At 73.0% G+C, this 56438-nt stretch carries 49 protein-coding genes and 1 pseudogene (2 of these 50 running past the window's edge); 18 read left to right on the plus strand and 32 right to left on the minus strand.

The window, feature by feature from the left end; all coding sequences use genetic code 11:
• The 4 genes in view from ACYVHQ_RS13235 to ACYVHQ_RS13250 are tightly spaced (each overlapping or abutting the next) and all read right to left on the minus strand, a layout consistent with a single transcriptional unit that may run on beyond the window.
• Positions 1 to 45, minus strand: the 5' end (the start) of a protein-coding gene (locus ACYVHQ_RS13235) for a glycosyltransferase (RefSeq protein WP_460513792.1). Its footprint begins 1227 nt before the window's first position; the window shows 45 of its 1272 coding nt (coding positions 1–45); it begins with the start codon at positions 43 to 45; its stop codon lies beyond the left edge, outside the window.
• Complete coding sequence (locus ACYVHQ_RS13240) at positions 42 to 1070, minus strand: glycosyltransferase (protein WP_460513794.1); 1029 nt, start codon at positions 1068 to 1070, stop codon at positions 42 to 44. The genes ACYVHQ_RS13235 and ACYVHQ_RS13240 overlap by 4 nt, the downstream gene beginning before the upstream one ends.
• Entirely contained in the window at positions 1067 to 2146 is a 1080-nt protein-coding gene (locus tag ACYVHQ_RS13245; protein WP_460513796.1) for a glycosyltransferase family 9 protein, read from the minus strand. The genes ACYVHQ_RS13240 and ACYVHQ_RS13245 overlap by 4 nt, the downstream gene beginning before the upstream one ends.
• The gene (locus tag ACYVHQ_RS13250) at positions 2143 to 2715 is read right to left on the minus strand and encodes a D-glycero-alpha-D-manno-heptose-1,7-bisphosphate 7-phosphatase (RefSeq protein WP_460513798.1); all 573 of its coding nucleotides are present in this window, start codon (positions 2713 to 2715) and stop codon (positions 2143 to 2145) included. Before ACYVHQ_RS13250 ends, ACYVHQ_RS13245 begins: the two co-directional genes overlap by 4 nt.
• A gap of 108 nt (positions 2716 to 2823) precedes the next feature.
• On the opposite strand from ACYVHQ_RS13250, the gene ACYVHQ_RS13255 reads away from it, so the two are divergent.
• The gene (locus ACYVHQ_RS13255; RefSeq protein WP_460513800.1) at positions 2824 to 3786 is read left to right on the plus strand and encodes a glycosyltransferase family 9 protein; all 963 of its coding nucleotides are present in this window, start codon (positions 2824 to 2826) and stop codon (positions 3784 to 3786) included.
• A gap of 158 nt (positions 3787 to 3944) precedes the next feature.
• A pseudogene (locus tag ACYVHQ_RS13260) lies at positions 3945 to 4538 on the plus strand (ANTAR domain-containing protein); the annotation flags it as partial.
• Between the two features lie 28 nt (positions 4539 to 4566).
• On the opposite strand, the gene ACYVHQ_RS13265 reads toward ACYVHQ_RS13260, so the two are convergent.
• Complete coding sequence (locus tag ACYVHQ_RS13265; protein ID WP_460513802.1) at positions 4567 to 5523, minus strand: sigma-70 family RNA polymerase sigma factor; 957 nt, start codon at positions 5521 to 5523, stop codon at positions 4567 to 4569.
• Positions 5524 to 5731: 208 nt separating this feature from the next.
• Between ACYVHQ_RS13265 and ACYVHQ_RS13270 the strand changes: the two genes are divergently transcribed.
• Both ACYVHQ_RS13270 and ACYVHQ_RS13275 read left to right on the plus strand, forming a co-directional pair.
• Positions 5732 to 8302: a DEAD/DEAH box helicase gene (locus ACYVHQ_RS13270; RefSeq protein WP_460513804.1), complete on the plus strand. Its 2571-nt coding sequence runs from the start codon at positions 5732 to 5734 to the stop codon at positions 8300 to 8302.
• Positions 8303 to 8594: 292 nt separating this feature from the next.
• Positions 8595 to 9356 (plus strand): SDR family oxidoreductase, encoded by a 762-nt coding sequence (locus ACYVHQ_RS13275; protein ID WP_460513806.1) that lies wholly within the window; start codon positions 8595 to 8597, stop codon positions 9354 to 9356.
• Between the two features lie 470 nt (positions 9357 to 9826).
• On the opposite strand, the gene ACYVHQ_RS13280 is transcribed toward ACYVHQ_RS13275, so the two are convergent.
• The 3 genes from ACYVHQ_RS13280 to ACYVHQ_RS13290 all read right to left on the minus strand — a co-directional run bounded on the left by ACYVHQ_RS13280 (position 9827) and on the right by ACYVHQ_RS13290 (position 12650).
• Positions 9827 to 10351, minus strand: a complete 525-nt coding sequence (locus tag ACYVHQ_RS13280) for a ribonuclease H family protein (RefSeq protein WP_460513808.1) — start codon at positions 10349 to 10351, stop codon at positions 9827 to 9829.
• A 194-nt stretch (positions 10352 to 10545) separates the two neighbouring features.
• Positions 10546 to 11376 (minus strand): aldo/keto reductase, encoded by an 831-nt coding sequence (locus ACYVHQ_RS13285; RefSeq protein WP_460513810.1) that lies wholly within the window; start codon positions 11374 to 11376, stop codon positions 10546 to 10548.
• Between the two features lie 65 nt (positions 11377 to 11441).
• Positions 11442 to 12650 (minus strand): MFS transporter, encoded by a 1209-nt coding sequence (locus ACYVHQ_RS13290; RefSeq protein WP_460513812.1) that lies wholly within the window; start codon positions 12648 to 12650, stop codon positions 11442 to 11444.
• Positions 12651 to 12989: 339 nt separating this feature from the next.
• Between ACYVHQ_RS13290 and nrdH the strand changes: the two genes are divergently transcribed.
• From nrdH to nrdF, 4 genes are all read left to right on the plus strand, one after another.
• Complete coding sequence (gene nrdH / locus ACYVHQ_RS13295) at positions 12990 to 13223, plus strand: glutaredoxin-like protein NrdH (protein ID WP_460513814.1); 234 nt, start codon at positions 12990 to 12992, stop codon at positions 13221 to 13223.
• A 17-nt stretch (positions 13224 to 13240) separates the two neighbouring features.
• Positions 13241 to 13657 carry a class Ib ribonucleoside-diphosphate reductase assembly flavoprotein NrdI gene (gene nrdI, locus ACYVHQ_RS13300; protein ID WP_460513816.1) on the plus strand — a complete coding sequence of 139 codons (417 nt, stop codon included), beginning with the start codon at positions 13241 to 13243 and terminating at the stop codon, positions 13655 to 13657.
• Between the two features lie 38 nt (positions 13658 to 13695).
• Positions 13696 to 15801: a class 1b ribonucleoside-diphosphate reductase subunit alpha gene (gene nrdE, locus ACYVHQ_RS13305; RefSeq protein ID WP_460513908.1), complete on the plus strand. Its 2106-nt coding sequence runs from the start codon at positions 13696 to 13698 to the stop codon at positions 15799 to 15801.
• 114 nt (positions 15802 to 15915) lie between these two features.
• Positions 15916 to 16941, plus strand: coding sequence for a class 1b ribonucleoside-diphosphate reductase subunit beta (gene nrdF, locus ACYVHQ_RS13310; protein ID WP_460513818.1), 1026 nt, complete (start codon positions 15916 to 15918; stop codon positions 16939 to 16941).
• A 114-nt stretch (positions 16942 to 17055) separates the two neighbouring features.
• Here the strand turns inward: nrdF and ACYVHQ_RS13315 are convergent, their stop codons facing one another.
• The 11 genes from ACYVHQ_RS13315 to ACYVHQ_RS13365 form a co-directional block, all read right to left on the minus strand.
• Positions 17056 to 17712 carry a DUF4232 domain-containing protein gene (locus ACYVHQ_RS13315; RefSeq protein ID WP_460513820.1) on the minus strand — a complete coding sequence of 219 codons (657 nt, stop codon included), beginning with the start codon at positions 17710 to 17712 and terminating at the stop codon, positions 17056 to 17058.
• Positions 17713 to 17803: 91 nt separating this feature from the next.
• A complete protein-coding gene (locus ACYVHQ_RS13320; RefSeq protein WP_460513822.1) occupies positions 17804 to 18874 on the minus strand; it encodes an ABC transporter permease in 1071 nt (356 codons plus the stop codon).
• Positions 18871 to 19515: an ABC transporter ATP-binding protein gene (locus ACYVHQ_RS13325; protein ID WP_460513824.1), complete on the minus strand. Its 645-nt coding sequence runs from the start codon at positions 19513 to 19515 to the stop codon at positions 18871 to 18873. The genes ACYVHQ_RS13320 and ACYVHQ_RS13325 overlap by 4 nt, the downstream gene beginning before the upstream one ends.
• Positions 19512 to 20552: a peptidoglycan-binding domain-containing protein gene (locus ACYVHQ_RS13330; protein ID WP_460513826.1), complete on the minus strand. Its 1041-nt coding sequence runs from the start codon at positions 20550 to 20552 to the stop codon at positions 19512 to 19514. Before ACYVHQ_RS13330 ends, ACYVHQ_RS13325 begins: the two co-directional genes overlap by 4 nt.
• Positions 20553 to 20561: 9 nt before the next feature.
• Positions 20562 to 21293, minus strand: coding sequence for a hypothetical protein (locus ACYVHQ_RS13335; RefSeq protein WP_460513828.1), 732 nt, complete (start codon positions 21291 to 21293; stop codon positions 20562 to 20564).
• Between the two features lie 63 nt (positions 21294 to 21356).
• A complete protein-coding gene (locus ACYVHQ_RS13340; RefSeq protein WP_460513830.1) occupies positions 21357 to 22004 on the minus strand; it encodes a hypothetical protein in 648 nt (215 codons plus the stop codon).
• The gene (locus ACYVHQ_RS13345; RefSeq protein WP_460513832.1) at positions 22004 to 22294 is read right to left on the minus strand and encodes a hypothetical protein; all 291 of its coding nucleotides are present in this window, start codon (positions 22292 to 22294) and stop codon (positions 22004 to 22006) included. Before ACYVHQ_RS13345 ends, ACYVHQ_RS13340 begins: the two co-directional genes overlap by 1 nt.
• A gap of 282 nt (positions 22295 to 22576) precedes the next feature.
• Entirely contained in the window at positions 22577 to 24466 is a 1890-nt protein-coding gene (locus tag ACYVHQ_RS13350) for a glycoside hydrolase family 35 protein (protein WP_460513834.1), read from the minus strand.
• A 73-nt stretch (positions 24467 to 24539) separates the two neighbouring features.
• The gene (locus ACYVHQ_RS13355) at positions 24540 to 25895 is read right to left on the minus strand and encodes an ABC transporter substrate-binding protein (protein WP_460513836.1); all 1356 of its coding nucleotides are present in this window, start codon (positions 25893 to 25895) and stop codon (positions 24540 to 24542) included.
• Between the two features lie 56 nt (positions 25896 to 25951).
• The gene (locus tag ACYVHQ_RS13360; protein WP_460513838.1) at positions 25952 to 26899 is read right to left on the minus strand and encodes a carbohydrate ABC transporter permease; all 948 of its coding nucleotides are present in this window, start codon (positions 26897 to 26899) and stop codon (positions 25952 to 25954) included.
• Entirely contained in the window at positions 26900 to 27844 is a 945-nt protein-coding gene (locus tag ACYVHQ_RS13365) for a carbohydrate ABC transporter permease (protein ID WP_460513840.1), read from the minus strand. It lies immediately after the preceding gene.
• A 73-nt stretch (positions 27845 to 27917) separates the two neighbouring features.
• Here ACYVHQ_RS13365 and ACYVHQ_RS13370 point away from each other — a divergent pair, with 73 nt between their 5' ends.
• Entirely contained in the window at positions 27918 to 28970 is a 1053-nt protein-coding gene (locus ACYVHQ_RS13370) for a LacI family DNA-binding transcriptional regulator (RefSeq protein WP_460513842.1), read from the plus strand.
• Between the two features lie 95 nt (positions 28971 to 29065).
• Here the strand turns inward: ACYVHQ_RS13370 and ACYVHQ_RS13375 are convergent, their stop codons facing one another.
• Both ACYVHQ_RS13375 and ACYVHQ_RS13380 read right to left on the minus strand, forming a co-directional pair.
• A complete protein-coding gene (locus ACYVHQ_RS13375; protein ID WP_460513844.1) occupies positions 29066 to 30334 on the minus strand; it encodes a kynureninase in 1269 nt (422 codons plus the stop codon).
• Positions 30331 to 31482 carry a hydrolase gene (locus ACYVHQ_RS13380; RefSeq protein WP_460513846.1) on the minus strand — a complete coding sequence of 384 codons (1152 nt, stop codon included), beginning with the start codon at positions 31480 to 31482 and terminating at the stop codon, positions 30331 to 30333. Before ACYVHQ_RS13380 ends, ACYVHQ_RS13375 begins: the two co-directional genes overlap by 4 nt.
• Positions 31483 to 31567: 85 nt before the next feature.
• Here ACYVHQ_RS13380 and msuE point away from each other — a divergent pair, with 85 nt between their 5' ends.
• Positions 31568 to 32251, plus strand: a complete 684-nt coding sequence (gene msuE / locus ACYVHQ_RS13385; RefSeq protein WP_460513848.1) for an FMN reductase — start codon at positions 31568 to 31570, stop codon at positions 32249 to 32251.
• 66 nt (positions 32252 to 32317) lie between these two features.
• A complete protein-coding gene (locus tag ACYVHQ_RS13390) occupies positions 32318 to 32758 on the plus strand; it encodes a hypothetical protein (protein ID WP_460513850.1) in 441 nt (146 codons plus the stop codon).
• A 55-nt stretch (positions 32759 to 32813) separates the two neighbouring features.
• On the opposite strand, the gene arfA is transcribed toward ACYVHQ_RS13390, so the two are convergent.
• From arfA to hrpA, 7 genes are all read right to left on the minus strand, one after another.
• Positions 32814 to 34349: an arabinosylfuranosidase ArfA gene (gene arfA / locus ACYVHQ_RS13395; protein ID WP_460513852.1), complete on the minus strand. Its 1536-nt coding sequence runs from the start codon at positions 34347 to 34349 to the stop codon at positions 32814 to 32816.
• Between the two features lie 65 nt (positions 34350 to 34414).
• A complete protein-coding gene (locus ACYVHQ_RS13400) occupies positions 34415 to 35326 on the minus strand; it encodes a carbohydrate ABC transporter permease (protein WP_460513854.1) in 912 nt (303 codons plus the stop codon).
• Positions 35323 to 36303 carry a carbohydrate ABC transporter permease gene (locus ACYVHQ_RS13405; protein WP_460513856.1) on the minus strand — a complete coding sequence of 327 codons (981 nt, stop codon included), beginning with the start codon at positions 36301 to 36303 and terminating at the stop codon, positions 35323 to 35325. The genes ACYVHQ_RS13400 and ACYVHQ_RS13405 overlap by 4 nt, the downstream gene beginning before the upstream one ends.
• Positions 36304 to 36409: 106 nt before the next feature.
• Complete coding sequence (locus tag ACYVHQ_RS13410; RefSeq protein WP_460513857.1) at positions 36410 to 37765, minus strand: extracellular solute-binding protein; 1356 nt, start codon at positions 37763 to 37765, stop codon at positions 36410 to 36412.
• Between the two features lie 173 nt (positions 37766 to 37938).
• Complete coding sequence (locus ACYVHQ_RS13415; protein ID WP_460513859.1) at positions 37939 to 38544, minus strand: nitroreductase family protein; 606 nt, start codon at positions 38542 to 38544, stop codon at positions 37939 to 37941.
• Between the two features lie 183 nt (positions 38545 to 38727).
• A complete protein-coding gene (locus ACYVHQ_RS13420) occupies positions 38728 to 39738 on the minus strand; it encodes a LacI family DNA-binding transcriptional regulator (RefSeq protein WP_460513861.1) in 1011 nt (336 codons plus the stop codon).
• Between the two features lie 95 nt (positions 39739 to 39833).
• On the minus strand, positions 39834 to 43682 hold the full coding sequence (gene hrpA, locus ACYVHQ_RS13425) for an ATP-dependent RNA helicase HrpA (protein WP_460513863.1): 3849 nt from the start codon (positions 43680 to 43682) through the stop codon (positions 39834 to 39836).
• Positions 43683 to 43819: 137 nt separating this feature from the next.
• Here hrpA and ACYVHQ_RS13430 point away from each other — a divergent pair, with 137 nt between their 5' ends.
• Genes ACYVHQ_RS13430 through ACYVHQ_RS13450 form a run of 5 tightly spaced genes read left to right on the plus strand, consistent with a single transcriptional unit; the run spans position 43820 to position 50164 of the window.
• The gene (locus ACYVHQ_RS13430; protein ID WP_460513865.1) at positions 43820 to 44395 is read left to right on the plus strand and encodes a hypothetical protein; all 576 of its coding nucleotides are present in this window, start codon (positions 43820 to 43822) and stop codon (positions 44393 to 44395) included.
• A gap of 13 nt (positions 44396 to 44408) precedes the next feature.
• Positions 44409 to 45989, plus strand: coding sequence for an MmgE/PrpD family protein (locus ACYVHQ_RS13435; protein ID WP_460513910.1), 1581 nt, complete (start codon positions 44409 to 44411; stop codon positions 45987 to 45989).
• Positions 45989 to 46891 (plus strand): methylisocitrate lyase, encoded by a 903-nt coding sequence (gene prpB / locus ACYVHQ_RS13440; RefSeq protein WP_460513866.1) that lies wholly within the window; start codon positions 45989 to 45991, stop codon positions 46889 to 46891. The genes ACYVHQ_RS13435 and prpB overlap by 1 nt, the downstream gene beginning before the upstream one ends.
• Before the next feature lie 36 nt (positions 46892 to 46927).
• The gene (locus ACYVHQ_RS13445; protein ID WP_460513868.1) at positions 46928 to 48130 is read left to right on the plus strand and encodes a bifunctional 2-methylcitrate synthase/citrate synthase; all 1203 of its coding nucleotides are present in this window, start codon (positions 46928 to 46930) and stop codon (positions 48128 to 48130) included.
• Positions 48131 to 48139: 9 nt separating this feature from the next.
• Positions 48140 to 50164, plus strand: coding sequence for a thioredoxin domain-containing protein (locus ACYVHQ_RS13450; protein WP_460513870.1), 2025 nt, complete (start codon positions 48140 to 48142; stop codon positions 50162 to 50164).
• 540 nt (positions 50165 to 50704) lie between these two features.
• On the opposite strand, the gene ACYVHQ_RS13455 is transcribed toward ACYVHQ_RS13450, so the two are convergent.
• The 4 genes from ACYVHQ_RS13455 to ACYVHQ_RS13470 all read right to left on the minus strand — a co-directional run bounded on the left by ACYVHQ_RS13455 (position 50705) and on the right by ACYVHQ_RS13470 (position 55313).
• On the minus strand, positions 50705 to 51577 hold the full coding sequence (locus tag ACYVHQ_RS13455; RefSeq protein ID WP_460513872.1) for a sulfurtransferase: 873 nt from the start codon (positions 51575 to 51577) through the stop codon (positions 50705 to 50707).
• Between the two features lie 90 nt (positions 51578 to 51667).
• Positions 51668 to 52285 (minus strand): CoA-binding protein, encoded by a 618-nt coding sequence (locus ACYVHQ_RS13460; RefSeq protein ID WP_460513874.1) that lies wholly within the window; start codon positions 52283 to 52285, stop codon positions 51668 to 51670.
• A complete protein-coding gene (locus ACYVHQ_RS13465; protein ID WP_460513876.1) occupies positions 52282 to 53574 on the minus strand; it encodes an O-acetylhomoserine aminocarboxypropyltransferase/cysteine synthase family protein in 1293 nt (430 codons plus the stop codon). Before ACYVHQ_RS13465 ends, ACYVHQ_RS13460 begins: the two co-directional genes overlap by 4 nt.
• A gap of 116 nt (positions 53575 to 53690) precedes the next feature.
• A complete protein-coding gene (locus ACYVHQ_RS13470; protein WP_460513878.1) occupies positions 53691 to 55313 on the minus strand; it encodes a dolichyl-phosphate-mannose--protein mannosyltransferase in 1623 nt (540 codons plus the stop codon).
• A gap of 32 nt (positions 55314 to 55345) precedes the next feature.
• Here ACYVHQ_RS13470 and rsmI point away from each other — a divergent pair, with 32 nt between their 5' ends.
• Positions 55346 to 56170, plus strand: a complete 825-nt coding sequence (gene rsmI, locus ACYVHQ_RS13475; protein WP_460513880.1) for a 16S rRNA (cytidine(1402)-2'-O)-methyltransferase — start codon at positions 55346 to 55348, stop codon at positions 56168 to 56170.
• Between the two features lie 85 nt (positions 56171 to 56255).
• On the plus strand, positions 56256 to 56438 hold the beginning of the coding sequence (gene metG / locus ACYVHQ_RS13480; protein ID WP_460513882.1) for a methionine--tRNA ligase. It continues 1470 nt past the right edge of the window; 183 of the gene's 1653 nt are visible here — the first part of the coding sequence; the start codon lies at positions 56256 to 56258; its stop codon lies off the right edge, out of view.

The raw sequence follows: 56438 nt of genomic DNA on the forward strand, positions 1-56438 counted from the left end.
GACGGCGAGCGGGCTGGCGTGCTCCGAGACCATGGCGATCTTCATGCGAGGGTCCTCTCCTGGCCGGCGGCCGCCGAACGGGCGGCGCTCGCCGCGGCGCGCGGGCCGTCCTCGACGAGCGCGCCGAGCAGGGCGTCCCACTCGGCGTGGAACCGGCCGAGGCCGTAGCGCTCGAGCGCGTGCGTGCGGGCGACGAGGCCGCACGCGCGAGCCTCGTCGGGGTCGGCGACGAGCTGCGCGGCCCGGCGCACGAGCAGGTCGACGTCGGTGCTGACCGCACCGGCCTCGGCGGGCACGGCGCGGAACGCCTCGGTGGTCGCCAGGGCGACGACGGGCATCCCGGCCTGCATGGCCTCGAGGAGCGAGAGGCCGAGCGAGGTCCAGCGGATCGGGTGCAGGTAGACGCGGTCCTGGGCCAGGCGGGCGTGCAGCCGGCTCGTGGGCAGGTCGCCGACGACCGTCATCGCGTCGGGGCCGAGGCCGAGCGCGTCGGGCAGCCCGTCGGCTCCCATGCCGAAGACGTCGAGCGGGGCGGCCTCGACGAAGCGGGGCAGCAGGTCGCTGCCGGTGACCCGCCAGCGGCGCACGGGCTCGTTGACGACGACGCCCAGGCGGGCGCGCTCGCCCGTGTAGAGGTGGCCCGGGTCGACGATGCCGTGCTCGATCGTCGCCGTGGGCGTCGAGCCGCAGTCCCAGAAGAGGGCGTTGAAGGCCGTGACGTGGGCGACGAGGAGGTCGTCGCGGTCGGCGTAGGGGTGCGTGCTGTTCGGCACGTGCTCGCGCGGCGTGTTGTGCTCGACGAAGACCGCGGGCACGTCGCGGCCCGGCCGGCGGCCGAGCAGGCGCTCGGCCTCGGCCAGCTCCTCCGTGCGCTGCAGCACCACGACGTCGACCTCGGCGTCGCGGAGGTCGTCGGGGTGCACCTCGACGACGGAGTCGGGCCAGTCGCGACCGGCCCGGCCGAGGCCCCACGGGCCACCCTCGCGCGTGGTGGGCAACAGGTAGGTGTGGGGACCGCGGACGAACGCGTCGGCCCAGCCGCCGTGCACGTGCCAGAGCAGGATCTTCACGGGGCGACCTCCAGGGTGGATCGGGACGAGGCGGGGCGGGGGGCGTGCGCCGAGGGCGCGCCGACGAGGGCGGTGACCGCGTCGACGACGTCGTCGGCGGTGACCGAGGTGAGGCAGGGGTGGCCGGGCACGGGGCAGACGCGGGCGCGGCTGCCGCGGCAGGCGGCCTCCTGGTCGCCGAGCAGCTGCACGGGCACGCCCCAGGGCGCCCAGCGCACGGCCGGGACGACGGGGCTGAACAGGCTCACGACGGGAGTGCGCACGGCCGCGGCGAGGTGCGCGGGGCCCGTGTTGCCGGTGACGACGGCCGCTGCGCCGGCGAGCACGCCCGAGAGGGTGGCCAGGTCGCCGGCGCCGCCGAGGTCGACGCCGAGCTCGCCCGCCACCTCGCGGGTGAGGTCCGCCTCGGCCGGCGAACCGGTGACGACGACGTTCCAGCCGGCGGCCGCGAGGGCGGCGACGGCCTCGCCGTTGCGCTCCACGGTCCAGGCGCGGGCGGGCACCGCGGCACCGGGGTGCAGGGCGACGTAGGGGCCCTCGCCCACGAGCTCGTGCACGTCGGGCGGCGTCACGACGGCGAGGCCGCGGTCGTCGCCCTCCGGCAGCGCGAACCCGGCCGCCTCGGCGATCGCGAGCGCGCGGAGAGGTTCGGGCTGGTCCTCGTCGAGGGTCTCGCCGGGCTTCAGCCGCACGTCGAGCAGGCTGCCGGCGTAGTCGACGCTCGCACCGCTGACCCGGCGCACGCCCGCGAGGCGCAGCAGCAGGGCCGTCGGCAGCGGCGACTGGTGGAACGAGGTGAGCACCACGGCCTCGTCGGGGCGCACCTCGTCGAGCAGGGCGGCGAGCTGGGCGACGTGCTCGGGCGTGGCGGCCGGTGCGGGGTCGACGATCCACGGGGCGGCCCACGTGACGACGCGGTGCACGCCGGGCAGGAGGCGGCCGGCCGGGGCGCCCTGCGGACCGCAGAGCAGGGTCACCTCGACGTCGGGCGCGGCGGCGACCGCGCGCACGGCCGGGCCGCTGACGAGGACGTCGCCGGCGCTGTCGAGCCGGACCACGAGCACCCGGCGCGTCACGAGGCCGGCCCCGGGGTCGGGAGGGCGGCGAGATGGGCGAGGGCGAGGCGCACGGCCTCCGTCAGGTCGCCCGCCACGTGCTCGGCCGCGTCGACCTCCTCCTGGCGGGTGACGGGCGTCGGCACGAGGATCCCCGTGGCGCCCGCCGCGCGCGCCGCGCCCACGTCGGCACCGATGTCGCCGATGACGACGACGCGCGACGGGTCCACGCCCAGGCGCTCCGCGGCGCGCAGGACCATGCCCGGTGCGGGCTTGCGGCAGGCGCAGCCCGCGTCACGGTGGTGGGGGCACAGCTCCCAGACGTCGATCGGCCCGACGAGCTCGTCGACGCGAGCGTTGACGGCCTCCGCCTGCTCGCGGGTGAGGCGACCGTCGCCGATGCCGGACTGGTTGGTGACCACGCCGGTGCCGTGACCGGCCGCACGGACCGCGGCCACGGCCTCCTGCGCACCCTCGACCGGCACGACGAGCGCGGGGTCGCCGTTGTAGGGCACGTCGACGACGAGCGTCGCATCGCGGTCGAACAGCACCGCGGAGCGGGGTCCGGGGGCGCGCGCGGATCGGGTCATGGTCACGCCCTGCCCCGGGACGGCCCGGTCCAAACGTGCACGGACCACCTCCTGCTCCCGTGCGCGTCGGGTCGGGCGCGCCGCCGGGGCCTGTGCCACCGTGGGCCCATGCGACGACTGCCCGAGGCCGACGGCACCCCCGAGTTCCTGGCGCTCCGCGCCCTCAAGCTCGGCGACCTGCTCGTCGCCGTCCCCGCCCTGCACGCCATCCGCCGCGAACGGCCCGACCACCGCCTCGTGCTCGCCGTTCCAGGGTGGCTCGAGCCGATCGCCGAGCTCGTCGGCGGCCTCGACGTGCTCTGGCCCACGCCCGGCCTCGACCACCCGCTCGGCATCGAGCCCGGCCGCATCGACACCGCCATGAACCTGCACGGCAACGGCCCCGAGAGCCGCGGGGCGCTCGAGCAGCTGCAGCCCCGCGTGCGGCTCGGCCACGCCTCGCCCGGCTGGGACGGGCCGGCGTGGGAGGACGGCGTGCTCGAGCGGCACCGGTGGGCCCGCCTCGCCACCGAGCACGGCATGCCCGCCGACCAGGAGGACATCGCCCTCGCCCGCCCGGACCGGGCCTCGCCCGCACCGGGCGCCGTGGTCGTGCACGTGGGTGCCTTCTACGGCTCCCGCCACTGGCCGGTCGACCGCTTCGCCGCCGTCGTCGAGGCGTTCCGCGGCGACGGCCACCGCGTCGTGCTCACCGGCAGCGCCACCGAGCGCGACCGCGCCCTCGAGGTCGCCGCGCTCGCCGGGTGGAGCGCCGACGACGTCGAGCGCGACGTGCTCGCCGGGCGCGTCGACCTCGCCGAGATGGCCGCCACGGTCGCCGACGCCCGCCTCGTCGTCAGCGTCGACACGGGGGCGGCGCACCTGGCCTCCGCCTACGGGACCCCCTCGGTCGTGCTCTTCGGCCCCGCCCCGCCCGAGGAGTGGGGCCCGCCCGTCGACGGGCCCCACGTCGTGCTCACCCACCCCGAGCTGCGCGTCGGGGACACCTTCGGCAGCGAGTGCGACCCCGCCCTGCTCGCCGTGCAGGTCACCGACGTCGTCGCCGCCGGGCGAGGCCTCCTGGGCGGGTGATCCCCAGCGGTGCGCGGCCCCTCCTGGCGCCGGGCGCTCGGGGGGCCCTCCCAGCCGCTCCGGGTGCCGAGGGGGCCGCGGAGGAGTAGTCCTGGGGGAGGGCTCCCACGGTCGCCGAGGAGCCCGGACGACCGCAGCAGCGACGCGAGGGGAGACGCGTGGACACCGACGAGGACTTCTTCGCCCGGCTGGCCGCCGACCTGCAGGAGGAGCCCGACCTGCGGCTCACCGTGCAACGGGCCGTCGGCTACGCGCGGGCGCTGCTGCGCAGCGACGAGGCCTCCGTGCGCGTGCACCGCAAGGCAGCCCTCGACCTGCCGCCCGTCGTCGCCGCCACCTCGACCAGGGCCGAGGGGCTCGCGCAGCTCTCCCTGGCGCATGCCGCCCCCGGCACGCCCGTGCGCGAGACCGGACCGGTGGCCGTCGACGACGTCCTCCTCGAGCAGCGCTGGCCCGACTGGTGCGCCGCCGTGTCCGCCCGCGGCTACCGCAGCGCGCTCGCCGTGCCGCTGCTGGCGCGCGACCGGGACCTGGGCGTGCTCACCCTCTGGTCGGAGCGACCCGGGGCGTTCCGCCGCCACGACGACGACGCCGCGCTGGCGGTCCTCGTCCGGCACGTCGCCGTGGCGGTCGCCGACCTGCTCGCCTCGCACGACCTCGTGCAGGCGCGCGCCACGCGCACGCTCGTCGGCCAGGCCCAGGGGATCCTCATGGAGCGCCACGGCCTCGACGCCGACACCGCCTTCTCGGTGCTGCGCCGCCACTCGCAGCAGGGCAACCTCAAGCTCGCCGACGTCGCCCACCAGCTCGTGGCGACACGGGCGCTGCCGGAGACCCCTCGACGTCGCCCAGCTCGGTCCGCAGCCGACCCAGCACGCGCGTCAGCAGACGGGACACCTGCATCTGCGTGACGCCCAGCTCGCGGCCGATCTCGGCCTGCGACAGGTCGTCCACGAAGCGGAGGCGCAGGAGCAGCCGGTCGCGGTCGCCCAACCCGGAGAGGGCCCGCTCCAGCTCCGCCCAGCGCTCCGCGCGCTCGAGCGAGCCGTCCGTGGCGGGCAGCGCGTCGCCCAGGCAGGTCTCCCCGGCCCCGGCGAGCGGCGCCTCGAGGGAGACCGCCTGGGACTCGCGCTGCGCGAGCACCGCCTCGGCGACCTCGGCGGCCGGGAGCTCCAGCCGCGCCGCGAGCTCGGCGGTCGACGGGGCGTGGCCCAGCTGCTGGGTGAGCGTGCTGCTCAGGTGGGCCACGGCCGCGCGGAGCTCCTGCAGGCGCCGCGGCGGGCGGACCAGCCAGCCGGTGTCGCGCAGGTGCCGCTTGATCTCTCCCGAGACCGTGGGCGCCGCGAAGGCCACGAAGTCGTCGCCCTTGTCGGCGTCGAAGCGCTGGGCGGCCTTGAGCAGGCCCACGCAGCCCACCTGGCGCAGGTCCTGCCAGTCGTCCGTCGACGAGGCGTAGCGACGCGCCAGCGACTCGGCCACGTCGAGGTGGTCGCCCGCGACGAGCGCCACCGTGCGACGGCGGAGGGCCTCGTCGTCAGGACGCGCGGCCAGCTCCGCGAAGCGGGCGAGCGTCACGGCACGGCGGCGCTCCTCGCGCTCGCTGCGCGCCGAGGAGGGCCGGCGGCCCTCGAGGGCCACCGGCTCGCGGGCGCTGCGGCCCGAGAGGGCACGGACGGGACGGAGGGCGAGCGGGACGTCGACGCGCGGAACGGACGACAGGGGCAGGGTGACGGTCACGGCGAGGCCTCATCGGTGCTGAGGTGGAGCGGCTCGTGGGCTCGGCCGCCGTCGTTCCTGCCCCACACAACGCCAGGAGGAGGGCACGCGCACCCCCTTCCCCCCGATCGGTGCATCCAGTACGGTTCGCGGACGACCGAGCCGCGGCCTCCTGCGCGGACCGCCCTCGTCGCCGCCCTCGCCGCCCTCGTCGCCGTCCGTGCCGAGGATGGGGGAGGATCGAGGCGTGACCCCCTCCTCGTCCGCCGCGCCCCTCGCCGCCCTGCTGCCCGACGCCCCCGGGGACGACGCGTACGACCCGGACGAGGCCTACACGGCCTTCGCCGAGTGGAGCGAGTCGCGCGGCCTGCCCCTCTACCCCGCGCAGGACGAGGCGATGATGGAGCTCGTCTCGGGCGCCAGCGTGATCCTCAGCACGCCGACCGGCACCGGCAAGTCCCTCGTCGCGGCGGGCGCCCACTTCGTCGCCCTGTCGCAGGGGCGGCGCACGTTCTACACGGCACCCATCAAGGCGCTCGTCAGCGAGAAGTTCTTCGCCCTCGTCGAGCTCTTCGGCGCCGAGCGCGTCGGCATGGTCACCGGCGACTCGTCGGTCAACGCCGACGCCCCCATCATCTGCTGCACCGCCGAGATCCTCGCGAACCTCGCGCTCCGGCAGGGCGACGACGCGCCCGTCGACCAGGTCGTCATGGACGAGTTCCACTTCTACGGCGACGCCGACCGCGGCTGGGCCTGGCAGGTGCCCCTGCTGCTCGTGCCGCACGCGCAGTTCCTGCTGCTCTCCGCCACCCTCGGCGACGTCGAACGGCTCAGCGACGACCTCGCCCGCCGCACCGGCCGGCCCGTCGCCCGCGTCACCGGCGTCGAGCGACCCGTGCCCCTGCACTACCGCTACGCGACGACGCCCGTGCAGGAGACCGTGGAGGACCTCCTCGCCGGACGCGAGGCACCCGTCTACATCGTCCACTTCTCCCAGGCCGCCGCCCTCGAGCGCGCGCAGGCGCTCTCGAGCATCAAGGTGGCCACCCGCGAGGAGCGCGACGAGATCGCCGAGCTCATCGGCGGGTTCCGCTTCGCGACCGGCTTCGGCAAGACGCTGTCGCGCCTCGTGCGGTCCGGCATCGGCGTGCACCACGCCGGGATGCTGCCCAAGTACCGCCGGCTCGTCGAGCAGCTCGCCCAGCGCGGCCTGCTCAAGGTCATCTGCGGCACCGACACCCTCGGCGTCGGCATCAACGTGCCCATCCGCACCGTGCTGCTCACGGCGCTCACCAAGTTCGACGGCACGCGCATGCGCCAGCTCACCGCGCGCGAGTTCCACCAGGTCGCCGGGCGGGCCGGGCGCGCGGGCTACGACACCGCCGGCACCGTGGTGCTGCAGGCGCCCGAGCACGAGATCGACAACCTCAAGGCCGTGCAGAAGGCCGGCGACGACCCCAAGAAGCAGAAGAAGATCGTGCGCAAGCGCGCCCCCGAGGGCTTCGTCTCGTGGGGCGAGCCGAGCTACCAGAAGCTCATCGCCGCCGAGCCCGAAGCCCTCACCAGCCACCTGCAGCTCACCACCGCCATGCTGCTCAACGTGATCGGCCGCGGCGGCGACGTCTTCGCGAACGTGCGCGACCTCGTCTTCGACAACCACGAGCCCCGGACCCGGCAGTTCGAGCTCGCCCGCCGCGCGCTCTCCATCACCCGCACCCTGCTCGCCGCGGGCGTCGTCGAGGAGGTGACCGACGCCTCCGGCCGGTCCACCGTGCGCCTCACGGTCGACCTGCAGCCGAACTTCGCGCTCAACCAGCCGCTGTCGCCCTTCGCGCTCGCCGCCATCGAGGTGCTCGACCCCGAGTCGCCGACCTACGCGCTCGACGTCGTCTCGGTCGTCGAGTCGACCCTCGACGACCCCCGGCCGATCCTCTCGCAGCAGCAGTTCAAGGCCCGCGGCGAGGCCGTCGCGGCCATGAAGCGCGAGGGCATCGAGTACGAGGAGCGCATGGAGCTGCTCGAGGAGGTCACCTGGCCGAAGCCGCTCGACGAGCTGCTCACGGCCCTGTTCGAGACCTACAAGGCCTCGCAGCCCTGGATCGGCGACTTCGAGCTGCGCCCCAAGGCGGTCGTCCGCGACCTCTACGAGCGCGCCATGACCTTCGCCGACTACGTGCAGCACTACGGCCTCGCGCGGTCGGAGGGGCTCGTGCTGCGCTACCTGTCCGACGCGTTCCGGGCACTGCGGCAGACGGTGCCCGACGAGGCCAAGACCGAGGACCTGGTCGACCTCATCGAGTGGCTGGGCGAGCTCGTGCGGCAGGTCGACTCGAGCCTGCTCGACGAGTGGGAGCGCATGGTGAACCCCACCGAGGTCGCCGCGCAGGACGAGATCGCGCCGCCCGTGCTGCGGCGCTACACGGCGAACCGCCGCGCCTTCACGGTCGCCGTGCGCAACGAGCTGTTCCGGCGCGTGCAGCTCGCTGCGCTCGACGACGTCGAGGCCCTCGGCGAGCTCGACGGCGCAGGAGGCTTCGGCACGGACGCCTGGTCCGCCGCGCTCGACGGGTACTGGGACGAGTACGAGACGATCGGCACCGGTGCCTCGGCGCGCAGCGCGGAGCTCTTCGTCGTCGACGAGCAGCCCGGCCGCTGGCACGTGCGGCAGGTCCTCGAGGACCCGGAGGGCGACCGCGACTGGGGCATCCGTGCCGACGTCGACCTGGCCGCGTCCGACGAGGCCGGCGTGCCCGTGGTCACCGTCGTGTCGGTGGGGCCGGAGTCCGGCGCCGCCCGCTGACGCCGCACGGCCCGGCCCGGCCCGGCCCGGCCCGGCCCGCCCGCGCGCGGTGTGCGCGGCCCTGCTCGCCCGCTCGCGGCGGGCGGGCGGCCGGGCCCCTCGTGCCCGTCGAGGGCAGGAGGCGCGCCCGGGCCCACGACGCCCGGCCGCTCCCGAGGTGGGCAGCGGTACCCTCGTACCGGCCCCGAGCAGGTGCCACCGGCCGGTCCTCGACCGTCTCCTGCTCCCCGTGCCGCACCGCTCCGCACCGCTCCGCCCCGCAGCACCCCGCTCCGTCCCCCAGGAGGAACCCATGGCCCGTCTCACCGGCAAGGTCGCCATCGTCACCGGGGCCGCCTCGGGGATCGGCGAGGCGATCGTGCACCGTTTCGCCGCCGAGGGGGCGCAGGTCGTCGCGACGGACATCCTCGACGGGTCGCGCGTCGCCGCCGAGTCGGGCGCCGACTTCGCCCAGCACGACGTCGCGAACGGCGGCGACTGGAAGCGCGTCATGGACCACGTCGCCGAGCGCTACGGCCGCCTCGACGTGCTCGTCAACAACGCCGGGATCGTCTCCGGCCAGTCCATCGACGAGACCCAGCTCGAGACCTGGAACCGGGTCTTCGCCGTCAACGTCACGGGCGTCATGCTGGGCACGCGCTTCGCCGTCGAGCAGATGCGGGCCAACCCGGACGAGTCCGGCGGGTCGATCATCAACCTCGCGCCCGCCACGTCGTTCGCCGGCTTCGGAGCCGACGCCGCCTACACGGCGAGCAAGCACGCGCTCGTCGGCCTCACCCGCTCCTCGGCGGCGCACGCCGCACAGGAGGGCTGGGGCATCCGCATCAACTCGCTGCACCCCGGACCGACCGACACGGCGCTGTTCCGCCGTCAGGTCGAGGCGCAGCCCGCCCTGCTCGACGCCTTCAAGACGATGAGCCCCCGCGGTCGCCTCGCCCGCCCCGAGGAGGTCGCCGGCCTGGCCCTGCACCTCGCCAGCGACGACTCGGCCTTCTCGACCGGCGCCCAGTTCACGGTCGACGGCGGCCTCTCGAGCACGCACCCGTCGCTCTAGGGCGCCCTGCGCCCAAGCCCTGCGCCCTGGACCCGCACCCGGACCCTTACCCTCACGCTGCCCGCTCCCGACCCGAAAAGGCGACGAGTCGGGCGTCTGGCGCGCCTCGCCGCCGCCGACCGGCGGCGTGTCGCCCCGAGGCTGTCGCGTTCGGCGCCGAACGCGACATCCGCGCGGTGCTCGAGGTCGCGCCTCCTGCTGTCGGAGCACGACCGCAGCGCCCTCGAGCCGGCGATCGGCAGCGCAGGAGGCCCCACCCCTTGCACCCGTCTTCCGCCCTCTCCGGCCGGAAAAGGCGACGAGGAGCACACGACGCGCCGGCCGCCACCACCGATCGACGGCGTGTCGCCCCGGGGATGTCGCGTTCGGCACCGAACGCGACACGCAGGCACCGCAGAGCAGCGTCGAGGGCAGCGTCCAGGGCCCCGGCGATCGCCGCGGCCGACAGGGCAGGAGGCCCGCCCTGCGCCCTAGAAGAGCGTCGCGGGAGGTGCAGGAGGCTCCGGCAGCGCGTCCGTCACCCGAGCGGGAGCCCCGGGCCAGCCCGGCCCCTCCGGCACCGGAGCCTTCTGCTGGAACGCCGTCGCCGCCGCGCGGGCCCGGACGTCGGCCGCCTCGTTCATCTCGTGCCCGACGTGCCCGCGCACCCACTCGAACGTGACGCGGCGACCGGCGAGGGCCTCGTCGAGCAGCTGGATGATCTCGACGTTGAGCACGGGCTTGCCGTCGGCCTTGCGCCAGCCCTTCCGCTTCCAGCCGGCGAGCCACTCGGTGCAGGCCTTGATGGCGTACTGGCTGTCGCAGAGGATGTGCAGCGGCTCGTCGCTGCCCTCGGTGGCCCGCAGCAGTTCGAGCACGGCCGTGAGCTCGCCCTGGTTGTTCGTGGCGCGGGGCCAGCCGCCCGCCGCCCAGTGGTCGTCGTCGACGTACCACGCCCATCCTGCCGGTCCGGGGTTGCCGAGGGCGGATCCGTCTGCGGCGGCGGTGATGGTCACGTGGTGCTCCTCGCGTCGATGTGCCCGACCACGTTAGCCGGTGGCGCGGGCCCCTCCGGCGGCGTGGGACTCGCCGGCGGCGCGGTGCAGGCCGTGGCTCGCCTTCTCCGACACGGCACGCCCGGGCCCGGACGTGTGACGTCGGAGGACCTGCGTGACGCTGCACGCCGCGTCCCGCCCCGGGCTGCCGCCCGTCAGCCGACGCGGTCGGGGTGCGACCCGGTGCGCTCGCCGTTCTCGAGGGCGGCGAGGGCCGCGAGGTCGTCGGCGTCGAGCTCGAAGCCGTCCACGTCGCGGTTCGCGCGGATCCGCTCGGGCGTCACCGACTTCGGGATCACGACGAGCCCTTGCTGGAGGTGCCAGCGCACGAGCACCTGCGCGGGCGTGACGCCGTGCTTCTCGGCGAGGCGGGCGAGCGTGGGGTCGCCCAGCACCTTGCCCCGCGCGAGGGGCGACCACGACTCCGTGACGATGCCGTGCTCGGCGTGGAACGCGCGCAGCTCGTGCTGCGGCAGCCACGGGTGCAGCTCGACCTGGTTCACGACGGGCACGCGGTCGGTCTCGGCGAGCAGGCGCTCGAGGTGGTGCACCTGGAAGTTGCTGACGCCGACGGAGCGGGCACGGCCGCTCTCGGCGATCTCGCCGAGCGCGCGCCACGTCTCGACGTAGCGGTCCTGGGCCGGCGCGGGCCAGTGGATGAGGTAGAGGTCGACCTCGTCGACGCCGAGCAGCTCGAGGCTGCGGTCGAAGGAGCGCAGGGTCGCGTCGCGGCCGTGGTCGTCGTACCAGACCTTGGTCGTGACGAAGACGTCGTCGCGGGGCAGGCCGGAGCTGCGCAGCGCGGCGCCCACGCCTCGTTCGTTGCCGTAGGCGGAGGCCGTGTCGAGGTGCCGGTAGCCGGCCTCGAGGGCGACGTCGACGACGCGCTCGGCCTCGTCGTCGGGCACCTTGTAGACGCCGAGGCCGAGCTGCGGGATCGAACGGCCGTCGGCGAGGGCGACGGTGGAGGTGCTGGGAGCGGGCATGCACCGATCCTCGCACCGCCCGGCCGCCGGCCGTGCGCCGTGGACGACGGGGCAGGAGGCGCGGGTCAGCCGGAGACGATCGGGACCGGTTCGGTGTCGGGCAGGGGCGACGCGGAGCGCCCCCGCAGGTCGGGCAGCGAGCCGCGGAACACGACCGCCACGAGGAGCCCGACGAGGGCGAACGAGGCGCCGACGAGCATGCCGCCGGAGCCGCCCCGCTCGTCGATGAGGAACCCCGCGGTGGCCGAGCCGAGCGCGCTGCCGATGAGCTGGCCGGTGCCGGCCCAGCCGTAGGCCTCGGCGGTGTCGCTGAACTTCACGCTCGACGAGACGATGGCGAACATGACGGCGAGGGCCGGGGCGATGCCGAGCCCGGCGACGAGCAGCGTGGCGGTGAGCGGCAGGAACCCGGTGACGACCGCGGCGAGGGTCATGCCGACGAAGACGATCGAGAGCCGGCGCGCGAGCGACCAGGGGCTGATGGGCGCGTGGCCGAGCGAGAGGCCGCCGACGAGCGATCCGACGGCGAAGACGGCGAGCACGATGCCCGAGTCGGGGCTGCCCTCGCCGAAGGTGGCGACGACGCCGGCCTCGACGGCGGAGCAGGCGCCGATGAGCAGGAACCCGGTCACGGTCGCCATGAGCACGGTGGGCCGCGCGAGCACCTTGCCGAAGGCCCGCTTGCTGCGGGGGATCCGCACGCGGCCGACCTCGGGCGAGGCGATGAACCAGGTGCCGCCGCCGACGAGGAACACGGCGGCGACCATGATCGCCTCGACGGTGCCGATCTGCGTGCCGACGAAGGTCGTGATGACGGGCCCGGCGACCCAGATGACCTCTTGTGCGGAGGCGTCGAGCGAGAAGAGGGGCGTCAGCTGCGAGGAGTTGACCATCTTGGGGTAGATGGTGCGCACGGCCGGCTGCACAGGAGGCACGCTCAGGCCCGTCAGGAGGCCCACGGCCATGTACAGGGGCACCGAGAGGGTCGCGAAGGCGAAGACCGTGATGCTCGTGGCGCAGACCGCGAGCGTGAGGAGCAGGACGGGGCGCATGCCCCAGCGGCCCATGAACCGGCTGGTGAGCGGCCCCGAGACGGCCTGCCCGAGGCTGGTCGCCGCGAGCACGAGGCCGGCGGCGCCGTAGGAGTGGTGCACGGCCTCGACGTGCAGGAGGAACGCCAGCGACAGCATGCCGAAGGGGAACCGGGCGGTGAGCTGGGCAGCGATGATGCGGGCCACGCCGGGCGTCTTGAGGAGGGACGAGTAGGTGCTCACGATGGGTCGATCCTACGAGGCCCCGACACGCCGCGACACGCCGTCGTCCCGAACGGGGGAGGCGCCTCCTGGATGTCGGTGGTGGGGGAGAGGCTGTGGACGGATCGGGGGAGAACCCCGCTCGATCCGGGGAGAACCGGGGCTCGCCGGTGGACGAGATGTGGACGACCCTGTGGAGAACCACGTCCCGGGAACTACAGGGCTGTAACACCGCATCTAGTTGCGGGGCCCGGTGTCGGCCACTAGATGTAGTATCGAGGAGTCGCCGGGGCGCCACGCCCGACGATCACCCAGACACCGTCCGCACCAGCGGACCAGCACCACGAACCAGGGGAGCCCATGGCCATCACCGTCTACACCAAGCCGTCCTGCGTCCAGTGCACGGCGACGTACCGTGCCCTCGACAACAAGGGCGTCGAGTACGAGGTCCGCGACGTCTCGACCGACGAGGCCGCCCTCGAGATGGTCAAGTCGCTCGGCTACATGCAGGCCCCCGTCGTCGTCACCGACGACGGCCACTGGAGCGGCTTCCGCCCCGACAAGATCGCGTCGCTCGCCGCAGCGATCTCCTGACGAGAGGGGGCGAGCGGGTGACAGGCCTCGTCTACTTCTCGAGCGTCTCCGGCAACACCCGGCGCTTCGTCGAAGCGCTGGGTCGGCCCGCGGCCTGCATCCCGCTCCTCCCGTCGGAGGCGCCGCTGGTCGTGAGCGACCCGTACGTCCTCGTCCTGCCGACCTACGGCGGCGGCGAGGGGCGGGGGGCCGTGCCCAAGCAGGTGATCCGGTTCCTCAACGACGAGCGCAACCGGTCCCTCGTCCGCGGCGTCATCGCCGCGGGCAACACCAACTTCGGTGAGGCGTACTGCCTGGCCGGCGACATCGTCGCCGCCAAGTGCGACGTCCCGCTCCTGTATCGCTTCGAGGTCTTCGGCACCCCCGACGACGTCGCGGCAGTCAACTCTGGATTGGAAGAATTTTGGACGCAGCAGTCGACGACGTCACGGTGATCGCGGCGCCGGGGCAGGGCCTGGCCGGCACGACCGGCATGGACTACCACGCCCTCAACGCCATGCTCAACCTGTACGGCCCGAACGGCGAGATCCAGTTCGACAAGGACCGCGAGGCGGCGAAGCAGTACTTCCTGCAGCACGTCAACCAGAACACGGTCTTCTTCCACAACCTGCGCGAGCGCCTCGACTACCTCGTCGAGAACGAGTACTACGAGCAGGCGACCATCGACCAGTACGACTTCGACTTCATCGAGCGCCTCAACGACCTCGCCTACTCGAAGAAGTTCCGCTTCCAGACCTTCCTCGGCGCGTTCAAGTACTACACCTCGTACACGCTCAAGACGTTCGACGGCAAGCGCTACCTCGAGCGCTTCGAGGACCGCGTCGTCATGACGGCCCTCGGCCTGGCGCAGGGCGACGAGAAGCTCGCCGTCGACCTCGTCGAGGAGATCATCGCGGGCCGCTTCCAGCCCGCCACCCCGACGTTCCTCAACACCGCGAAGGCCCAGCGCGGCGAGCTCGTCAGCTGCTTCCTCCTCCGCATCGAGGACAACATGGAGTCGATCTCGCGCGGCATCAACTCGTCGCTGCAGCTGTCGAAGCGCGGCGGCGGCGTCGCCCTGTCGCTCTCCAACATCCGCGAGGCCGGGGCTCCGATCAAGCAGATCGAGAACCAGTCGTCGGGCATCATCCCCGTCATGAAGCTCCTGGAAGACAGCTTCAGCTACGCCAACCAGCTCGGTGCCCGCCAGGGCGCCGGTGCGGTGTACCTCAGCGCGCACCACCCCGACATCATGCGGTTCCTCGACACCAAGCGCGAGAACGCCGACGAGAAGATCCGCATCAAGACGCTGTCCCTCGGCGTCGTCGTGCCCGACATCACGTTCGAGCTCGCGAAGAACAACGAGGACATGTACCTCTTCTCGCCGTACGACGTCGAGAAGGTCTACGGCGTGCCCTTCGGCGACGTGCCCATCAGCGAGAAGTACCGCGAGATGGTCGCCGACGGTCGCATCAAGAAGACCAAGATCAAGGCGCGCGACTTCTTCCAGACGATCGCGGAGATCCAGTTCGAGTCGGGCTACCCCTACATCGTCTTCGAGGACACGGTGAACAAGGCGAACCCGATCAAGGGCCGCATCAACATGTCGAACCTGTGCTCGGAGATCCTCCAGGTCAACACGCCGACCACGTTCCACGAAGACCTCTCGTACGACGCCATCGGCAAGGACATCAGCTGCAACCTCGGCTCGATGAACATCGCGCTGTCGATGGACTCGCCCGACCTGGGCAAGACGGTCGAGACCGCGATCCGCGGCCTCACCGCCGTCAGCGACATGAGCCACATCTCGTCGGTCCGCTCCATCGAGGTCGGCAACGACTCGTCGCACGCCATCGGCCTCGGCCAGATGAACCTGCACGGCTACCTGGCGCGCGAGCACGTGCACTACGGCAGCCCCGAGGGCATCGACTTCACGAACATCTACTTCTACACGGTGCTGTTCCACGCCCTGCGGGCGTCGAACGCCATCGCCCGGGAGCGCGGGACCACGTTCGGCGGCTTCGAGGACTCGAAGTACGCCTCGGGCGAGTTCTTCGACAAGTACACCGAGCAGCGCTGGGCCCCCGAGACCGAGCGCGGCGCCCAGCTCTTCGCCGACGCCGACGTGGCCGTGCCGACCCAGCAGGACTGGCTCGAGCTCAAGGCCAGCGTCATGGAGCACGGTCTCTACAACCAGAACCTCCAGGCCGTGCCGCCGACCGGGTCGATCTCGTACATCAACCACTCGACCTCGTCGATCCACCCGATCGCCTCGAAGATCGAGATCCGCAAGGAGGGCAAGCTCGGTCGCGTCTACTACCCGGCGCCGTTCATGACGAACGACAACCTGGAGTACTACACCGACGCGTACGAGATCGGTGCCGAGAAGATCATCGACACCTACGCCGCGGCCACGCAGCACGTCGACCAGGGCCTGTCGCTCACGCTGTTCTTCAAGGACACCGCCACGACGCGCGACATCAACAAGGCGCAGATCTACGCATGGCGCAAGGGCATCAAGACGATCTACTACATCCGCCTGCGCCAGCTCGCGCTCGAGGGCACCGAGGTCGACGGCTGCGTCAGCTGCATGCTCTGACCTGTCGTGCCTCCGCTGTGCCGCTCCGGTGACGCAGCACCCGGCGCGGGCCGGTCTCGACGACCGGCCCGCGCCTCCTGAACTCCACCGCACCACCACCACGGAAGAGATGACATGACGATCACCGACAAGCTCGACGCAGTCGCCGGCGACCCCGTGCACGCGACCGGCAAGTCCGTGCCGCTCGTGCGCAGCGTCAGTGCGATCAACTGGAACCGCATCCAGGACGACAAGGACGTCGAGGTCTGGAACCGCCTCGTCAACAACTTCTGGCTGCCCGAGAAGATCCCGCTGTCGAACGACGTGCAGTCGTGGAACACCCTCACGCCCGAGGAGCAGCAGCTCACCATGCGTGTGTTCACGGGCCTGACGCTGCTCGACACGATCCAGGGCACCGTGGGCGCGATCAGCCTCATCCCCGACGCCATCACGCCCCACGAAGAGGCCGTCTACACGAACATCGCGTTCATGGAGTCGGTGCACGCCAAGAGCTACTCGTCGATCTTCTCGACCCTCGCGTCGACGCCCGAGATCGACGACGCCTTCCGCTGGTCGGTCGAGAACCCGAACCTGCAGAAGAAGGCGCAGATCGTGCTCGACTACTACACGGGCGACGACCCCCTGAAGCGCAAGGTCGCCTCGACGCTGCTCGAGTCGTTCCTCTTCTACAGCGGTTTCTACCTGCCCATGTACTGGTCCTCGCGCGCCAAGCTCACCAACACGGCCGACCTCGTGCGCCTCATCATCCGCGACGAGGCCGTGCACGGCTACTACATCGGCTACAAGTTCCAGAAGGGCCTCGAGGGCGCCTCCGAGGAGCGCAAGCAGGAGATCAAGGACTACACGTTCAACCTGCTCTTCGAGCTCTACGAGAACGAGATCCAGTACACGCAAGATCTGTACGACGGCGTCGGCCTGACGGAGGACGTCCGCAAGTTCCTGCACTACAACGCCAACAAGGCCCTCATGAACCTCGGCTACGAGCCGATGTTCCCGAAGGACGCCACCGACGTGAACCCGGCGATCCTGTCGGCCCTCTCCCCGAACGCGGACGAGAACCACGACTTCTTCTCGGGGTCGGGATCGTCGTACGTCATCGGCAAGGCCGTCAGCACGCAGGACGAGGACTGGGACTTCTAGCCGGACCGGCACCGCGCAGACGACGGCGGTCCTCCCAGGTGGGAGGGCCGTCGTCGTCGTCCGCCTCCGTGGTGCAGGAGGCGCGGTGCTCCCTGCTGCGCCGGCGACCGTCCGTCACGGCCCGGGCTGGATCGCCCCCACGGAGAGCTGCTGGACGTCGGGGGAGGTGCACGCCGTGAAGAGGTCGCCGCCGGCTCCGATGTACAGCGCCGCCGTGGACCCGGGCGGGTAGACACGGAAGCCCTCGCTCTGCTGCGGCTGGCACTCGGCGTCGTCGTAATCGGCCGCCTGCAACATCGTCAGGATCGCCTGCGAGTAGGCGCCCGGTGCGAGCTGCACGGTCGGGTGCTCCGACGACCGGTCGAGCGTGGCCGACGCTCCGAGCTGCGTGCCGTCCCCACCGCCCACGAAGGAGACGCCCGGCCAACCCTGCAGCGTGCAGGTGCGGTCGCCGGTGTTCGTGAGGACGAGGGCGACGCCGTAGCTGCCGGCCGCGCCGCCGCCGCCGTCGTCGATGGAGCCCCGGAGCTCGTCGACGGTGCAACGGTCCTCGGCGGCGCCGGACGCTCCGTCGCCGAGGTCGCCCCCGCCCCCCGAAGCACCGTCCGGACCGGGTGTGGAGGTCGGCTGCGGAGAGGGGGTGGCCGTGGTCGTGACCGTCGTGGTGGCGGTGGGTGGCGCCTCCGGACCACCGGAGGAGCACCCGCCGAGCAGAGCGACGAGCGTGGCGGCGATGGCCGTGGGGACGAGCTTCACGGTGGCAGGACGCATGCCTCCACCCTTGCACCGTGCACCGTCGGTCCGTCCGGACAGGACTCAGGGCCGTCGGCGCCCCGACATCCTCGCCCCCTCACTGCGCTGCTCAGCGGTCCTTGAAGTAGCGGAAGAGGTGCTGCTCTCGGGTGAGCAGGAGCGCGGCGGCGGCACCGAGGTAGGGAGCAGCGACTGCCGCGAGTCCGATCCGTGAGGCGAGCACGATGACCGAGCTCGCATCGCTCGTCCCTCCCGTCGCGGCGAACACGGCACCCACGGATGCGATGATGATCGCGGCGGGGGCGACCCACGAGGTGATCTCGAGGGCGAGCACGGCCCCGAGGTCGCTCTTCCGGACTCCCGCGTGGAGGGCTGACGCGAGCTGGATGCGGCGGGATCGAACGGCGAGGCACCCGAGCCCTGCACCGAGGGCCAGGGCGAGGGGTGCCGCGTGCCGCGTCACGCGGTCCGCATAGCGGGCGTTGCCGTCGAAGCTGGCTCCGAGCGTCGTGTTGAGCTGCGAGACGACGGGTGATCGATCCTCGTCGCTCCCGGCCAGCAGGGTCGTCTGCAGCAGGGTGCGCGTCCGCGCAGAGGCCGGCCAGACGTCGACCCAGCACTCGTCGAAGACCTCGTCGTCGGGGACGGGGAGGACCGCGGTGTACCCGTACCCGGCGCGGCGTCCGTCCCCCGGGTACTCGTAGACGCCGACGACCCGGGTCTCGTCGCTCGTGGTGAGGAGCGCGTCCCCGACGGTGAGACCGAGGGCGTCGGCGGCCTGGTCGGAGAGCACGACGCCTGCTCCGGGGGCGAGGTCGGCGTTCAGGAGGTCGGGGAAGCCCTGGGTGGCCTCGGCGACGGGGATGGTCGACGAAGGCAGGGCAGCGGCCGTGATCGCGGAGTCGCTGGTGCGCACGGCCCCGGCGGAGCGGACGCCTGGCACCCTGGCCAGGGCTGCGCAGGCGGTCCCGTCGATGCGTCCGGCCGCAGCGATCGTGACGACGGAAGCGCCGGCTGCCTGGTACTCCTCCGCCGCCGTGGTGATGGAGCGGACGCTGAGCAGGTCTGCGGCGACGAGTCCTGCCGAGAGCGCCGTGAGCAGCGCGGCGAAGAGCCCGGTGCGGGCCGTACCGCTGACGGTGTTGCGCCAGGCTTCGCGGAGGACGCCCGACGCCCTCATGACGGGCTCCCGCTCGGGACGGGGCCCCGCGCTTCGCCGCGAGCTGCTTGATGGTCTCGGAGGTCGATGTGGTCGGTGCAGGCCCGTCTGGTGTGCTCGTCGTGCGTGGCGACCACGACGATCGTGCTCTCGGTCGCCAGGCGTGCGAGCGCCTCGTTGACCTCGCCGGCCGTGGCGAGGTCGAGCTGCGCCGTCGGCTCGTCCACAAGGAACATCCCCGGGCGAGCGGCGATGCCCCGGGCGAGCATCAACCGTTGCGCCTCGCCGCCGGACAACGATCGGAACGGGCGGTCAGCGACGTGTGCGAGCCCGAACCGGTCCAACAGGACGCGCGCGCCACGATCCGCCTCCCGCCGGGTGGCTCCCGTCGCCAGCAGGGGCAGGGCGACGTGGTCGGCGGCGGTCCGTCTCGCGACACCGTGGGGGTTCTGGAACACCCAACCCACTCGGCCGAGTTCGCTGCGTCCGACCGTACCTTCGGCTGGGGTCTCCCATCCGGCGAGCAGGCTCAGCAGTGTGCTCTTCCCCGACCCGGAGGGGCCGGTGAGCGCGTAGACGTGTCCGGGTACCAGGACCGCGTCGAGGCCCCGGAACAGCCACGGTCCGGCCCCGAACCGGTGTCCCAGGCCCTGCAACGTCACCTGCACGAGCGTCGACCATCCGGGTCCAGATCGACCTCGCCCGGCGGTGCCGCGTCAGCCTCGACGGTGATGAAGCTCTGCCCGAGCTCCGACCCGACCACCTGCACCGCCTGAGCTGCGCCGTCGCTCGCGATGCACGCTGCCTCGCCGTCGATGTCGTACAACGCCCCGGGCGGGACCACGGAGACCGTGACCGGCTCGGCGAGCGCGTAGCTGCCGGAGAGGGTCGTCGCGTCCGTCTGCACGGCCTGCTGGTACGACGTGGTGGCTTCGAGCGTGGCCAGCGCCTCCGTGCTCGTCACGCGTCCGTCGGCGTCGACCGGCACGGCCGTGCCATCGACGGTCAGTACCCGGTCGCCGGGGGCCAGGCCTTCCGGGAGGCGCGAGATCGCGGCGGCGGCGAGTCCGCCGGGAAGTGCAGCGACGTCGCCACCTTCTTCGATCGTCGCTCCCGTCGCCGCGGTGCACGATGCCACCGACACCTCGGCGTCGGGCAGCCACAGGATGCGGCTCGCGGGGACGTCGCCGGTCGTGAACGCCGTGTCCCCCGCCTTCCGGAACAGGTCGGAGACAGCGGCGAGCGTCCTCGGGCCGACCGTGCCCCTCACAGCGACGTCGTACCCGAGTCGGACGAGCTCTTCTTGGAGGGCGGTGACGTCCTCACCCTCGTCGCCCGACACGAGGTCGCGCCACAGGGGCACCGACGTCGCCAGGTTCAGCACGCGTCGACCGTCGATGCTCAGGTTCGTCGCTCCTGACGTGAAGTCGCCGCCGGCCTGGCAGGAGAGCGAGGTGACCCGACCTGACGTCGGTGCCGTGAGGGCCGTGTCCGTGCCGAGCGTGAGCGTCACCTCGACGGTCCGCTTGTCCTCGAACGGTCGCTCCGTCACCGGAGCGGACGTGACCGTGGCGGTCGACTGCAGCGACGTCGGCGTGGCATCCGTGAACACCACGGCGCCTGCTCCGATGCCCGCCGAGACGGCCACGACCGACGCGAGGACGCCGAGTGCGATCTTCGGGGCGTTGATCCCAGTCATCACCACCACCTACTCGTGGAGGCCCAGCGGGTCCCGGTCGCACACCCGGTGCGCCTCTTCGCCCGCTGTGGGGTCGGTGTACGGGAAGTCGTCGTCGGGGTAGTCCTCGGCGTACTCGTCGGCGCTGTAGGAGGGGTCGACGACGCCCTTGCGCACGAGGCACGCCGCCATGATCGTGTTCTCGTCCTGGTTGTCGGGGTTCCGGCGGATCCAGGAGTGGAGGGCGCCGATCTGCAACTCCCCGGATTCCTTCGAGCACCCCAGCACCTGGTCGTTCACGGTGTCGGAGTCCGCGCCGTCCGGATACCTGAGGCTGACCGAGCCGTCGTCGTCCAGAACGACATCCGTGATGGCGTACGCCGACAGGCACTCCGCGAACCTGTCCCTCATCTCGGAGAGCTCTTGGTCCGTGATCAGTTCGTCTTCGAGCACCGCGCGCACGAAGTCGGACTCCGCCTCCTGGTACTCCGAGGTGAACTCGCCGGCCCAGGGGCCCGAGAAGGGTGGCGCCTCACCATAGGACGTCCGACCATCGTCTGTGAGGACGTCCTGATCGTCGACGTTCGAGCATCCGGTGAGCAGGAGGACCGAGCAGGCGACCGCGGCGAGGGGGCGGAGATCGCGCCCCGGATGTGCTGCCGTCGGACGACGTCCCGGAACCCGTGGTCCACCCTGTCGGTCCAGCGCGCGCTGCGCGCCGACGCCTCCGAGGCGCTGAGTGACGAGCCTTCTGTGGAGCATGGCGCACGGTCCTTCCTGCATGCTGGTGTGCAACGGGGCGTGGCGGTGCGAGTCCTGGGTCATCTACTCGTACAGGCCCAGCGGGTCCGCGTTGCACTCCAGGTCCGCCTCTTCCCCCGCTGTGGGATCGGTGTACGGGAAGTCGTCGTCGGCGTAGTCCTCGGCGTACTGGTCGGCGCTGTAGGAGGGTTCGACGACGCCCTTGCGCACGAGGCACGCCGCCATGATCGTGTTCTCGTCCTGGTTGTCGGGGTTCCGGCGGATCCAGGAGTGGAGGGCGCCGATCTCCAACTCACCGGATTCGACCGAGCACCCGTGCACTTGGTCGTTCACGGTGTCGAAGTCCGCGTCGTCCGGTTCGTTGAGGCTGAACGAGCCGTCATCGTCGAAGACGACGTCCGTGAGCGCGTATGCCGACAGGCACTCCGTGAACTTGTCCCTCATCTCGGAGAGCTCTTGGTCCGTGATCAGTTCGTCTTCGAGCACCGCGCGCACGAAGTCGGACTCCGCCTCCTGGTACGCCGAGGTGAACTCCGCGGCCCAGGGGCCCGAGAAGAGTGGCGCGTCACTGGAGGACGTCCGGCCATCGTCTGTGAGGATGTCTTGATCGTCGATGCTCGAGCATCCGGTGAGCAGGAGGACCGAACATGCGGCCGCCACGACGGCTCGGGGGTCGACCGGTGCGTGCTTCCGTTGGCCGTCTGTTGCCATCAGACGGCGTACTCGAACCCGTACCTCGTCACGTTGACCCAGCATGCTCTCTGTTTCGATGTCTTCCCGGCAGGCACCCAGGGCGCAACTTTTCGGGCCCCGCCGCGGACCTCGTTGACATGGCGCACTCGCTTGCACGACACGTTGTCCACCGAGAACGTGCGGAGGTTGCTCACCCTGCAACTCGCGGCCTCGGCCGGTGCCGCCGACGTCAGCGTCGTGGCGCCTGTCAGTGCTCCGGCAGTGAGGGCCACTGCCAACCCGAGGCTCGCGATCTTCTTGTGGAGCATGGACCAGACCTTTCTGCATCAGACATGTAGAAGGAGAATATCGGTACCGGTCTGTGGGTGCAAGAGGGAAGCGCCGCGATCTTCGGCCGTGCGTTCGCGCCTCGCGACGGCCGCCGCACGCCAGGCTGGCTGCCAGGCCTTCCCCGCGGCCGGGCAGGGCCAGGCCCCGCGCGGGGATCGACCGCGAGGAACACGCCGGCACCTCAGCTCGAGAGCTGGGGTGCCGGCGTGTTCGTGACGTGCAGGTGCCATGCGGGCGCTGCCCGCGCGCGGTGGTCCGGCTCAGGCCTCGGTGTGCCCGAGGTCCGGCTCGGCGACGAAGTGCACCACGGGAGCGGCCGCGGTGCCCGTCTCGAGGACGACGACGTCGTTGGCACCCGGCCGCAGCTGCTCGCCGGGCACGTACAGCGTGTGCTGAGGGCCGCGGGTCCAGTAGCGGCCGAGGCAGAAGCCGTTCACCCACGCGACGCCCTTGCCCCACGAGCGCGTGTCGAGGTAGCGGTCGCCCGGCCCGTCGACGTGCACCGTCGCGTGCGCGAGCACGGGGCCGACGAGCGTCGTCACCGGGGCGGGCGCGAGGTCCGACCAGGCCCCGGCCGCCTCGGGGTCCGCCGCCGCCCGCCGGTGCAGGTCGCCGGTCCCCGCGGCCAGCGCGCTGACGTGCCCGACGAGTCGCCCGAGGCCTTCGAGGTCGAGCACGCGCGAGGCCCAGCCCGTGAGCTCCGCGCCGTCGAGCAGGGCCGGGCCGATCAGCCCCTTCGCCTCGCCGATGTGCACGCCGTAGTTGACGCGCCCCTGGTCCTCGACGAGCACCTCGAGGCTGCGCCCGGGCGGCACCGCGAGCGCGCGTTCGTGCTGGTCGCGCTGCAGCACGCCCACGCGGACGCCGTCGACCGAGACGATCGCGCGGTCGCGCACGCCCGCGAACGACAGCACGCGCGGCTCGTCGCGGGTGGGCAGGTCGACGCGGTGCAGCGTGAAGCCGCGGTAGGTCCCGAGCGCGTCCATCGTGGGGACGCCCTCGGTGCGCACCCAGTCGTCGCCGAGGGAGGCCGTGGCCGTGTCGGGGTCGTGCCCCAGCAGCCCCGCGAGCGGGACGGCCAGGTCGAACGACGTGACGGACGTCGGGGCGGCGCGTCGGGCCTCCGGCACCTCGTCGGGCACGGGCGCGTAGCGGGCGATGACCTCGCGGAACGCGAAGAACTTCTCGGTCGGGGACCCGGCCTCGTCGAGCGGGGCGTCGTAGTCGTACGAGGTCACGTGCGAGTGGTACGTGCCCTTGTGGTTGGCGCCGTTGGTGAGGCCGAAGTTCGTGCCGCCGTGGAACATGTAGAGGTTGACCGACGCTCCGGCGGCGAGCAGCGCGTCGAGCTCCGCGGCCGCCTCGGCGACGGGCGTCGTGTGGTGGTGCTCGCCCCAGTGGTCGAACCAGCCGTTCCAGAACTCCGAGCACATGAGGGGCCCGGTGGGCTGGTGCCGGCGCAGGGTCGCGAGCCGCTCGTCGGCGCGCGAGCCGAAGCTGCCCGTGCGGTGCAGCTCGGGCAGGCTGCCCCGGGCGAGCATCTCGTCGGTGGGCTGGTCGACGGTCGTGAGGGGCACGGTGATGCCGGAGGCGCGGGTGAGGTCGACGAGGTGCCGCAGGTAGTCGGCGTCGTCACCGTAGGCGCCGTACTCGTTCTCGATCTGGACGAGCACGACGGGGCCGCCCTCGTCGACCTGCCGGGGAACGACGATCTCGTAGACGCGACTGAGGTACTCGTCGACGGCGGCCAGGTAACCGGGCTCGCTGCGCCGCACGCCCACCGAGGGGTCGTCGAAGAGCCAACCGGGCAGGCCGCCGCCGTCCCACTCCGCGCAGATGTAGGGCCCGGGGCGCACGATCGCGTGCATGCCCTCGGCGGCCACGAGGTCGAGGAACCGCCCGAGGTCGAGTCCCGCGCTCGTGTCGAACTCGCCGCGCCGCGGCGCGTGCGCGTTCCAGGCGACGTAGGTCTCGATCGTGTTGAGGCCCATCAGCCGGGCCTTGTGGATCCGGTCGGCCCACTGGTCGGGGTGCACGCGGAAGTAGTGCAGGGCGCCGGCGAGCACGCGGTGCGGTGCGTCGTCGAGGAGGAAGGCGTCGTCGCCGATCGCGAAGCGGGTGCTGGTGGCTGCGGTGCTGCGGGGGGTCATGGTGTCCTCGGGGTGGCAGGGGAACGGGGAGGCGCGACCGGGGTCGCGCCTCCCCGTGGGGCGTGGCGGGGAGCTACTTCACCTCGACGGAGAAGCCCTGCTGCTCGCCGTAGGCGGCACTGGCCTCGCCCCAGGCCTCGAGGACCGGGTCGAGCGAGGTGCCGTTCGTGTAGGCGCTCGAGGCGCTGTCGCTGAAGATGCTGTTCGCGTACACCTGGAAGGGCAGGTACTGCCAGTCGGGGAGCACGTTCGTGGCGGCGTCGGCGAGGACCTCGTTGATCTTCTGGCCGCCGAAGTACTCGGGGGCCTCGGCGAGGAACTCCTCGTCCTCCAGGTCGGCCGTCGTCGACGGGAAGCCGCCGGCGTCGAACGAGATCTGGCGGCCCTCCTCCTCGGCGGTGGCGAACTTGGTGAAGGCGGCGGCGACGAGCTTGTTCGACGACTGCTGCATGACGGCGATGGACGAGCCGCCGTTCTCGGCGGTGGCGGTGTCGCCCTCCTCGTACTGCGGCATGGGGGCGACGCGCCACTGCCCGGAGCCGGCGGCGGCCTGGGCGGTGAGGTTGCCGGGCATCCACGCGCCGGTCAGCATGGTGGCGATCGAGCCGTCGCCCAGGGCGCGGAACCACTCGTCGGTCCACCCGGGGGTCTGGGCGAGCGAGCCGTTCTCGACGAGCGTGTTCCAGGTGGAGGTCCAGCGCTTCGCGCCCTCGTCCTGGAGGTCGATGGTGACGTTCTCGCCGTCGACCTCGTAGGGGTGGCCGCCGGCCTGCCAGATCATGCTCGTCGCGAAGCCGGCGTCGCCGGTGTCGCCGGCGATGAACTGCTCGGGGTCGGCGCTGTGCATGGTCTCGGCGGCCGCGACGTACTCGTCCCACGTGGTGGGCACCTCGAGGTCGTACTTGTCGAAGACGTCCTGGCGGTAGAACATCGCCATGGGGCCGGAGTCCTGGGGCAGCGCGTAGACGGCGTCGTCCTCGGTGACGGCGTTCCACGTCGAGGCGGTGAAGTCCTCCTCGAGGTCGCCGTAGCCGAAGCCGCTGAGGTCGGCGAGCGACTCGCCGAGGGTGAACTGGGGGATCGCGAAGTACTCGACCTGGGCGACGTCGGGGGCGCCCTTGCCGGCCTTGATGGCGTTCTGCAGCTTCGTGTACTGGTCGGCGCCGGTGCCGACGTTCTGCACGTCGACCGTGACGTTCGGGTACTTCTCCTCGAAGGCCTCGGCGATGGGCTCGACGGCCGGGGCCCAGGCCCAGACGGTGAGCGTCGAGTCCTCCTGCAGGGCGGCCTCGATCTCGTCGGCCGAGGCGCTGTCGGCGCCCGTGCCGCCGGACGAGCCGGAGGAGCAGGCGGCGAGGGAGCCGACCAGGACGAGGCCGACGCCGAAGGCGGCGGCGCGCTTCGCGGCGCGGGGGAGGGAACGGTTCATGGTGGTGCCTTTCACTTCGTCGTGACGGAGGGTGGTGCGGGGGAGGGGAACGGGGGTCAGGCCTTGACACCGCCGGCGGTGAGGCCGGACTGCCAGTACTTCTGGAGGAAGAGGAACGCGACCACGATCGGGATGATCGTGAGGAACGAGCCGGTGATGACGAGGTTGTAGATGGGCTCGCCGCCGACGGTCGTCGACTGCGCGTTCCACTGGTTGAGGCCGACGGTGAGCGGGTACCAGGTGGAGTCGCTCAGCATGATGAGGGGCAGGAAGTAGTTGTTCCACGTCGCCACCATGGTGAACAGCAGCACGGTGATGAGCCCGGGGCTCAGCAGGCGCAGGCTGATGGTGAAGAAGGTCCGGAGCTCGCTGGCGCCGTCCATCCGGGCTGCCTCGAGGATCTCGGTGGGCACCGAGTCGATCGCGTAGGTCCAGATGAGGTACAGCCCGAAGGGGCTGATGAGCGAGGGCAGGATGATCGCCCAGGGCGTGTTCGTCAGGCCCATCTGGCTGAACATGAGGAACGTCGGCACGGCGAGGGCGGTGCCCGGGATCGCCACGGCGCCCAGGACGACCGCGAAGACGGCCTTCTTGCCCGGGAAGTCGAACTTGGCGAGGCCGTAGCCGGCCAGCGTGGCCAGGAGGGTCGCGCCTCCTGCCCCGACGACGACGTAGAGCAGGGTGTTGCCGAACCAGCGGACGAACTCGCCGTTGCCGTAGGTGAAGACCTGCCCGATGTTCTGGAACAGCACGAAGTCGCCGCTGAACCACAGGCCGAACGAGTCGAACAGCGCCTCCTGCGTCTTGGTCGAGTTGATGAGCAGCCAGGCCAGCGGGAGGATCGAGTAGATCAGCAGCACGGCCATGACGACCGTGAGCAGGGTGCTGCGCTTCTCGCGGGGCGAGCCGGCGCTGCGGCGACGAGCGGGGTCCTTGGGGGCTCGGCGGCGCGCGGGGGTGGCCTCGTCGGGCGACGCCACGGGGGATCCGGTGAGGGTCGACATCTACTTGTCCTTCCGGTTGCCGCTGAGCTGGACCACGTAGGCGACGATCATGGTCACGAGGCCCATGAGGATCGCGATCGCGGCGGAGTAGTTGTACTGCTGACCGGCGAACGACAGGTTGTAGGCGTACATGTTCGGCGTGAAGTACGAGTTGATGGCGTTGGGGGCGAGCGTCTGCAGGATGTTCGGCTCGTTGAAGAGCTGGAAGCTGCCGATGACGGAGAAGATCCCGGCGATGACCAGTGCTCCGCGGATGGCGGGCAGCTTGATGTCCTTGATGATGCGGAACTGGCCGGCGCCGTCGAGCTCGGCCGCCTCGTAGAGGTCGGGCGACACGACGCGGAGGGCGGCGTAGAAGATCAGCATGTTGTAGCCGACGAACTCCCACGTGACGATGTTGCCGATGGCCAGCAGCACCCAGCTCTGGGAGAGCGGGTCGGGCAGGTCGATGCCGAAGGCCTGGTCCGCGTTGCCGACGAGGCCGAAGCGCTTGCCGTAGATGAAGCCCCACATGAGCGCGGCCACGACGGCCGGCACCGCGTAGGGCAGGAAGATCGAAATGCGGAACAGCGACGAGGCGCGCAGGCGGGCGGAGTCGAGCGCGAGGGCCGCGGCGAGCGCGATGACGAGCATGATCGGCACCTGCACGACCAGGAAGAGCGAGACGCGGCGCAGCGAGTCCCAGAACTGGCCGTCGCCGAGGGCACGGGCGTAGTTGTCGAACCCGACGAAGGCGTTGCCGCCGATCAGGCGCTCCTCGAACACGCTGAGGTAGATCGAGTAGACGACCGGGGCGACGAGCACGACGAGGAACACCGCGAGGAACGGGAGCACGAAGCCCCAGCCGGTCCAGCGGCGACGGTCGCGGCGCACGGGGGCCGCCTCGGGTCGCCGTGCCCGGCCGGTGTCGCCGGGCCTGGCGGCGGTTGTCGACGTCGTCGTCATGTCCATCCACTTCGTCGGGGGGAGCTCGCGTCACCGTTAGGTGTTTGCGCAAACATCTGGGATGCTCGCAACCATGACACCTTCGTCGTCGATCGTCAAGTCGGTCCCCGCCCGGTCGTCCCGTCAGCGCACGGTGTCGATGGCCGACGTCGCCGCGAGGGCAGGGGTCTCGGCCCAGACCGTCTCCCGGGTCTCGAACGGCGCGCCCAACGTCGAGGCCGGCACCCGGCAGCGGGTGCTCGACGCGATGGGCGAGCTCGGCTACCGGCCGAACAGCGCCGCGCGGGCGCTGAAGGCCGGTCGCTTCCGCAGCATCGGCGTCATCATGTTCACGCTGTCGACGCTGGGCAACATGCGCACGCTCGACGCGATCGTCACCGCCGCCTCGGGGGCGGGCTACACGATCACGCTCATGCCGGTGCGGCACCCCACCGAGGGAGAGGTCGCGGGTGCCTTCAGCCGCCTGCAGGAGGAGGCGGTCGACGGCGTCGTCATCATCATCGAGGCCCACATGCTCGACCGGGCCGACGTGATCATCCCGGTCGGCCTGCCGGTCGTCATCATCGACTCCGACGCGGGCGACCCCTACGTCGTCGTCGACACCGACCAGGAGCAGGGCACACGCCTGGCCACGCAGCACCTGCTCGACCTCGGCCACACCCGCGTCGTGCACGTCGCGGGGCCCGACACGTCGTACTCGGCCACGCGGCGTGCGACGGCGTGGCTCGAGACGATGCGGGACGCGGGCCTCGACCCCGAGCCGCCGGTGAAGGGGGACTGGACCACCGCCTCCGGCCACCGGATCGGCCTGCAGCTGGGCCGACGCGACGACGTCACGGCGATCGTCGCGGCCAACGACCAGATGGCCCTCGGCGTCATGCACGCCCTGCACGAGCTCGGGCGGCGGATCCCCGAGGACGTCAGCGTCGTCGGCTTCGACGACACCGAGGAGTCGGGATCGTTCTGGCCGCCGTTGACCACCGTGCACCAGAACTTCGGCGAGATCGGCAAGCGCTCGATGGAGGTGCTGCTCGCGATGCTCGACGGCCGCGAGCCCGCCGTCGACCGCATCGTGCCGACGCACCTCGTCGTGCGCCGCAGCGCGGGGGCGCCCCGCCGCAGCTGACGGGCGGCGGCACCGCCCGGCGGCTCACGAGGCGCGGGCACCGCCGGACCGGCCCAGGAGGCGCGGGTCGCGCCGTCCGGGTCAGGAGGCCCCGCTCAGGCAGCCGGGTCGAGCAGCGCCCGGCGGATCGCCAGCACCCCGGTCCGCACCTCGGCGAAGGTCGTGCTCAGCGGCGACAGGCCGATGCGCAGCCCGTCGGGGTCGCGGAAGTCGGGGACGACGCCCTCGCGCCACAGGCGCTCGACGACCTCGCGCATCCTGCCGTGCCGGACCGTGACGTGGCTGCCGCGTGCGCCGGGGTCGCGGGGGGAGCCGACGACGACGCCGAGCGGCACGAGCCAGGCGTCGACCAGGTCGAGCGCGTACCCGGTGAGGGCGACCGACTTCGCGCGCACGGCCTCGAGGCCGGCCTCGTCGAGCAGGTCGAGCATCGCCTGCACCGGCAGCATGCCGACGACGGGCGGCGTGCCGCTGATGAAGCGGCGGATGCCCGCCGCGGGTTCGTACCGGTCGGCCATCGCGAACACGTCGGCGGCGCCCATCCAGCCCTGGACGGGAGGGGCGAGGCGCTCGAGCAGGTCCGCCCGGGCGTAGAGGAACGCGGGGGCGCCCGGGCCGCCGTTGAGGTACTTGTAGCTGCACCCGACGGCGAGGTCGACGCCCCACGCGTCGAGCTCCGTCGGCACGACGCCCACGGAGTGGCAGAGGTCGGCGACGAGCAGCCCGCCCGCGTCGTGCACCACGCGGGCGATGCCCTCGAGGTCGGCGAGGTGCCCGGACCGGTACGACACGTGGTTCACGAGGACCACGGCGGTCGCCGGGCCGACGACCGCGGCGACGAGCTCCGGCGTCACGCCCGCGTCGGGGTCGACCGAGATCCAGCGGACGGTCGCGCCACGCTCGGCGGCGATGCCCTCGACGACGAAGCGGTCGGTGGGGAACTGGTCGTCGTCGAGCACGAGCTCGGTGCGGCCGGGGCGCGCGTCGAGCGCGGCCCGGATCGCCTTGTAGAGCAGCACGGTCGTCGAGTCGGCGACGACCGTCCGACCGGGCGCGGCACCGAGCGCGATGCGGCCGATCCGGTCGCCGATCTCGGTCGGCTGGGCCATCCAGCGCTCGTCCCAGCTGCGGATGAGGCGGGTGCCCCAGTCCTGGCGCAGGAACGCGTCGACGCGGTCCGGCAGGTCGGCGACCGGTCGGCCGAGGGAGTTGCCGTCGAGGTACGCCACCACGTCGCCCATCGGCAGGAACCGCTCGACGAAGGGCGCGAGCGGGTCGGCCGCGTCGAGCGGACCCGCGGGCAGGTCGCCCGGGTCGGCGGTGGCGTGCGCGTCGGGCGTGCGGGGGTGCTGCGGGGCGGTCACGGTGCCTCCTGGGGTCGGTCGCTCGTCGGGTGCGGGGCGGGTGGTCCCGCGAGTGCCGCGAGCTCGTCGGCGGTCACGGCGCGCGCCGAGGCGAGCCAGGCGGCGCGCTCGTCGGGGGAGCCGGAGGCCCCTGGTGCGCTCGGGATCCAGGTGACGCGCCGGTCGGGCAGTCGCAGCGTGGTCGCGTCGGCCTCGTCGAGAGCGGCCGTGGGGGCCGCGGGCGCACCACCGTGCACGGCGTCGGGCGCAAGGGCTCCCAGCAGGGCGGCGAGGCCGAGGCCGGCGCTGCCGAGCGCCCGCAGCTCCCGCTCGGAGACGCCGACCCGCTGGTCGCCGTTGCCGAGGTCGGTGCCGTAGAGCACGCGGCCGCCCGCCGCGCGGAAGCGGGCGACGTTGTCGAGGGCCGTCGCGTGGGTCGCGCCGTCGTGGATCGCGAGGGTGCTCACCCAGGTCGTGGCCGCGGCCAGCGCGGCGAGGAGGTCGTCGTCGAGCCGTTCGCTGAAGGGGGCGTGCGCGAACTGGTCGACGCCCGCGGCGAGGGCGCGGGCCGCCTGTCCGACGCCCTGCACGTGCGCGGTCACCGGCAGGCCGACGTCGTGCGCGGCGTCGACGACCGCGCGCAGGGCGGCGTCGTCGAGCACCGGCCCCACGTCGGCGTTCAGGGTGAGCTTGACGATCGTGGCGCCGAGGTCCCGCATCCGCTGCACGAGCGTGCGCGCACGGCGGGCCCGGCCGGAGGCGGTGAGCCCGCGCACGGCGAGCGTCGCCCGGGCGGGGGCCCAGGAGGCGCGGGCCGGGTACCCGCCGGGCGCGGCCAGCAGGCCCCCGGCGATGCGGACCTCCGGCCCGTCGTCGGTGGGCGTGAGCCACGTCGCGGCGACGGCCGGGTCCCAGCCGAGGTCGACGACCCTGCTGATGCCGCCGGCGGGCAGCTGCGCGGCGTCGACGAGGCCGAGGTGCACGTGCGAGTCGGTGAACGGCGCGAGCACCGTGCCCGGCAGGTGGGGCAGGAGGTGCGCCACGGCCCCGCGCGCCTCCTCGCGCCCGGCGGGCGCCACCCCGTGCGCGTCGAGCCGCAGGACCGTGCGACCGGCCCAGCGCCCCGACCACAGGTGGTCCACCGTGACGAGGCGCGGCGGGGAGGTCATGCTCCGACCCTAGGCGAGCGGGGACGGACCGTCGCACGGCGTCACACGCCGGGGGTCGCGGCGGCCGGGGGTGCAGCATGGACGGGTGAGCCCAGACCAGCACCGGACCGAGGCCCGACCCCTCCGCGTGGTCGCCGTCTCGGGCACCCTCAGCTCCCCGTCCAAGACCGACGCCCTCGTCGACGCGATCGTCGCGGCGCTCGCCGACGTGCTGCCCGTCGAGGTGCACGTCATCCGCGTCAGCGAGATCGGTCCCGCGTTCGCCGGTGCGCTCACGCGCGACCAGCTCGACGCGACGGTCGAGCGCGAGCTCGTCGCGATCGAGACCGCCGACCTGCTCATCGCGGCCTCGCCGGTCTACCGGGCGTCGTTCACGGGCCTGTTCAAGCACCTCTTCGACTTCGTCGAGCAGTACGCCCTCGTCGACGTGCCCGTGCTGCTGGCCGCGACCGGTGGCAGCGAGCGGCACGCGTTGATCCTCGAGCACTCGCTGCGGCCGCTGTTCGGCTTCTTCCAGGCGCTCACCCTGCCGCTCGGCGTCTACGCGCACTCGAGCGACTTCACCGAGGTCGGCGGCGCCAGCAAGTACGAGGTGACCGCACCGTTGCTCCAGGAGCGGATCCGCAACGCGATCGCGCGCGGTCTGCCGCTCATCCGGTCGAGCCGGGACGAGAAGGCCAGGATCGAGCGGTCCCTCGAGGGCGGGGCGGTCGAGCCGGTCCTGCCGCGCGGCCTCGAGCCGGCCGGCCCCGCGCGCCTCTACTCCTGACGGGACCAGGTCGCGTCCTCCTCACTGGGGACAGGGCGGGTCGTTCGTCCGGACTAGTCTGTTCGCGTGCATGGAGATCACGTCCCGGCTCCCGACCCGGCCCCCGAGCCCACCGAGGCCTCCCGGGGCGTCGACGCGGCCCGCGGGGAGCTCCGCGACCTCGAGGCCCAGCGCGTGCTCGGCCTGCTCGCCGTGGGCGGGCTGCCGGCGCGTGCCCGCCAGTGGGTCGTCGACGGCCTCGACCACGAGAGCGTCGCGGCCCTCGCCGCCGCAGGTGCCGAGATCGACCCCGTCCGCTCGCGACTGCTCCGCGAGGCCGCCGACGCGCTCGGCCTCGCCTTCGAGCGACCCCGCGACGCCCGTGAGCACCACGCGCAGGCCGTCATCCGGTCCATGACCGCCACGAGTGCCGCGAGCGCCGCGCTCGCCTTCTCGAACGGCGTCACGGACGCCTTCGAGGAGAGCGCGCGACAGCGCCTCGGCCGGCTGTTCCCGCCCCGCAGCTGACGACCGACGGGCCGCCCTCGTGCGAGGACGGCCCGTCGGGTGGTGCGGCAGCGGCTCAGGCCTCGGTGACCTCGAGCTCGACGACGGCCCACGAGAGCGCGGGCAGCGTCAGGGTCGCGGTGCCGCCGTCGACGGCGACGCCGTCGAGCGGGACGAGCCCGACCGTGTCCTGCGCCTCGACGGTGTTCGACGAGAAGCGGTCTCCGCCGTCGGGGACGGTGAGCACCTCCGCACGCGTCACGCCGCCGACGGTGAAGCCGCGCAGGCCGATCTCGACGTCCGCGGCCTCGTCGAGGCCCCGGTTCGCGACGAAGAAGGCCACGCGCCCGCGCTCGGCGTCGTAGGTGGCGCTCACGTCGACGAGGTCGGCCTCGCCGTACTTGGCGGTCTCGACGGTGTCGCTGCTGACGAGCGTGCGCAGGATCCGGCCCTTCGCGAGCTCGGCGGTCCGGGCGAACGGCCAGAAGATGCTCTGGCGCCAGGCCGGGCCGTCCTCCTCGCTCCGGATCGGCGCGATGACGTTCACCAGCTGCGCCTGGTTGGCGATCTTCACCCGATCGCCGTGGCGCAGCAGCGAGTTGAGGAACGTGCCGACGACGACCGCGTCGGTGACGTTGTACTCGTCCTCGATGACGCGGGGGTGCTCGACCCAGTCCTTCGACACGTTGTGGGGCTGGTCGTCGGTGTCGAGGCCCGTCTGGTACCAGACGTTCCACTCGTCGAACGAGATGTGCACCTGCTTCTCGTGCTTGCCGGCGGCCTTGACGGCGTCGATCGTCGCCACGACCTCCTCGATGAAGCGGTCCATGTCGACCGCCGTCGCGAGGAAGCTCGTCGCGTCTCCGTCGTGCTCCTGGTAGTAGGCGTGCATCGAGATGTAGTCGACGTCGTCGTAGGCGTGCGTGAGCACCTCGTGCTCCCAGGCCCCGAAGGTGGGCATGGCACGGTTCGAGCTGCCCACGGCGACCACCTCGATGCTGGGGTCGACGAACTTCATCGCCTTCGCCGCCTCCTGCGCGAGCCGACCGTACTCGGCGGCCGTCTTGTGACCGATCTGCCACGGACCGTCGAGCTCGTTGCCGAGGCACCAGAGCTTGATGCCGAACGGCTCGGCGGCCCCGTTGGCGACGCGACGGTCGCTGAGAGCCGTGCCACCGGGGTGGTTGGCGTACTCGACGAGCTCTCGGGCGGCGTCGACGCCGCGGGTGCCGAGGTTGATGGCCTCCATCACCTCGACGCCGGCCTCCTTCGACCAGTCCATGAACTCGTGCAGGCCGAAGGCGTTGGTCTCGAGGCTGTGCCAGGCGCCGTCGAGGCGGCGGGGGCGGTCCTCGACCGGGCCGACGCCGTCCTCCCAGTTGTAGCCCGAGACGAAGTTGCCGCCGGGGTAGCGCACGACGGTGGCGCCGAGCTCCTTGGTGAGGGCCAGGACGTCGCGACGGAAGCCGCGCTCGTCGGCCTCGGGGTGGCCGGGCTCGTAGATGCCGGTGTAGACGCAGCGGCCCATGTGCTCGACGAACGAGCCGAACAGGCGGTGGGGGACCTCGCCGATCGTGAACTCGCGGTCGACGGTGATGCGGGCGGTGGACATGGATCTCCTCGGGAGTGGTGGGGCGGTCGTGCGGAGGTGCGGGCGGGGTCAGGAGGGGCGGGTCGTCACTGCCCCCCGAATCCGGTGGTCGAGATGCCCTTGATGATCTGCCGCTGGAAGAAGAGGAACACCAGGATCAGCGGGGCGGCGGCCAGCATCGCGGAGGCCATGTTCTGGGCGTACTGGATGCCGTAGGCGCTCTCGATGGTCTGCAGGCCGACGGGCAGGGTCAGCAGGGCGGCGTCGTTGGTGACGATGAACGGCCAGAGGAAGTTGTTCCACGCGCCGATGAACACGAAGATCGCGACGGCGCCGAGGATCGGGCGCGACAGCGGCAGCAGGATCTGGAAGAACACGCGGATGCGGCCGGCTCCGTCGACGCGCGCCGCGTCCTCGAGCTCGATGGGCACCTGGTCGAAGAACTTCTTCAGCACGAACACCATGGCGGGGACGATCGTCTGGGGCAGGATGATGCCCCAGTACGTGTCGACCATGTTGAAGGCGAGCATCTGGTAGAAGAGCGGCACGATGAGCACCTGCGGCGGCACGATGATCGAGGCGATCGTCGCGACGTAGAGCAGCTTCTTGCCACGGAAGTCGATGCGCGAGAAGGCGTACGCGGCGAGGGCGCTCGTGGCGACCACGAGGACCGTGATGACGGCCGACGTGAAGAGGCTGTTGAAGGCCCAGACGGGCACGTTGCCCTGCTCGAGCACGCTGCGGTAGGCCTGCAGCGTCCAGCCGTCGCGGGGCAGGAACGTCGCGGGCGTCGCCGCCGCGTCGGCCTCGGTCTTGAGGCTGGTGGCGAGCGACCAGAGGAACGGCACGAGCCAGAGCGCCGCGAGGACGACGAGCACGACGATGCTGGCGAGGCCGGCGACGCCGAAGCGCTTCTCCCCGGGCTTGTGGTCCCGTCGACCACGCTCGGCGGTCGGGGCGCGGAGGGCGCGGTCGGTGGTGGGGGCGGTGGCGGTCATGCCTGGACTCCCTTGCGGCGGTTGCGGGCCGTGACGGCGAACTGCGAGAGCGAGATGAGGACGATCACGGCGAAGAAGATGTACGAGATGGCCGAGGCGTACCCGAAGCGGTACCCGGTGAAGCCGCTCTCGAAGATGTAGAGCACGGTGGAGCGCGTCGTGCCCGCGGGCCCGCCGGTGGTCATCTGGTACACCTGGTCGAACAGCTTGAGCGAGGCGAGCACCTGCAGGATCAGGATGAGCCCGGTGGTCGGCCCCAGCTGCGGGATCGTGATCGACCAGAGCTTGCGCCACCGGCCGGCGCCGTCGAGCGACGCGGCCTCGTACTGCTGGTCGGGGATGTTCTGCAGGGCCGCCAGGTACAGCAGGAAGTTGAAGCCGATGGTCCACCACACCGTGGTGAGGGCGACGGCGACCATGGCGTACTGCGGGTCCTGCAGCCAGGCGGGGGCCGGCAGGCCGAGCCCGCTGAGGACGTTGTTGATCGGTCCGAGCGTGGGGCTGTAGAGCTGGATCCAGAACAGCGACACGACGGTCGAGGCCAGCAGGTACGGCAGGAAGAACGACAGCCGCCAGAGCCACTGGCCCGGCAGGCCGGTGTTGACGAGCAGCGCGAGGGCCAGGGCGAGCACGACGAGGGGGATCGTCGTGAGCACCGTGAACCACAGCGTGTTGAGCATCGACCGCCACATGGTGGCGTCGCCGAGCGCCTCGGCGTAGTTGGCGAAGCCGATGATCTCGCCGCCCGAGCCCGTGAGGCTCTGCCCCGTGAAGCTCAGGTAGAGCCCGTGCACCACGGGCCAGACGAGGAAGAGCACGAAGAGGATCGTGAACGGGGCCGCGAACGCCCAGCCGGCGCGGGTCTCGCGTCGGCCTCCCGGGCTGCGGCCGGGGCCGGTCCTCCCGCGGGTCACGTCGTCGGCGACGCGGGACCGCGTGGCGTCGGTGGCACGGGTCGAGACGGTGCTGGTGGTCATCGAACGACTCCTTCGTCGTCGGGGGAGGGGGCGGGCAGGAGGCCCGGGTGCGGGAGCGAGGACGAGCGCGCCGGGCGTCGCTCGAGGCGGTCGGACATCGTGCCGCTCACACCGGTGCCGGACGCGAGAGCTGCACGTTGACACGGTCGACGAAGGCGCGCAGCGCTCGTGCGGGGTCGCCCCCGGAGACGAGCACGCCCTGCACGGCGTCGAGGAAGTACGTCTGGAAGTCCGAGCCCGAGCCGGTGAACCAGGCCGGCGGGTCGTAGTTGAGGTCGTCCGCGGCGTCGGCGTAGTGCGACTGGGGGACCAGCTCGGCGTACTCGGGGCTGTCGACGATCGGCAGGTACGCGGGGATGTGCCCTGCGGCCGCCCACGACAGGGAGTTCTTGAGGATGTCGGCGACGAGCTCGTAGACGTCGCCGCGCGCCCCCTCGTCGACCGAGCTCTGGCGCGGCAGGACGAACGAGTGCGAGTCGGCGTAGACCGCGGGCGTGCCGTACAGGGTCGGGATCGTGGAACCGTCGAAGGGGATGCCGGCGTTCTGCGCCGAGGGCACCTCCCACACGCCGGTGAAGAGGAACCCGCTCTGCGAGCTGACGAACTCGGCGATGCCCGACTGGATGTCGCTGGCCCTGGCGATGACGGTGCCGTCGCAGAGCTGCTGCATGAACGACAGCGCCGTGACGGCGGCGTCCTCCTCCCACTGCACGGTGCCGCCCTCGGGCAGCTCCATGGTGGCGCCCTGCTGGCGGTAGAGCGTGTAGAAGAGCCGCCACAGCTGGGCGCCGTCGTTGAGGTAGCCCCACGATCCGCCGTGCTGGCCGGTGATGGCCTGCATGGCGCGCCCGGCCTCGAGGAACTGCTCGGGCGACGTGATCTCGGCCAGCTGGCCGTCGCTGGCGAGGAGGCCCGCCTTGTCGGCCACGTCGGTGTTGTACAGCATGATGAACGGGTGCGAGTCGAGGGCGACCGAGTACAGCTCGCCGCCGCTGAAGCCCTTCTTCCACACCGCCTCCGGGAAGTCCTGCTCTCGGATGCCGACGTCGGCGAGGCGCTGGACGTCCCAGGGGTCGAGCAGCCCGCCGGGCGCGTAGCCGGGGACGCGCGCCGCGTGCATGATCGCGACGTCGGGGGCGCGGCCTCCTGCCGAGGCCATGGCGAGCTTCGTGTAGTAGGGCGTGCCCCAGGCGAGCACGGTCTGGGTGGCCCGGAACTCGGGGTGGTCGGCGTTCGCCTGGTCGATGAGCGCCGACATCTTGATGCCGTCGCCACCGCTGAGCAGGTGCCAGAACGACAGGTCGCGGACGGCCTGGCCCGAGGCGGTGGTGGCGCCGGTGGCGCACCCGGCGAGCGAGGTGGTGAGGAACGCGCCGCCGAGCGCGGCGGCCGAACCGAGCAGCAGCCCGCGGCGACTGACTCCACGGCCGGAGGGCGGCGGGGTCGGGGTGATCGGGGTCATGTTCACTCCTTCGTGACGGTGACTGCTGCGATCATTACATCGTTGTAACCGAAGCGCAAGCACCGGTGCGTCCCCCGCCGGGGACACGACGACGGCACGGGCGCGTCGCTGCGGCACGCAGGGCGTGCGGCGGCGACGCGCCCGTGCCGTCGAGCACGGCCGGGCGCGACCGGTCAGGCGCGGACGAGCACCAGCTCGTCGAGCGACAGGCGCTCGCGCGGCGCGACCTCGCGCTCGGCGAGGGCCTCGACGAGCTGCTCGGCCGGCGCGACGGTGCCGATCGCGCTCACGGTGACCGGCTTGAGGTTCTCGGTGAGGCCGAAGGCGGCGACGATGCGGTCCCACTCGACGCCCGCCATCTGGTGCACGTGCAGGCCCTCGGCGTGAGCCTGGACCGTGAGGTGGGCGACGGCCTGCCCGAGGTCGTACTCGGCGTACGGCCGCAGGTCGCCCTCGATCGTCGAGGTCTCGGCGATGCCCACCACCAGGGCCGAGGCGTCACCGGCCCAGGCGGCGTTGAAGCCGAGCAGGGCCTCGTGGATCGCCTGGAACTCAGGGGTGCCGCGGCGCGCGACGACGAAGCGGCGCGACTGCTGGTTGGCGCAGGACGGCGCCCAACGGGCCGCCTCGAGCAGGGCGGTGAGCTGGTCGTCGCCGATCTCGGCGTCACGGTCGAAGGAGCGCGGGCTCCAGCGCTCGTCGAGCAGCGGCGTGAGCGGCACGCTCGACTCGGCGGTGCGACGGGTGGCGGGCGTGGTGTCGGTGGTGCTGAAGGTCACGAGGGGCAGCTTTCGTACGGCGGACGGGGTCGGCACGTCGTCGGGCCTCGTCCACCGTAACGTCGATGACACGTCATCTCTTCCCGCACGGCTGCGGCCCGAGGCCGGCACGGAGCCGAGGCGGTGGTGGGTCGAGCAGTCCCGTCCGGCCGGTCCCGCCGGGCTCCGCCGCGCCTCCTGCGCTCAGCGGGTGGCGGTGCTCGCGCGGTCGACGATGCGGTGGGGGATGCGCACCAGCACGGGCTCGCCCTCGCGGTCGGCGATGCGGTCGGCGAGCAGCTCGAGCGTGCGCGTCGCGAAGAGCCACTTGTCGAAGGCGACGGTGGTCAGCGCGGGCACGGCGAAGCGGCCGTCGGCCACGTCGTCGAAGCCCGCCACCGACACGTCGCCCGGCACGCTCAGGCCCGCGGCGGCGAGCTCGTGCAGCGCCCCGAGCGCCAGCGAGTCGGTGAAGCAGAAGAGCGCGTCGGGCAGGGGACCGCCCTGGGCGAGCATCCTGCTCACCGCCGACGCGGCTCCGGGAGAGGACCACTCCTCCACCACGATCTCGAGCGCGGGGTCGTGGACGAGGCCGAGCTCGTCGAGGGCGAGCCGCCAGCCGAGCGTGCGCGCGCGGGCCGAGGCGGTGTCGGCCCCCGGGGCGAAGCAGCCGAGCACCGCGATGCGACGGTGGCCGAGCGCCGCCAGGTGCAGGGTCATGTCGCGGGCCGCCGCGACGCTGTCGACGCCCACCTGGTCGACGAGGGTCTGCTCCACCTCGCCGATCACGACGACCGGGGGCAGCGTGTCGGCACCGCCGATGGCGCTCGCGTCGAGCGTCACCGGGTTGAGCACGAGCCCGTCGACGAGGTGCTCCTTGCCGCGGTAGAGCAGGTCGTGCTCGCGTTCGGGGCGCGTGCCGGTCTGCTCGATCTGCACCGCCCAGCCGCGCTCGTGCGCGACCTCGACGAAGACGTGCACCATCTCGGCCGAGTAGGGCGTGCCCAGGTCGGGGAACGCGAGGGCGATCGCGCCCGTCCGACCGTTGCGCAGGCCGCGGGCGCTGAGGTTCGGCCGGTAGTCCAACCGACGCACGGCGTCCTCGACCCGGGCGCGGGTCTCGGGCCGCACGGGCACCCCACCGTTGACGACGTTCGAGACCGTCTTCGGCGACACCCCCGCGAGGGCGGCCACGTCCCTCACCGTCGCGCGCACCTGGTCAGGTTAGCGGCAGCGAGCCGCCCGGCCCGCGCCGGGCCCGCGCCCGCGCCCGGCTCGCGGCTCGCGTCCGGCCCGCGGCCCGCGCCGGCTCAGACCTGCGCGAGCACCTTCGCGATGCGCTGCAGCGAGACCGACTCGCTGGGGCGCAGGTCTTGGGCGAAGAGGCTGAGGCGGAACTCCTCGAGCATCCACCGGGCCCTCACGAGCGCAGGAGGCGCGCCCACCGCGGGAGGGTAGGTCCCGCCCGCCTCCTCGTACCGCTGCTCGGCGGCCTGCACCTCGGTCAGCCAGGCGCGGTCGCGCGAGGGGTTCTCGACCAGCTTCGCCACGCGACGCTGGACGCCCACGAGGTACACCGGCACGCGCTGGAGCTGCTGCAGCCCCGTCGCCGAGACGAAGCCCGGGCCGACGAGGCGGTCGCGCTGCTGTCGCACGTCGGTCAGCGGGGTGAGCAGCGCCATGCTCGTGGCGCCCTTCACCGCCTTGTCGACGTCGCGGGCCGCCGTGAGCGTGCGCGCCACGAGCGACACGGTCTGGAACATCTGGTCCATGACGGCGCCCGACACCCGGTCGCGCACCGTGAGGAACTCCTTCTTCGTGAAGACCATCCCGTCGGGCTGGACCCGGCGCAGGACGTCGTCGACGACGGCGACCAGGCAGTCCGCGAAGAGCGCTGCGGTGTTCTGGTAGGGGCTCGTCGCGAGGATGAGCTTCTCGGCGCTCGTGAGGTGCTGCTGCACGTAGGCGACCGGGCTGGGCACCGCGAGCATGAGCAGGCGGCGCACGCCGCGAGGGGTCTCGCGCGCCTGGTCCTCGGGCGTGGCCATGAGGCGGACCGAGACCGAGGCGCCGTCGTCGACGAGCGCCGGGTAGGCCCGGATCACCGTGTCGCCGTGCCGCGTGTCGACGACGCGCGGCAGCTCGTCGACGTCCCACGTGGTGAGACCGGAGCGCTCGAGGGCGTTCCGCGGTGCCGCCGGAGCCGGGGCGTCGACCGCGGGGGCGCCGCGGCGGCCGCGCCCCCGGCCTCCTGAGGGCTGGCCCTGGCCCTGCGTGACGCGGGCGACGCTCTCGCGCGCGTCGGCGGCGAGGCGCTCCTGCAGGAGGGCCAGCTCCTTGCCGGCACCGAGGGTGCGGCCGCGCTCGTCGACGACGGCCCAGGTCACCCGCAGGTGCCCGGGGACCCGGTGCAGGTCGAAGTCGTCCGCGGCGACGGGCGTGTACGTGAGCTTCGTGATCACCCTCGCGAGGGTCGCCGTGAACGGCTCGTCGACGTCGGCCGGGGGAGCGTCGGGCAGCTCGTCGGTGAGCTTGCGCGCCCAGTCGGCGGCGGGCACGACGTTCTTGCGCAGGTGCTTCGGCAGCGACTTGATGAGGGCCGTGACCAGCTCGTCACGGAGACCTGGCACCTGCCAGTCGAAGCCGACCGGGCGCATCCGGGCCAGGAGCGGCAGCGGCACGACCACGGTGACGCCGTCGTCGTCGGCCCCGGGCTCGAAGCGGTAGCGCAGGGTGAGGGTCTGGTCGCCCTGGCGCCAGGTGCTCGGGAACGCCTGCTCGTCGACATCGGGCTCGTCGTCGCCGAGCAGGTCGGCGGCCGTCATCGTCAGCAGGTCGGGGGTCTCGCGGCGGGCCTTCCGCCACCAGCCCTCGAAGTCGCGCGTCGTCGCCACCTCGGCGGGCACGCGCCGGTGGAAGAACTCGAACACGGCCTCGCCGTCGACGAGCACGTCGCGGCGGCGGGTGCGCTCCTCGAGCTCCGTGAGCTCGCGCAGCAGCTCGCGGTTGGGGCGCTCGAACGACTGACGGCTCTCCCAGTCGCCCTCGACGAGCGCGTGGCGGATGAAGAGCTCCCGCGCGTACGCAGGGTCCACGCGCGCGAACTGCACCCGACGCCGAGGGACGATGGGCACGCCGTAGAGCGTCACGCGCTCGTACGCGACGACCGCGCCCTGCTTCTTCTCCCAGTGCGGCTCGCCGTAGCTGCGCTTGACCAGGTCGGGGGCGAGCGGCTCGGCCCAGGCCGGGTCGATGGTGCCCGCGACGCGCGCGAAGAGGCGGCTCGTCTCCACGAGCTCGGCGGCCATGACCGCCTCGGGCTGCTTCTTCGCGAGCGAGCTGCCCGGGAACAGCAGGAACCGCGTCTGGCGCGCCCCCACGTAGTCCTTCTTCTGCGGGTCGCGCAGGCCGATCTGGCTGAGCAGGCCCGCGAGCAGGCTCCGGTGCACTCCGTCGGGGTTCGCGCTGCGCTCGCCGACGTGCAGGCCCAGGGGCTTGGCGGCGCGGATCAGCTGACGCTGGACGTCCTGCCACTCGCGCACGCGCAGGTAGTTGAGGAACTCGTCGCGGCAGAGGCGCTTGAAGGCGTTGCCGCTGAGCTCGCGCTGCTTCTCCTCGAGGTGGTTCCAGAGGTTGAGCAGGGTGAGGAAGTCGCCCTTCGGATCACGGTGGCGGGCGTGCATCGCGTCGGCCTGCTCGCGCCGCTCGAGGGGGCGCTCGCGGACGTCCTGGATCGCGAGGGCGGCCACGATGGCGATCACCTCGCGGGTGGTGCCGTGCTGCTTCGACTCGAGCACCATGCGGGCCAGGCGCGGGTCGATCGGCAGCCGCGTGAGCTGCTTGCCGACGCGCGTGATCTGCGGTTCGCGACCCGGGCCTCCGGGCGTGACCGCACCGAGCTCGCGGAGCAGGTCGACGCCGTCCTTGATGCCGCGCGAGTCGGGCGGCTGCAGGAACGGGAAGTCGGCGATGTCGCCCAGGCCGAGCGAGATCATCTGCAGGATGACCGCGGCGAGGTTGGTGCGCAGGATCTCGGGCTCGGTGTACTCGGGGCGCTTGTCGAAGTCCGCCTCGGAGTACAGGCGGATCGCGATGCCGGGGCTCGTGCGGCCCGACCGGCCGGAGCGCTGGGAGGCGCTGGCCTGCGAGATGGCCTCGATGGGCAGCCGCTGCACCTTGGCGCGGGTCGAGTAGCGGCTGATGCGGGCGGTGCCGGCGTCGACCACATACTTGATGCCGGGCACCGTGAGGCTGGTCTCGGCGACGTTCGTGGCGAGCACGACGCGACGCCGCACCCCGGGCGTGCGCGTGCGCTCGAAGATGCGGTGCTGGTCCGCGGCGCTGAGCCGGCCGTAGAGGGGCAGGACCTCGGTGCCGGGCAGGCGCCGGGCCTCGATGGCGTCCTGGGCGTCACGGATCTCGGTCTCGCCGCTGAGGAAGACCAGCACGTCGCCGGGGGCCTCGCCGGCGAGCTCGTCGAGCGCCGCGTTGATGCCCTGCAGGTAGTCCTTGTCGTCGGCACGGCCGCGGGCGGGCTGGTCGTCGGGGTCGTCGCCCTCGGCGTCGGCGTCGGCGACGAGCGGCCGGTAGCGGATCTCGACGGGGTGGGTCCGCCCCGAGACCTCGATGACGGGGGCGCCGTCGAAGTGCCGGGAGAAGCTCTCGGGGTCGATGGTCGCGCTCGTGACGACGACCTTGAGGTCGGGGCGCCGGGGGAGCAGCTGCTTGAGGTAGCCGAGCAGGAAGTCGATGGTGAGGCTGCGCTCGTGGGCCTCGTCGATGATGATCGTGTCGTACCGGCGCAGGTCGCGGTCGAAGTGGATCTCGTTGAGGAGGATCCCGTCGGTCATGAGCTTGATCTGCGTCTGCTCGGAGACCTGGTCGGTGAAACGCACCTGGTACCCGACGAGCCCGCCGACCTCGCCGCCGAGCTCCTCGGCGATGCGCTCGCTCACGGTCCGGGCCGCGATGCGCCTTGGCTGCGTGTGGCCGATGCTCGTGCGCCCGAGCTCGAGGCAGATCTTGGGCAGCTGCGTGGTCTTGCCGGAGCCCGTGGCGCCGGCCACGATGACGACCTGGTGGTCGCGGATCGCGGCGGCGATGTCGTCGCGCTTCTGGCTGACGGGCAGCTCGGGCGGGAACGTGATCGTGGGCATCATGAGCCCTCCATCCTAGGCCGGGCCCGGGCGTGTCGGCACCTCGACCCCTCCTCCCCGGCAGGAGGCGCGGAGTCGTCGTCCACGACCGTCGCGTCGGTCGTGCCCTGGCCCGGTCGCGGCACGGCACGGTCGACCCCATGAAGCACGCAGCCACCGTCCCCGCTCCCCTCCTCGACCCCACCGATGTGCCCCCGCACGCCGGACGGGCCTTCCTCGTCGTGATGACCGACCCGGTCCGCGCCCGGCTCGTCGACCTGCTCGCGGACGGGCCCGCGACGCTCGCGAGCCTGACCGACGCGGTGACCGAGCGCGTGCCGACGACGGCCGAGGTGGTCGAGGCGCACCTGGGCGTGATGGCGGCGGCCGGCTTCGCCTGGTCGGACGACCCCGACGGCGTGCGCGCACGGTCGCGTCGCTGGGCGGGCCTCGACCTGGAGGCCTTCAGCGAGCGCGTCGACGACCTCGTCGCGCTGATCGACGAACTGCGCGACGCGGGCGACCACGAGCAGGTCGGCGACGCGGCCGGGGCCCTCGACGCCGCCTGGAACGGCAGGAGGCGCGAACCCGCCCTGCGCGCGGCCGCTGCGGCCTTCCACGCCTCGCCCGCCGGTCGACGCCACGCGGCCCGCGTCCGGGCAGGCACCCTCGGCGTCCCGGTCCCGGCGACCGGACCGACGGCGGCGGAGGCCGCCGTCGCGGCGGGGCCCGCCTAGAGTGGCGGGCGTGATGCTCAACGACGTGCACGTCCACCGTTCCGGCGACCCCGTGGAGCGCGAGCGCGAGCTCGCCTGGAAGCTCGCCGCCGTCGCGACCGACCCCGTCGAGGTCGACGACGACGTCGCCGAAGCCGTGATCGACCGCGTCATCGACAACGCCGCGGTCGCCGCCGCCAGCCTCCGGCGTGCACCCGTCGTCGCCGCCAGGGCCCAGGCCGAGGCGCGGCAGCAGCGCCGCCCCCGCCACGTCGGGCACGACGCCCCCGAGCAGCCGGCCCCGGCAGGGGGCACGCCCCGCGCCCGTCACGGCTCCACCGTGGTCGGCCTCCCGCCCGAGGTCGCCGTCCAGCCCGAGTGGGCGGCCTGGGCGAACGGCGTCGCCGTGCGCGAGCTCGACTTCCACGACACGTTCCTCGCCGCGGAGTACTCGCACCCCGGCGACAACGTCCCGCCCCTGGTCGCCGTCGCGCAGCACGCGGGGCGGACCGGCCGCGACCTCCTGCGCGGCCTCGCCGCCGCCTACGAGCTGCAGATCGACCTCGCCCGCGGCATCAGCCTCCACGCCCACGCGATCGACCACGTCGCGCACCTCGGCCCGAGCGCCGCCGGCGGGCTCGGGGCCCTCCTCGGCCTCGACACGGAGACCACGTACCAGGCGATCGGGCAGACGCTGCACACCACCACGGCCACCCGGCAGTCGCGCAAGGGCCTCATCTCGACCTGGAAGGCCTACGCCCCCGCCTTCGCCGGCAAGCAGGCCGTCGAGGCCATCGACCGCGCGCTCCGCGGCCAGACCAGCCCCAGCCCGATCTACGAGGGCGAGGACGGGGTGATCGCGCGCCTCCTCGACGGCCCCGACGCGGCCTACCAGGTGCCCCTGCCCGGTCCGGGCGAGGCCAAGCGGGCGATCCTCGCCAGCTACACGAAGGAGCACAGCGCCGAGTACCAGGCCCAGGCGTGGATCGACCTCGCCCGCCGCCTGGGCCGCGAGCGCCCCGAGCTCCGCGACCCCGAGCGCGTGCGGCGCATCGTCTTGCGCACGAGCCACCACACGCACGTCGTCATCGGCTCGGGCTCCGGCGACCCGCAGAAGTACGACCCGACGGCGAGCCGCGAGACCCTCGACCACTCGATCCCGTACATCGTCGCCGTCGCGCTGCAGGACGGCGCTTGGCACCACGAGCGCAGCTACGCGCCCGAGCGCGCGGCACGGCCCGACACCGTCGCGCTCTGGCAGCGCATCACGACCGCCGAGGACGCGGCCTGGACCCGCCGGTACCACGACCCGGATCCCGACCAGCGGGCCTTCGGCGGCCGGATCGAGGTCGAGCTCGCGGACGGCACGACGCTCGTCGACGAGATCGCCGTGGCCGACGCCCACCCCCAGGGCGCCCGGCCGTTCCGGCGCGAGGACTACGTGCAGAAGTTCCGCACGCTCGCCGAGGGGGTGCTCGACGAGGCCGAGGCGGAGCGGTTCCTCGACGTGGCCACGCGCCTCCGGACCCTGCGCGCCGACGAGCTCGTCGGCCTCACGATCACGCCCGTCGCCGGGCACCTCGACGGGCTCGACGAGCCGGACGGGCTCTTCTGATGCTGTACTCGCAGGTCACGCCGACCGAGAAGCGCCGCCGGCTCCGGGAGCGGCTCGCGGGGGACGAGCTCGTCCGGCTGCCGGGTGCCTTCAACCCGCTGAGCGCCCGGTCGATCGAGGCCAAGGGCTTCGAGGGCGTCTACGTCTCGGGCGCCGTGGTCAGCGCCGACCTGGGCCTGCCGGACATCGGCCTCACCACCCTCACTGAGGTCGCCACGCGGGCCGGGCAGATCGCGCGCGTGACCGACCTGCCGACCCTCGTCGACGCCGACACGGGCTTCGGCGAACCCATGAACGTCGCCCGCACCGTCCAGGCGATGGAGGACGCCGGCCTGGCAGGCCTCCACGTCGAGGACCAGGTGAACCCCAAGCGCTGCGGGCACCTCGACGGCAAGCAGGTCGTCGACCTCACGACGGCCGTCCGGCGCGTCAGGGCCGCCGTCGACGGGCGCCGCGACCCCGACTTCGTCGTCGTGGCCCGCACCGACGTGCGTGCCTCGGAGGGGCTCGCCGCCACCGTCGACCGCGCGAGGGCGCTCGTCGACGCCGGGGCCGACGCGGTGTTCCCCGAGGCCCTGGTCGGGCTCGCCGAGTTCGAGGCGGTCGCCGACGCGGTGGGCGTGCCCGTGCTCGCCAACATGACCGAGTTCGGCAAGGGCGAGCTGCACACGGCCGACGACCTCCGCAGCGCCGGGGTGCGGATGGTCATCTGGCCGGTCACGCTGCTCCGGCTGGCGATGGGCGAGGCCGAGCGCGGGCTCGACGAGCTCGCGGCGACGGGCACCCAGGCCGCCCTGCTCGACCGCATGCAGCACCGCGCGGACCTCTACGACCTCGTCGACTACGCGGGGTACTCCGCGTTCGACGGATCGGTCTTCGACTTCACCGTGGAGCGGGGCTAGGCTCGCACGCACCATCCGGCTCACGAAGGAGTGACCATGGGCGACACCCTGACCGCACCCGTCGGTGCACCCCGCGTCGAGACCGAGCCGGAGCTGCACCGCGGCCTCGTCGGCGTCACCGTCGACCGGACCGCCGTCTCGCACGTCGACCCGGTCTCCGGGTCCCTGCTCTACCGCGGCCACCCCGTCGAGCAGCTCGTCGAGCACCGCGACGTCGAGGACGTCGCGCACCTGCTCCTCGTCGGCGAACTGCCCACGCCCGCCGAGCGCGAGGCCTTCACGGCCGAGGTCCGCGCCGCGCGGTCGCTGGCACCGGGCCTGAGGCACCTGCTCGACCTGGTGCCGACGAGCGCCCACCCCATGGACGTGGTCCGCACGGCCGTGAGCGCCCTCGGCGCCGCCTCGCCGGAGCGGCCGCTCGCCCCAGGGCGCTGGGACGCCGACGCCACGCGGCGGCACGCCGCACGCTTGTTCGGTGCCCTGCCGGCGATCATCGCCCACGACCAGCGCCGCCGCCACGACCTGCCCCCGGTGCCGCCGCGCGACGACCTCGGCCACGCCGCGGACTTCCTCCACCAGGTCTTCGACCGCGAGCCCGACCCGCTCGACGTCGCCGCCCTCGACGCCAGCCTGGTCCTCTACGCCGAGCACTCCTTCAACGCGTCGACCTTCACCGCCCGCGTGGTCGCGTCGACGCAGTCCGACCTGCACTCCGCGGTGACCGCCGCGATCGGCGCCCTCAAGGGCCCCCTGCACGGCGGTGCCAACGAGGCCGCGCTGGACCTGCTCGAGGTGGTCTCCGGCGAGGACGACCTCGAGCGCTGGCTCGACGAGGCCCTCGGCCGCGGAGACAAGCTGATGGGCTTCGGCCACCGCGTCTACAAGGACGGCGACAGCCGGGTGCCGACCATGGAGCGGGCGCTGGCCGACCTCGTCGACCGGGCCCGGGCCTCCGGCCACCCCCGGGTCGACCGCCTCGCGGCGACCTACGACGCGCTCCAGGCGGCGGTGCTCGAGCGCAAGCGGCTGAAGCCCAACGTCGACTACCCCTCGGGGCTGGCCTACCACCTGATGGGGTTCGAGACGCAGGCCTTCACCCCGCTGTTCGTCGCGTCGCGCGTGCTCGGCTGGTCGGCGCACGTGATCGAGCAGCGGGCGGCGAACGTGCTGATCCGCCCCCTGGCGCACTACGACGGCCCCGCGCACCGCCCCGTGCCGCGGGCCGCCGGGCGGGCCTAGCGTGGGCGCATGCCGAACCGTCTCGCAGGCTCCGTCAGCCCGTACCTGAGGTCGCACGCCGACAACCCCGTCGACTGGTGGCCGTGGTCCGAGGAGGCGTTCGCCGAGGCGGCCCGGCGGGACGTCCCCGTCATGGTCTCCATCGGCTACTCGACCTGCCACTGGTGCCACGTGATGGCGCGCGAGAGCTTCAGCGACCCGGCGATCGCCGAGCTGGTGAACGGGTCGATGGTCGCGATCAAGGTCGACCGCGAGGAGCACCCCGACGTCGACGCCAGCTACCTGGCGGCCGCCTCCGCCTTCGTCGAGGGCCTCGGCTGGCCGCTCACCGTGTTCGTCACGCCCCAGGGGCACGCCTTCTTCGCCGGCACGTACTTCCCGCCGCAGCCCGTCCAGGGCCACGCGTCGTTCCGCCAGGTCGTCGAGGCCGTGCTCGAGGCGTGGCGCGACAGGAGGCCCCAGGTCGACGGCACGGCGGCCGGCGTGGCAGAGGCGCTCGCCGCGCAGCAGGCGGCCGTGCACGACGCGGGCGCCGCTCCTGCGCTGCCGTCGCGCCCGGAGCTGCTCCGCAGCGTGCACCAGCTCGCCGCGCACGAGGACGTCGAGCACGGCGGGTTCGGAGGTGCGCCGAAGTTCCCGGTGGCCCCCGCGCAGCTGTTCCTGCTCACCGCGGCCGCGTGGGGCGACGGGACCGCCTTCGAGCTCGCGCACCGCACGCTGCGACGCATGGCCGCCTCGCCGCTGCGCGACCCCGTCGAGGGAGGCTTCTTCCGCTACGCCGTGCGCCGCGACTGGCACGAGCCGCACTACGAGCGCATGCTCACCGACAACGCGCTGCTGCTGCGCGCCTACTCGCGACTCTCGGTGCTGGACGGACCGGACGCCCAGGGGGCCGACGCGCAGGAGGCCGACGGTCCCGACCCCCTGACCGTCGCGTCCGGCATCGCCGACTTCCTCCTCGGCACCCTGCGCACCCCCCGCGGCGGCTTCGGTGCCGGCCAGGACAGCGAGAGCACCATCGACGGACGCCGTGTCGAGGGCGGCTACTACTCGCTCGACGCCGACGGGCGGGCCGCCCTCGACCCGCCGCCCGTCGACGACAAGGTCCTCACGGGCTGGAACGGCTTGGCGATCGGCGCGCTCGCCGAGGCCGGCGCCCGCCACGACCGGCCGGACTGGGTCGCCGCCGCACGGGACGCCGCCGAGCTCCTGCTCACCGAGCACGTGCGCGACGGTCGGCTGCTCCGGGCCTCGACGTCGTCGGGCCGTTCCACGGCGGTCGCCACCCTCGAGGACCACGGCATGCTCGCCGAGGGCCTGCTCACCCTGACCCTGGCCACCGGCGAGCCGCGCTGGGCCGTCGCCGCCCGGGCGCTCGTCGACTCGTGCCTCCTGCCCGACGACGACCCGCGCGTCTTCGCCGCCCCCGGCGGACCCGACCCGCTGCTCGCCTCCCAGGGCGTCGCGCTCGCCGCCGACCCGACCGAGGGCGCGTACCCGTCGGGGCTCGCCGCGACGGCCGCCGCAGCCCTGCTGCTGTTCCAGCTCACGGCCGACCCGCGCTACCGCGACGCGGCCGCCCGGGCCGTGGCCGGTCGTGGGGAGGCGGCCCTCGACAACCTCCTCGCGCACGGCACGACGGCGATGCTCGCCGCCCGGCTCGCGGCGCCGTCACGGCAGATCGTCGTCGTCACGCCCGAGGAGCGCCGCAGTTCGGCGGCGCCCGGTTCGGCGGCGGCCGGTTCGGCGGCGGCCGGTTCGGCGGCGGTTGGCCCGGCGGCGGTTGGCCCGGCGGCGGCCGGCGACGACCGCGACGCGATCGCCTGGTGCGCGCGTCGCGTGCTCGTGCCGGGCTCGCTCGCCGTCGTCGTCACGGAGGCCGCTGCCGTCGAGCTGGCCGACGCGGGGTTCGAGCTCTTCGCCGGCCGGAGCGTCCAAGAGGGCCGGACCACCGCCTACCTCTGCCGCGACTTCACCTGTCGCCTGCCGGTCACCGACCTCGCCTCCTTCCAGGCCGACCTGGCGGTGGCCTGACGCGTACCCCGTCGGCCCCGCCCCGCCGCCCGGCGCCCGTCCGCCCGGCTCCCGTCCGCCCGGCTCCCGCCCGCCCCGCACCCTTCCGCCCTCGTTCTTCGGAGTAGGCGACTGTTCCTGGCCTGCACACCCGCGCCTCCTGCCGTTCACCGGCGTGTCGTCGCCGAGGTGTCGCGTTCGGTTCCGGACGCGACCTGCGGGGCCGGCAACGGGCCTCCTGCGGGTGGTCGGCCTTCGTCGACAGGTGTCAGATCCCGCCTCGTCCGGGGTCGGCTCCGGTCGCGTTCGGCGCCGAACGCGACAACTCCTGGACGACACGCCGCCCCACGGGCAGGAGGAGCGCCGGATCCCGCCCCGCAGGTCGCCTTTTCGGCAGAGGACGAGGGGAGGCAGGGGCCGGGCGGAAGGCAGGGGCTGCGGGGGCGCGCGCGGGCGGGCTAGCGCTGAGGAGGAGAGCAGGGGCGGAGGAGAGCAGGGGCGCAGGGGTGCAGGGGCGCAGGGGCGCAGGCGCGCCCGAGGGGGGCAGGAGGCGGCGGGCGGTCAGGCCGCGGCGGGCGCGACCAGCGGGGCGACCGGGTCGGCGGCCCACTCGGCGAGCGAACCGTCGTAGAGGCTGACCCGGGTGTGGCCCACGAGCGTGAGCGCCAGGGCGTCGGCGGCGGCCTGCACGCCGGCGCCGCAGTAGACGACGACCCGCTGGGCGTCGACGGCCGGCCCGAGGGCCGCGCGCAGCTCCGGCGTGCGCCGGAAGTGCCGGGAGTCGTCGACGAGCGCGTCGAGGGGCGCGTTCACGCTGCCGGGGATGTGCCCGGGGCGCGCCCAGTGCCCCTCGCTGCCCTCGAACTCGGCGGGCGGCAGTCCGCAGACGAGGGCGGCGTCCTCACAACCGGCGACGACCGCCTCGACGAAGGCCTTGTCGGCCCAGGCGTCGGGGCGCTCCTCCGCGACGAAGTCGACGGCGGCCGGTTCGACGGCCCCGAGGTCGTAGGGGCGCTCCTCGCTCCGCCAGGCCGACCAGCCACCGTCGAGCACGGCGACGTCGTCGTAGCCGAAGGCGCGGAAGAGCCACCACAGTCGGGCGGCCCACTGGCCGCGGGACGAGTCGTAGACGACGACGCAGGTGTCGTTCGTGATGCCGAGCGCCCCGACGGCCTCTTCGAAGGCGGTCTCGCCCGGTCGGGTGAACGGCAGCGGCGACGAGGCGTCGCTGAAGTCGCCCGGCAGGTCGGCGAACACCGCCCCGGGCACGTGCCCGTCGAGCAGGTAGGCCTCGTGGCCGGTGTGCCAGCTGCGCGTGCCCCCGGCGGCCGCGGAGACAACGACGCTGGCATCGACGACGACGAGGTCGTCGGCACCCAGGTGGTCGGCGACCCACTGCGTCGACACGATGGGGGCGGTCAGCACGGGAGACATGTCCGCCACCGTAGCGGCGACCCCCGTCACGGTCCAGGGAACGCGACGCGCGATGTCACAGGACCTGCTGTGGGTCCCCTTCGGGGACGCTCAGCGCCTGGCGCGCCGCGACGAGATGACGCCCGTGTCGAAGCCCATGAGGTGCAGCCCGCCGTGGAACCGCGCGTGCTCGACCTTCAGGCAGCGGTCCATGACCACGGTGACGCCGCGTGCCTCGGCGTCGCGGGCGGCCTCCTCGTTCCAGATGCCGAGCTGCACCCACATCGTGGGCGCCCCGACGGCGACGACGTCGTCGACGACCGACGGCAGGTCGCTCGGCTTGCGGAACACGTCCACGACGTCGGGCACCTCCGGCAGCGAGGCCAGGTCGGGCCAGGCCTCCTCGCCGAGGATCTCGCTCGCGTTCGGGTTGACGAAGTACACGCGCAGGTCCGTCGACTGCAGCAGGTACGTGCCGACGAAGGAGCTCGCCCGGGAGGGGTTCGCCGAGGCTCCGACCACGGCGACGCTCCTCGCGTCGCGCAGGATCGCCTGCCTCTCCTTCGCGCTCGGCCCGACCCAGGTGCGCTGCGAGCGCAGCAGCTTCGCCAGGGGCGAGCTGGCGGGCAGCTCGCAGGTGAGGCCGTTCGTGAGCTGGGTGGTGACGGTGCCGGAGTCCCGGGTCGCCTCGTCCGTCACGGCCGCGTCGGGCGCGCCCTGGGCGCTCATCGGGTCGCCTCCCCGGCGGCGAGGGCCTGGTCCAGGTCGTCGATGATGTCCTCCGGGTCCTCGATGCCGACGCTGATGCGGACCGAGCCGGGCTGGACGCCCGCCTCGAGCAGCTGCTGCTCGGTGAGCTGCGCGTGCGTCGTCGACCCGGGGTGGATCACGAGCGTCTTCGCGTCGCCGATGTTGGCGAGGTGGCTGGCGAGCTGCACCGACTCGATGAACGCCTGGCCCGCGGCGCGACCGCCGGCGAGCTCGAACGTGAAGACGCTGCCCGGGCCCTCCGGCAGGTACTTCGCGGCACGCTCGTGGTGCGGGTGGCCGGGCAGGCCCGCCCAGTTCACGGCGCCGACGCGAGGGTCGGCGGCCAGCCACTCGGCGACGCGACGCGCGTTCTCGACGTGCGCGCGCATCCTGAACGGCAGCGTCTCGACGCCCTGCGCGAGCAGGAACGCGCTGTGCGGGGCGAGCGCGGGGCCGATGTCGCGCAGCTGCTCGGCGCGCAGGCGGGTGAGGAACGCGTACTCGCCGAAGTTGCCCGACCAGTTGAGTCCGCCGTAGCTCGGCACGGGCTGGTCGAAGAGCGGGAACCGCTCGGTGTCCCAGGCGAATCGGCCCGACTCGACGACGACGCCGCCGAGGGTGGTGCCGTGGCCCCCGAGGAACTTCGTCGCGGAGTGCACGACCACGTCGGCGCCCCACTCGATGGGACGGTTGAGGTAGGGCGTCGCGATCGTCGAGTCGACGACGAGCGGCACCCCGTGCGCGTGCGCGACGTCGGCGAGGCCCTCCAGGTCGGCGACCTCGCCGGAGGGGTTGGCGACGGTCTCGACGAAGATCAGCTTCGTGCGGTCCGTGATCGCGGCGGCGTAGGCCTCGGGCTCCGACGACGCCACGAACGTGGTCTCGACGCCGAAGCGGCGCAGCGTCACGTCGAGCTGCGTGATCGACCCGCCGTAGAGGTTCGCGCTCGCGACGATGTGGTCGCCCGCCCCGGCCAGCGAGGCGAAGGTGAGGAACTGCGCGCTGAGCCCGCTCGACGTCGCCACGGCGCCGAGGCCGCCCTCGAGGCTCGCGACGCGCTCCTCGAAGGCCGCGGTCGTCGGGTTCGACAGGCGGCTGTAGACGTTGCCGTACTTCTGCAGGGCGAACCGCGCCGCGGCGTCCTCGGTCCCGTCGAAGACGAAGGCGCTCGACTGGTAGATGGGCAGCGCCCTGGCCCCGGTCGCCGCGTCGGGGATGGTCCCCGCGTGGATCGCCCGCGTGCGGAAGCCGTACTCACGATCTGCCATGCGTCCACGCTAACCGCGGGGCGTCACCGCGCGACCCGGGGCGTAACGCGACGACGCACGACGGCGCGACCGGCGACGCACGACGGGCACGACGCGCGGCGCGGCGCCCGGTCCGCTCACTTCCAGCCCGGGAGCCAGTAGTGCAGCCGGATGAACTCCCAGTCCGCGAGCTGGGCCGTCCACAGCGGCCAGTAGAAGGCGCTCACGGCGACGGCGGCGACCGTGAGGACCGCCACCACCCCGATGCCGCTCAGCCGGCGGGAGGGGTCGTCGGTGCGGCTGCCGAGCACGATGCCGGCCACGGCCGCGAGCCCGAGGACCAGGTAGGGCTCGAAGGTGATCACGTAGAACTGGAAGACGGTGCGGTCGCTGAAGGCGAGCCAGGGCAGGTAGCCGGCGGCGATGCCGACGAGCACGGCCCCGTGCCGGCGCTCGCGGTACCGCACGACCCGGTAGAGCAGGTACGCGCAGGCCGCCACGGCGAGGTACCAGATCAGCGGGTTCGCGATGCTCGTCACGGCGGCGCCGCAGCGCAGCGCCTCGCAGCCCGCCTGCCCCTCGTCGTACCCCTGGTAGTAGAAGCTCGTGGGCCGCAGCATCGCGAGCCAGCCGAACGGGCTCGCCTGGTAGGCGTGCGGCGTGTGCAGCCCGACGTTGAAGCCGTAGACCTGGGACTGGTAGTGCCAGAAGTCCTGCACGACGTCGGGCACCCAGTGCAGGAGGCCCGTCCAGCGTTCGCCGCCCTCCTGCACCCACTGCCGGTCGTAGCCGCCCGTCGTGCGGAACCAGCCGGTCCAGCTCGCCAGGTAGGCGGCCAGGGCGACCGGCACGGTGAGGACGAAGCTCGTCGGGGCCTGCCGGAAGAGCGTGCCGCTGGTCCAGAACGTGATCCCGGCGCGGCGTCGGTCGAGCACGTCCCCGACGACCGAGGCCACGGCGAGGACGGCCAGGAAGTAGAGGCCGTTCCACTTGACCCCGGTCGCGGCACCGCAGGCGAGGCCCGTCGCGACGAGCCAGGGTCGCGCCCACAGCGCCGGCCCGAAGGCCGTGTCGAGGCCGCGCCGGCGTCGCTCGGCGACCCAGGCCGCGAGCCTCCTGGCGCTCTGTCGGCGGTCGAGCAGGAACGCGCCGAAGGCCATCAGGCCGAAGAGGGCGACGAAGACGTCGAGCAGCGCGGTGCGCGACATGACGATGGCGTGGCCGTCGATCGCGAGGGCGAAGCCCGCGAGCGTGCCCAGCAGAGTGGAGCGCAGCAGCACGGAGCCGATCACGGCCACGAGCAGCACGAGCAGCGTGCCGGCGACGGCGGTCGCGAGACGCCAGCTCTCGGGCGCGGCGGGCCCCGCCGCGGCCATGCCGAGGCCGATGAGCCACTTGCCGAGCGGGGGGTGGGCCACGAACGAGGGGCTCGCGCCGAACGCGTCGACGTCGCCGCCCGCGAAGGCGTCGTCGTGGTCGGCCGGCCAGGTGCCCTCGTAGCCGAGGTTCCAGAGCGACCAGGCGTCCTTGACGTAGTAGGTCTCGTCGAAGACGAGCGTGCCCGGCCGGTTGAGGTGCCAGAGGCGCAGCAGGGCGGCCAGCAGGGTCACGGCGAGCGGGCCGCCGACGGCCCAGGCGCGCCTCCTGCCGGGGGTGCGGAGCACGCGCCCCCACCAGGCGTCGAGGCGGGTCGCGGGCACCGCGGCGGCGGGGGTCGGAGGGGCGGTCGGCAGGTCGGACGTGCCCGTGCCCTGCGTCATGCCGCCATCGTAGGGCGTGGCACCATGACGACGTGATCATCCTCGCCGCCACCCCCATCGGCAACCTCGCCGACGCCTCGCCCCGCCTGGTCGAGCTGCTCAGCGGCGCCGAGGTCGTCGCCGCGGAGGACACCCGCACGGCCGTCCACCTCATGAGGGCGCTCGGCGTCGAGAACCGGCCCCGGCTCATCGCCCTGCACGAGCACAACGAGCGCGAGAAGGCGGGCGAGGTCGTCGAGCTGGCCCGCGGCACCGACGTGGTCGTGCTCACCGACGCCGGCATGCCCGCCATCAGCGATCCCGGGTTCCCGCTGGTCGAGGCCGCCGCCGCCGCGGGGGTGACGGTCACGGCCGTGCCCGGGCCGTCGGCCGTGCTCACGGCGCTCGCCGTGTCGGGCCTGCCGACCGACCGCTTCTCGTTCGAGGGGTTCCTGCCGCGCAAGCAGGGCGACCGCCGACGCGTGCTCTCGGGCCTCGCGGACGAGCGCCGGACGATGGTCTTCTTCGAGTCGCCGCACCGCCTGGCCGAGTCGCTCGCCGACGTCGCGGCGACGATGGGCGACGACCGTCGCGTGGCGGTCTGCCGTGAGCTGACGAAGCTCTACGAGGAGGTCAAGCGGGGCACCGCCGCCGAGCTCGCCGGCTGGGCGGCCGAGGGCGTGCGCGGCGAGATCTGCGTCGTGGTCGAGGGCGCCCCCGAGCGCGTCGTCGACCTCGCGTCGGGCCTCGTGCAGGTGCAGGCCCTCGTGGCCGACGGCACCCGCCTCAAGGAGGCCACGGCCGACGTGGCCGAGGCGACCGGCCTGTCGCGCCGCGAGCTGTACCAGGCGGCCCTCGCCGCGCGCAGCGCGGGCTGACCGGCGCGGCCAGGCCTCCGGGCCGTCGGGCGCAGGAGGCGCGGCCGCGGGTCGCGGGTCGGTGCCCGCACCTAAGATGGTCGCCATGCCCGCCGGCGACTCCTTCTTCATCGCAACGCCCATCTTCTACGTCAACGACGTGCCGCACATCGGCCACGCCTACACCGAGGTCGCGGCCGACGTGCTCGCCCGCTGGCACCGCCAGCGCGGCGACGACGCCTGGCTGCTCACCGGCACCGACGAGCACGGCCAGAAGATCCTCCGCACC

Source organism: Frigoribacterium salinisoli (assembly GCF_054781095.1).

Excerpts from the sequence above, each read along its gene's own strand:
- ACYVHQ_RS13410 (WP_460513857.1), bottom strand. The coding sequence starts at position 37,765 with ATGACCCCGATCACCCCGACCCCGCCGCCCTCCGGCCGTGGAGTCAGT.
- ACYVHQ_RS13365 (WP_460513840.1), bottom strand. The coding sequence starts at position 27,844 with ATGACGACGACGTCGACAACCGCCGCCAGGCCCGGCGACACCGGCCGG.
- ACYVHQ_RS13435 (WP_460513910.1), top strand. The coding sequence starts at position 44,409 with ATGCTCAACGACGTGCACGTCCACCGTTCCGGCGACCCCGTGGAGCGC.
- ACYVHQ_RS13430 (WP_460513865.1), top strand. The coding sequence starts at position 43,820 with ATGAAGCACGCAGCCACCGTCCCCGCTCCCCTCCTCGACCCCACCGAT.
- nrdF (WP_460513818.1), top strand. The coding sequence starts at position 15,916 with ATGACGATCACCGACAAGCTCGACGCAGTCGCCGGCGACCCCGTGCAC.
- ACYVHQ_RS13460 (WP_460513874.1), bottom strand. The coding sequence starts at position 52,285 with ATGAGCGCCCAGGGCGCGCCCGACGCGGCCGTGACGGACGAGGCGACC.
- ACYVHQ_RS13250 (WP_460513798.1), bottom strand. The coding sequence starts at position 2,715 with ATGACCCGATCCGCGCGCGCCCCCGGACCCCGCTCCGCGGTGCTGTTC.
- ACYVHQ_RS13445 (WP_460513868.1), top strand. The coding sequence starts at position 46,928 with ATGGGCGACACCCTGACCGCACCCGTCGGTGCACCCCGCGTCGAGACC.
- prpB (WP_460513866.1), top strand. The coding sequence starts at position 45,989 with ATGCTGTACTCGCAGGTCACGCCGACCGAGAAGCGCCGCCGGCTCCGG.
- ACYVHQ_RS13450 (WP_460513870.1), top strand. The coding sequence starts at position 48,140 with ATGCCGAACCGTCTCGCAGGCTCCGTCAGCCCGTACCTGAGGTCGCAC.
- ACYVHQ_RS13285 (WP_460513810.1), bottom strand. The coding sequence starts at position 11,376 with ATGCCCGCTCCCAGCACCTCCACCGTCGCCCTCGCCGACGGCCGTTCG.
- ACYVHQ_RS13470 (WP_460513878.1), bottom strand. The coding sequence starts at position 55,313 with ATGACGCAGGGCACGGGCACGTCCGACCTGCCGACCGCCCCTCCGACC.
- ACYVHQ_RS13320 (WP_460513822.1), bottom strand. The coding sequence starts at position 18,874 with ATGAGGGCGTCGGGCGTCCTCCGCGAAGCCTGGCGCAACACCGTCAGC.
- ACYVHQ_RS13350 (WP_460513834.1), bottom strand. The coding sequence starts at position 24,466 with ATGACCCCCCGCAGCACCGCAGCCACCAGCACCCGCTTCGCGATCGGC.
- arfA (WP_460513852.1), bottom strand. The coding sequence starts at position 34,349 with ATGTCCACCGCCCGCATCACCGTCGACCGCGAGTTCACGATCGGCGAG.
- ACYVHQ_RS13255 (WP_460513800.1), top strand. The coding sequence starts at position 2,824 with ATGCGACGACTGCCCGAGGCCGACGGCACCCCCGAGTTCCTGGCGCTC.
- ACYVHQ_RS13400 (WP_460513854.1), bottom strand. The coding sequence starts at position 35,326 with ATGACCGCCACCGCCCCCACCACCGACCGCGCCCTCCGCGCCCCGACC.
- ACYVHQ_RS13275 (WP_460513806.1), top strand. The coding sequence starts at position 8,595 with ATGGCCCGTCTCACCGGCAAGGTCGCCATCGTCACCGGGGCCGCCTCG.
- ACYVHQ_RS13370 (WP_460513842.1), top strand. The coding sequence starts at position 27,918 with ATGACACCTTCGTCGTCGATCGTCAAGTCGGTCCCCGCCCGGTCGTCC.
- ACYVHQ_RS13355 (WP_460513836.1), bottom strand. The coding sequence starts at position 25,895 with ATGAACCGTTCCCTCCCCCGCGCCGCGAAGCGCGCCGCCGCCTTCGGC.
- ACYVHQ_RS13335 (WP_460513828.1), bottom strand. The coding sequence starts at position 21,293 with ATGCTCCACAGAAGGCTCGTCACTCAGCGCCTCGGAGGCGTCGGCGCG.
- hrpA (WP_460513863.1), bottom strand. The coding sequence starts at position 43,682 with ATGATGCCCACGATCACGTTCCCGCCCGAGCTGCCCGTCAGCCAGAAG.
- ACYVHQ_RS13405 (WP_460513856.1), bottom strand. The coding sequence starts at position 36,303 with ATGACCACCAGCACCGTCTCGACCCGTGCCACCGACGCCACGCGGTCC.
- ACYVHQ_RS13455 (WP_460513872.1), bottom strand. The coding sequence starts at position 51,577 with ATGTCTCCCGTGCTGACCGCCCCCATCGTGTCGACGCAGTGGGTCGCC.
- ACYVHQ_RS13345 (WP_460513832.1), bottom strand. The coding sequence starts at position 22,294 with ATGCTCCACAAGAAGATCGCGAGCCTCGGGTTGGCAGTGGCCCTCACT.
- nrdE (WP_460513908.1), top strand. The coding sequence starts at position 13,696 with ATGGACTACCACGCCCTCAACGCCATGCTCAACCTGTACGGCCCGAAC.
- ACYVHQ_RS13270 (WP_460513804.1), top strand. The coding sequence starts at position 5,732 with ATGGGGGAGGATCGAGGCGTGACCCCCTCCTCGTCCGCCGCGCCCCTC.
- ACYVHQ_RS13330 (WP_460513826.1), bottom strand. The coding sequence starts at position 20,552 with ATGACTGGGATCAACGCCCCGAAGATCGCACTCGGCGTCCTCGCGTCG.
- ACYVHQ_RS13315 (WP_460513820.1), bottom strand. The coding sequence starts at position 17,712 with ATGCGTCCTGCCACCGTGAAGCTCGTCCCCACGGCCATCGCCGCCACG.
- ACYVHQ_RS13380 (WP_460513846.1), bottom strand. The coding sequence starts at position 31,482 with ATGACCTCCCCGCCGCGCCTCGTCACGGTGGACCACCTGTGGTCGGGG.
- ACYVHQ_RS13465 (WP_460513876.1), bottom strand. The coding sequence starts at position 53,574 with ATGGCAGATCGTGAGTACGGCTTCCGCACGCGGGCGATCCACGCGGGG.
- ACYVHQ_RS13340 (WP_460513830.1), bottom strand. The coding sequence starts at position 22,004 with ATGGCAACAGACGGCCAACGGAAGCACGCACCGGTCGACCCCCGAGCC.
- nrdH (WP_460513814.1), top strand. The coding sequence starts at position 12,990 with ATGGCCATCACCGTCTACACCAAGCCGTCCTGCGTCCAGTGCACGGCG.
- ACYVHQ_RS13360 (WP_460513838.1), bottom strand. The coding sequence starts at position 26,899 with ATGTCGACCCTCACCGGATCCCCCGTGGCGTCGCCCGACGAGGCCACC.